The organism is Bacillus sp. FJAT-22090, from assembly GCF_007676755.1.
GTDB lineage: Bacteria > Bacillota > Bacilli > Bacillales_A > Planococcaceae > Psychrobacillus.
Map to the genome: position 1 here is coordinate 57672 of NZ_VEBK01000015.1, position 41833 is coordinate 99504.

The window sequence follows — 41833 nt, forward strand, 5'->3', positions numbered from 1 at the left end:
GTAGTATACGGCCTTTTATTGGTTATGTATATTTCTGCGATTCCATTTTACTTCGCTTTGTATCAATCCTTTAAATTATTAAATTATATTGACAGAAACGAAGCGTTCTCGGAGTTATCTGTAAAGGCGCTAAACAAAATTAAAAAAAGTGCCATCATAATTAGTGGCTTGTATGTGGTGGCCTTGCCATTAGTCTATATTTTAGCGGAGAAAGATGATGCGCCAGGTCTCATACTAATCGGGTTAGTCCTCATTTTTGCTCCGATGGTGATTGCGGTTTTTGCGGCTGTTCTTCAAAAGCTATTAAAGAATGCTATCGATATAAAATCTGAAAATGATTTAACGGTCTGAGGTGAAAACAATGGCGATTATTATTAATATTGATGTGATGTTGGCTAAAAGGAAAATGAGCGTAACAGAACTTTCGGAAAGGGTTGGAATAACGATGGCTAACCTTTCGATATTGAAAAACGGAAAGGCAAAGGCAGTTAGGCTTTCCACGTTAGAAGCAATTTGCAAAGCATTAGAATGTCAGCCGGGAGATCTTTTAGAATATCGAAGCGATGAAGACACCTAAGATTGATGGAGGGAAGGGGATACTTATGAATTTACCAATTCAAAAAAGCAGGAGAGCATTTAAACAGCTTGTTTATTTTGGTTGGGAACAGGCTCTGTCCTGTTTGTTTCCCGTAGTTATTTTTGCCTCCTTAGCTTTGACAAAACTGATCCCACTTCCCCTTCTACCACGTTATGACTGGTTGCTCGTCATCTGTCTTCTAATGCAATGGTGGATGGTGCGTTCCGGGCTAGAAACACGGGATGAACTGAAGGTGATCACATTGTTTCACCTTATTGGGCTTGCTTTAGAACTTTTTAAAGTACATATGGGCTCCTGGGCTTATCCAGGGGAAGGATATTCCAAAGTGTTGGGGGTTCCTTTGTACAGCGGATTCATGTACGCGAGTGTGGCAAGCTATCTTTGCCAGGCATGGCGAAGGTTAAAGGTAGAATTGTATAGGTGGCCACCGTTTTGGGTAGTTGTACCTCTTGCAGCTGCGATTTATATGAATTTCTTCACCCACCATTACTGGATTGATGTTCGCTGGTGGTTATCGGGACTCGTCATCATCGTTTTTTGGAAAGCTTGGGTCATATACGAGGTGAATGGAACCCGTTATCGCATGCCTCTAGCGCTTTCATTTGTGCTCATCGGTTTTTTTATATGGGTAGCCGAAAATATTGCCACGTTTTTTGGTGCTTGGGAATATCCAAACCAAACAGATGCATGGAGTCTCGTTCATCTTGGAAAGGTGAGTTCATGGCTCTTATTAGTAATCGTCAGTTTTCTTATAGTGGCGACATTAAAGCGGGTTAAAGGGGAAAGTCCCACTAGTACAGATGACTGTCAAACTTCATAACTATTAAAAAATTCTAAGAGCTTGGACTATCCAAGCTCTTTTTTGGTTGACGAAATAATTAAAATAGGCTAAAATCTATTTAATTTAATATATTAGCACTCTAGCATGATAAAGTATAAAAGGGTGATAGGATGAATAAAATTCAAATGTTTGAAAAACCTTTAGGCATGAGGGATTCGTTTCCCGAGGTGAATGAACAGAAAGAGCAAATACGATCGACAGCGAGAGATTTTATAAGAAACAAAGGATACGATTTTATAAAAACACCATCCGTCGAGTATTTTGAAACGATCGGAAAAGCTTCCGCGATTGATGAATCTTCTCTTTTCAAGCTAGTCGACAATCAAGGAGAAATGCTCGTATTACGCCCAGACATGACGACTCCTATTGCGAGAATTGCCGCATCAAAGTTGCTAAAAGAAAAAAATCCTTTGCGATTAGCTTATTATGCAAATGTTTTTCGAGCGCAGCAGCGAGAAGGTGGTCGCCCAGCAGAGTTTGAACAATTGGGTCTAGAGTTAATTGGCGATTTTAGTGCGTACGGGGATAGTGAAATAATTCATACAGCAGTTGAGCTTGTGAAAGTATTAGGGGTAGAGAGCTTTCGTATGACCATAGGACATGCGGGAGTGTTAACTGCTTTTCTAACGAATAATACGAATACTGTGGAACAAGTAGATACGTTAAGACAGCTATTAGTAGAAAAAGACTTTGTTGGTTTTGAGCAAAAGCTCGTTGCATTTGGATTGGTAGCAGATCAAAAAGATAATCTACATAAGCTAATCGATTATTCCATGGACTTTAAATCGCTTGAAAACTACCGACAATTTTTAACCGGAGATCAGCAATATTTAATGGACCAAGTAGAACAGTTACAGCATCTTTTGCAATTGCAGCTAAGTGACTATTCTGTTGTTTCGTTTGACCTGTCACTTGCCAGTCATATGAGCTATTACACGGGTATGTTGTTTGAAATTCATGCGGCTGGAAGTGGTTTTCCTATTGGAAACGGAGGCAGATATGATGAATTATTCCAACATTTTGACGAAAAAGTAGGGGCCACTGGGTTTGGAATACGTGTAGACCGTCTGTTGGAAGTGCTTCCGAAAAATAAGAGAGAAGAAAGGCATACGCTTCTTTTATTTGATGAAACTTCTTACTTGAAGGCAATTATGTTAGCGGAAGCAAGAAGAAATAATGGCGAGCGGGTAACACTTCAATTTATAGAAAGCATCAATGATATAGAGGCATATAAGAAAAGCTTTGATGAAGTATTGATTGTATCAGAAGGTGGTTCTTTACGTGAATGAGTTAACGATTGCAATGCCGAAAGGGCGGATTTTCGAAGAAGCATATCAATTATTTGTAGAAGCTGGATTTCGTTTGCCAAGTGAGATAAGCGACTCTCGAAAGCTAATAGTAGAAGCCCCGGATGAGAGGATTCAATTTATTTTAGCAAAGCCGATGGATGTTCCAGTGTATGTAGAGCATGGGGTAGCTGATATTGGGATTGCAGGAAAAGACGTGCTATTAGAACAGCTCCGAGATGTTCACGAATTACTAGATTTGCATATTAGTAATTGCTATATTGCGACTGCTGGATTGCCCCATACAACAATGAATGAAATCGCACCGAGAGTCGCCACTAAGTATCCGATTATCGCAACAAACTTTTATAAAGAAAAAGGAGAACAAGTGGAAATTATTGAGCTCAATGGTTCGATTGAATTAGCACCAATGATTGGTTTAGCCGACCGAATAGTCGATATTGTTTCGACCGGAAGGACACTCAAGGAAAATGGATTAGTCGAATATGAAAGAATCGTTACTATATCTTCTAGGCTAATCGTTAATCCTGTCAGTTACCGAGTAAAAAGTGAACGAATTCGAGAATTTGTCGCAAAACTAAAAAGTGAATTGAACAAAAGGTAGCACACTTATTAATTATCTATATTATTTCATTTCTAAAAAGAATGAAGTTTACTATTTTATGTTTCGATTCGCTTTGTGGGGAGAGTGCGTCTTAACCGGTGTCCGCTTGGATTTCCGTTGCAGCCGGACGCGTTCCGTGGGGTGAGTGAGGAGCCTTCACCGACGCTTACGCGTTCGCCTGTGAAGTCTCCTCTTACTCACTTGATCCCACTGGAGTCGCCGGCTGCAGCTCCAATCCATCAAGATTGCTAACTAAAATAGCAAATTACACAACGTTTATTGTAAAGTAATTCCATTTTGTATATTTGGTTGCTCTCGACGATGAATTGGTTGCTTTCCGGGGTAATCTAGTTGCTCTCGGCGTCGAATTGGTTGCTCTCCATGACGATTCTGTTGCGTTAAGCCATTTTTTGGATACGATTAAGGGAAAAACACTCTATAGCAGTTGAATATAGTGCGGAGACCAAGGAAATTGGATTTTCCCATACGAAAAAACGGGATATTGTTTTAGCAAGTCTATACTGGAAGATAAGCAATTTTCTTTGATTTTTTCTGCTGGCGGCGACTCCTGCCGGATGAGTGGGCAAATGAGACAGCCCAACGACGCCTAAGCGGCGGGGCTGGCTCATCGCTCACCCGGCGGAAAGCGTCCGTAAGCAGAGAAAATCATAGCGGTCACCTGTTAAGTCACAATATCCCTATAATAGGGCGTCGCACATTATTCTAAATATATTGCTTGGTTTGGAAAAACTATAAAGATCAACAAACGTGAAAAGGTAGGGTGCGCTATGAAAATTGAAAAGCTTACAAATACGATTTCATTGCAGCGTTCCGTGGAACAGGCTAACGAGAATCATTTGGCGACTGTACGTGAAGTTATTGAACAAGTGAAAAGCGATGGCGACGAAGCCCTTTTTACATATACGTCAAAATGGGATGGTGCAAAGCTTACTTCCTTTCAAGTAACTGAAGAGGAATTCGAAGAAGCATTTGCTGGTTTTGAGCCACAATTGATTCGTGATTTAGAAGAAGCAGCTGCCAATATACGTGCATTTCACTCACAACAGGCTAGACAAAATATTGACTTTCGGTTAGCAAAAAAATCCTATATTCAATATAAGATTTCCCCATTGGATGCTGTGGGATTATACGTTCCTGGAGGTACCGCTGCTTATCCATCCTCTGTTTTAATGAATGCCATTCCAGCAATTGTAGCCGGTGTGAAGCGAGTTGTCATTGTGTCTCCACCGTCAAAAGAAGGGAAGCTCCCATCCTCTGTGCTAGTCGCAGCACGTATTGCTGGCGTGACAGAAATTTATAAAGTAGGGGGAGCACAGGCTATTGCAGCCCTTGCTTATGGCACCGAAACAATACAAGCAGTTGATAAAATTACAGGTCCAGGGAATAGCTTTGTGGCACTTGCCAAAAAAGAAGTGTTTGGAAAAGTAGCGATAGACATGATTGCAGGACCAAGTGAAATAGCAATTATAGCAGATGAAACTGCTTTTGCAGACGAAGTGGCCTCCGATTTATTGGCCCAGGCGGAGCATGATCGGTTTGCGAGTTCGGTGCTGATCACTACTAGTGAAAAACTTGCTAGAGAGGTTTCTAAAGAAGTGGAAAAGCAATTAAAGCAACTACCTCGGGAAGCTATCGCTAGAGCTTCTATTGAAAGTTTCGGATGTATTTATATTGCGGAATCTCTAGAGCAAGCGATCGAAGCTATTAACAAACTTGCGCCTGAGCATTTGGAAATAATGACAGCGTATCCTGAAAAGATTAGTGAACAAATAAAACATGCGGGTGCTATCTTTATAGGAAGATTTAGCAGTGAGCCTATAGGAGATTATTTTGCTGGTACAAATCATGTATTGCCAACAAATAGCACAGCGAGGTTTTCAAGTGGACTATGTGTGGATGATTTTATAAAGAAAACGAGTGTTGTCTATTATTCGGAAGAAATGTGGCAGGAGCAATATCCGAAAATAGCAAGATTAGCAAGGTTAGAACAGCTAGAAGGGCATGCACGGTCAGTCGAGTCAAGAAGTTGGGAGAAGGGGGAAGTGAATTGAGTAACAAACGGACAGCTAAAATCGAACGAATGACAAATGAAACAAAAGTATCGGTAGAGATAGATTTAGACGGGGAAGGAAATGCAAAAATCGATACCGGTGTACCATTTATGGATCATATGCTCGATTTATTTACGAAGCATGGCTTGTTTGACGCAACTATTTTAGCAAATGGCGACACACATATCGATGATCATCATACGACGGAAGATATTAGCATCGTTCTTGGGCAAGCTGTTAAAAAAGCGCTAGGCGACAAGAAAAGTATTAAACGATATGGGAATGCCTTCGTACCTATGGATGATGCTTTAGCACAGGTAGTCATTGATGTGTCGAATCGACCACATCTAGAATTTCGTGCTCAGTTTCCAACGCAAAAGGTCGGAAATTTTGATACGGAGCTTGTGCATGAGTTCTTATGGAAGTTTGCATTAGAGGCACGAATGAATGTACATGTGATCGTGCATTATGGCAGAAATACGCATCATATGATAGAAGCAATTTTCAAAGCATTAGCTCGTGCAATGGACGATGCGATTACAAAAGACGAGCGAGTGAAAGGTGTTCCCTCCACGAAGGGATTACTTACATAAGGGAGAGAACCACGATGACATCCATTCAAGTATATCCAGCGATTGATATGAAAGGAGGGAAATGTGTCCGTCTATATCAAGGCGATTATGAACAAGAAACGATTTACGGAAATTCCCCGTTTGATATGGCGAAAAAATTTGTAGATGAAGGAGCAACTTGGATTCATCTAGTAGATTTAGATGGGGCAAAGGATGGCGAGAAAATCCATGGGGATGAAGTCATTCGAATTGCAAAGGAGCTCCCGTTAAGTGTACAAATTGGCGGTGGAATCCGTTCAAAAGAAGATGTACGCCACTATTTAACGAATGGTGTGGCTAGAGTCATTATTGGGAGTCTTGCTATATTACAGCCTGAACTAGTAGCAGAACTGATAGAAGAGTTCGGTGGTGACCGGATTGTCATTGGTTTAGATGCAAAAGATGGGATGGTGGCAACACATGGCTGGCTAGAAACTTCTACACAATCGGCAGTAGAAGTCGGCCAATACTTTGCTTCCAAAGGTGCAAAATATATTATTTTTACGGATATTGCTACAGACGGAACGCTTCAAGGTCCAAATCTAGCTGCAAACAAAGAGCTGGCAGAAGCAACCGGGCTTTCGGTGATCGTTTCAGGGGGCATTAGCTCGTTAGGAGATATTGGCGAGGTAGCAAAACTTGCAAAAGGTACGACCGTTCAAGGGGTTATTACAGGAAAGGCATTATACAATCAGCGTTTCACATTAAGCGAAGCGTTACAGGAGGCGACAAAATGGTAAAAAAAATTATTCCATGTCTTGACGTGAAAGATGGACGAGTTGTGAAAGGTATTCAATTTGTCGGTTTAAGAGATGCTGGCGATCCGGCTGAGTTAGCCGCATTTTATGACAAAGAAGGAGCAGACGAACTCGTGTTTTTAGATATTTCTGCTTCTGTTGAAGGTCGTGACACGATGCTAGATGTCGTGAAAAAGACAGTTGCACAAATCTCCATCCCTTTAATAGTTGGCGGTGGAATCCGGACGACTGAAAATATGAAACAATTATTAGATGCAGGAGTAAGCAAAGTATCTATTAATAGTGCGGCAATTAGCAATCCTGCTGTCATCACAGAAGGTGCAAAAGCATTCGGTTCTCCTCAAATTATTGTCGCAATCGATGTGAAATGGTCAGAAGAAGAGCAGGATTGGTTTGTCTATACACATGGTGGGCAAAAGAAAACGGACTGGCGAGCAGTGGACTGGGCGATAGAAGTAGAGAAGCTCGGTGCAGGAGAAATTTTACTGACGAGCATGGATCAAGATGGGGAAAAAGATGGCTATGACCTTGCAATTACGAAACGAGTAAAGGATGCTGTTTCAATTCCTGTTACTGCTAGTGGTGGCGCTGGAAACGTAGAACATATGCTAGCGGCGTTTACGGAAGCAGATGCAGATGCGGCACTTGCAGCCTCTATCTTTCACTTTAAAGAAACAAGTGTGGCAGAAGTGAAAAAATACATACGTGAAAGAGGGATTGAAGTGAGATGACCGAGTTAAACTACGATGACAAGGGACTTATACCCGTCATCATTCAACATGCTCTGACACGAGAAGTTTTAACACTTGCTTATATGAATGAAGAAGCATATAAAAAGACAGTAGAAACAAAGGAAACATGGTTATTCAGTCGAAGTAGACAAGAACTTTGGCATAAAGGGGGCACTTCTGGAAATACACAAAAAGTCGTATCTATTAAAACAGACTGTGACTCAGATGCACTTATTGTAGAAGTTTTGCCAAGTGGTCCAGCATGCCATACAGGGGAAAAAACTTGCTTCCATACTAGCTTAGAGAAATTCGATGAGGCGGTTGGTTATAATGCAGTCACGTCATTAATCAGTATTATAGAAGAAAGACAGCAAACGATGCCTGAAGGTGCATACACAACCTATCTATTTGAACAAGGTGTAGATAAAATTTGTAAAAAGGTTGGGGAGGAGGCGTCGGAAGTCATTATTGCTGCTAAAAATAATGACGCAGAAGAGTTAAAATGGGAAGGGGCAGATCTTCTTTATCATCTTCTTGTTCTTTTGCAAAACCAACAAGTAAGTTTTTATGATTTATTGCAAATCCTCCAAAAAAGACATGAAGCGAAAGCAGATAAAAAATAATACTTTATGATATACTGGAGAGTATACTGGTAAGGGACGTTTATCATTTCATTCGGCATTGAGGCTGGATGTAATACACAGTGGTGTATGTGATGCGTTCCTTATTATTTTTCGGAGGATTATTTTGAATAAAAAAAGTAAAAAGGTTCTAAAGGAAAACATCATTTCGTTTTTGCCTACGGGCGAATACTACTATAAAAAAGCATTAGATGAATTACAAAAGGAACAATATGAAAAAGCACATAAATATTTAAAAAGAGCAGCAGATTTAAGCCCGAATGATCCATTAATACTCATGCAATATGCCATTTTACAAATGGAGTTAGATAAATTTGATATAGCCCATGAGCTGTTAAGAAAGGCCTATGAAATAGATACGAATGAACCTGAAATTGTTTTCTTTTTAGCAGAAGTGAACGCCCATTTAGGGAACTTTGTGGATGCGAATCGCTTTGCTAAAATCTATTTAGAAATGGATATTCATGGAGAGTATACGGAAGATGCGATGGAAATAGTAGATTTTACAGAGCAGGATGATATTGTGTCTCTGCAAGTAGATTCACCCTCAAGTGAGGCACTTTTTTTACAGGAAAAATCGCGTCGTTTAATGGAGCAAGGAAAATTCCAAGAAGCGGTGGAGCTTTTAGAGAACATTATTGTGGAGTACCCTGATTTTTGGGCAGCATTTAATAACTTGGCCCTTGCTTATTTTTATATCGGTGAAGAAGAGCAAGCAAAAGCATTGCTTCATGAAGTGTTAAGAGAAAATAGAGGGAATATCCATGCCCTTTGTAATTTGGCGGTTATTTATTATTACGAGAAGAATACAGAGGAATTAGAAGAGATCACTAACTTTTTGTCTAAAATTAATCCTTATTTCATTGAGCATCGCTATAAATTAGGTGCTACATTTGCACTGATTGGCAAATATGAACAAGCGTTTAAGTGGTTAAGAAGCTTGCAACGTAAAGGATTTGAAGGAGACCCAGGCTTTTATTTTTGGCTGTCCCATTCTGCCTACTTTTCTGGATACGAGGAAATTGCGAGAAATGCTTGGAAGTCGCTGTTAAAATTGGATCCAGAAAAAGCAGGCTTTGAACCTTGGTTGCCTCATATGAGCGAAACAAATGATTCAGCAATGGAGAACCAAAAGGAATTTATATTAGAAAAGCTACATGACAAACATGTGAGCGAGCGTATTTTAGGTTTTTATTTACTAGGAAAGTCTAAGCATCGCCAAGAAATTATTTCGCATCCAAAATGGATAGTCGTTGAGGAATTGACGACGATGGAAAAATTGTTTTTGGCTCATTCTTTAGGGCATTCATTTGAAGAAAAGTCTGTAGCGGAAAAAGCCTTTTTACGGGCGATTGCTGCGACAGATTTACTGTATGAAAAACATAAGCCTTTGGAACAATCAGCTGCGTTTTTATTTCAAATGTGGTTTGTATTAATGGAGCGAGCTTTAGAAAAGGCGTACGGTTTTAAAAATCCTCGCGCGCTTGCAGCTGCTACTGAATATATGTTTGAGTCTTCTAGAAAGAAAAATGTAACGAAAAAACAATATGCCCAAGAGTACGGTATTACCACTTCGACTCTTACGAAGTATGTAAATGAACTGATGCAATTCCTGCCATTATTCGACGCGTAAGCATAAAAGTTGAAGCAGGTATAAAAATCCTATAGATTGAGGATAGAAGCAATGTAGGAGGAGTTTATAATGACTGAAGAGAAAATTTATGACGTAATAATAATAGGAGCAGGTCCTGCGGGGATGACTGCGGCAGTATATACTTCTCGCGCCAATCTTTCTACTTTAATGATTGAACGAGGTATTCCGGGCGGCCAAATGGCAAACACGGAAGAAGTCGAAAACTTTCCAGGTTTCGAAACTATTTTAGGACCGGATTTATCGACAAAAATGTTCGAACATGCGAAAAAGTTCGGAGCGGAGTATGCATATGGAGACGTGTCAGAAATTGTTGATGGCCCACTATATAAAACTGTAAAAGTTAGTGGAAAAGAATATAGAGCACTTGCAGTTATTATTTCATCAGGTGCAGAGTATAAAAAAATGGGCATTCCAGGAGAAACCGAACTTGGTGGACGCGGTGTAAGTTATTGTGCCGTTTGTGATGGAGCATTCTTTAAAGGGAAAAACCTTGTCGTTGTCGGTGGCGGGGATTCTGCTGTTGAAGAAGGCGCATTTTTAACGAAATTTGCAGATAAAGTAACGATTGTTCATCGTCGTGATGAGTTACGTGCGCAAAAGATTTTACAAAACCGTGCATTTGCAAACGAAAAAATCGATTTTATTTGGAATACTACGTTAAAAGAAATTCATGGAAAAGAAGGAAAAGTGGGAAGTGTTACGTTAGTTTCTACAGTAGATGGTTCGGAAAGAGAATTCGATACAGATGGAGTTTTCGTTTACGTTGGTATGCTTCCGTTAACGAAGCCATTTGCTAGCTTAGGAATCTTAAACGATAATGGTTATATCGTAACGAACGAAGACATGGAAACAACTGTACCAGGGATATTTGGAGCTGGTGATGTGCGTGAGAAAATGCTTCGTCAAATCGTTACTGCAACAGGAGACGGAAGTATTGCCGCTCAAGCAGCACAGCATTATATCGAAAATTTAAAAGATAAATCTACAGCAAATGCCTAACATATTATTTCTTCGTAATGTAATTCGGTCTGAATTTAATTATTTCTTAATCGATTTGTAACCTTTTTGAAACATAGAAAGCGTATAGTTAAAAATATAAATTGACCCCCCTTTTTATATAAGAAATAGTTGAACAGGCTGTTTCGCGATTTTAATCGTGAAGCAGCCTCTTTTTGTGAAAATTAATGTATAATATAACTATTAACACATGAAAGATGTGGAGTGACAATTCATGCAAAGAATCGCAAATTTACTTGTCTGCAAAGAGGGGAAAGTTCTTTTATTAAAAAAGCCTAGGAGGAACTGGTATGTTGCTCCAGGAGGCAAGATGGAAGTAGGGGAATCCATTTTGGTATCTGCCGTCCGAGAATTTACCGAGGAAACAAATGCTGTACCTATTGAACCGCATTTAAAGGGCATTTACACGATGGTAATCGAAGAAGATGGAAAACGAATCGATGAATGGATGTTATTCACGTTTATAGCCAATGACTTGGAAGGTACCCCATTTCATGAAACAAAAGAAGGTATTTTGGAATGGCATCCGGTAGAAGCGTTACATAGTCTTCCAATGGCTGAAGGCGATCGTACCAACCTGTTATTTGCTGTTCAAGAAAAAGGAATGCAATATGGAACCTTTGTATATACACCTGAGTTTTCATTGATAAAAGAAACGATACAGCAATCATCGGAGGGAGAAGCAAACAATGGATAGTCAACAAAGTCCTGAAACAGAAGTGGTCATTATTACAGGAATGTCTGGAGCAGGCAAGACAGTAGCCATTCAAAGTTTTGAAGACCTAGGCTATTATTGTATTGATAATTTGCCGCCCGAACTTTTAAGTACATTCTTAAAGCTCATGATTGATTCCAACAAGCAGCCTCGAAATATTGCGGCAGTGATGGATTTACGTGGCGGTGAGATGTTCCATTCTTTAGTTGAGTCCGTTAATCAGCTTCAAGAAACAACATCTGTAACTCCCAAAGTATTATTTTTAGATGCGAATGATGAGGTCTTAGTCAGAAGATATAAAGAAACTAGACGCTCTCACCCCCTGGCTAATTCCGGCTTGCCATTAGATGGTATTAAGAAAGAGAGAGAGATGCTTTCCGACTTAAAGGGTAGAGCACAATTCATTTATAATACATCCAAAATGAAGCCTCGCGAATTGCGGGAAAAAATACAAGAAGAATTTTCGGCAAAAGGTAGTAAAGTATTTACTGTAAACGTCATGTCCTTTGGCTTTAAACATGGGATACCAATTGATGCAGATTTAGTGTTTGATGTACGCTTTCTTCCAAATCCCTACTATATCGAGGAAATGCGATTGAAATCAGGGCTGGATGAAGAGGTATCTAGTTATGTATTAAAATGGGCAGATACGAAAACATTAATCGAAAAGTTAACCGATTTGTTTTTATTCATGATTCCTCAGTATAAGCGCGAGGGCAAAACGCAGCTCGTCATTGCTTTCGGATGTACGGGTGGTCAGCACCGGTCCGTTACTTTAGCAGAATACTTTGGTAAACTATTAAAAACAGAGGATAAAACGGTTATTACACATAGAGATGTAACGATAAGAAAGGAATGAAGGAATGGGTCTTACAGTACACCGCAAAAAAATAGTTATTATTGGTGGTGGAACGGGATTATCTACATTACTTCGTGGTTTGAAGAAATTCCCACTCGACATTACAGCAATTGTTACTGTAGCAGATGATGGTGGAAGTTCTGGTCGATTGCGGGATGATTACGATATTCCACCACCTGGTGATGTTCGAAATGTATTGGCTGCACTTTCGGATGTCGAACCACTAGTGGAAGAAATGTTCCAGTATCGTTTTGCTAAATCGGAGGAGTTAAACGGGCATTCATTGGGAAATTTAATGCTTGCCGCGTTGACTTCCATTACCGGTGATTTTGCCAATGCTATTAGAGAAATGAGCCGTGTATTAAAGGTTCATGGCAAGGTTCTGCCAGCAGCCAATCAGCTAGTTACACTTCATGCGCAGTATGAAGATCAGACGATCATTAGTGGAGAATCCAAGATTCCTACATCTGGAAAGAGAATTGAAAAAGTATATATAACCCCCCCAGATGTGAAACCGTTACCAGAAACGCTTCACACAATTCGGGAAGCTGATATTATCGCAATTGGGCCAGGAAGTCTATATACTAGTATTTTACCTAATTTGTTAGTGAAGGATATAAAAGAGGCAATTATCCGTTCGAAGGCGAAGAAGGTGTACATCTGTAACTTAATGACTCAAGCAGGCGAAACAAGCAATTATACTGCATTTGATCATGTCAAAGCTTTAATCGATCATGTTGGGGAAAACTTCTTGGACACAATATTAATTAGCAAGGAAGAAATTCCTGAAAATGTGCAGTACTTATATAAACAGGAAAAAGCATCTCCTGTTAAAATAGATGTAGATAAATTAGAGACATTAAACTTAGAAGTTATTAAAAAAGATATTTCAGTTGTACATGATGGGGCAGTGCGTCATGATGCAATGGAAGTTGCAAAATGGCTAGTAGAATATGCAAAGTGATTACACGTCAAGTTCTCCTTGGCAAGCCTAGACTTTCATCCAGGTTTTATACATAATAGAGTAATGTAATCGCTCGCAAGAAAGGGGGAAACGGATTATGTCGTTTGCTTCTGAAACAAAAAAAGAAATGACGCAAGAAGAGTCAAAACCATGTTGCGCAAAAGCCGAATTATCAGCGCTTATCCGTATGAATGGATCCTTATCGTTTAGCAATAAAATGCTTAGTTTAGATGTGCAAACTGAAAATGCAGCAATTGCTAGAAGACTGTATACACTTATTAAATCATTATACCCATATCAAGTAGAGTTGCTTGTTCGTAAAAAAATGAGATTGAAAAAAAATAATGTTTATATTTGCCGTATTCGAGATGGGGCGAAGGAGCTATTAGAGGATCTACAAATATTGAAAGATCAGTTTCAATTTGAATATTCGATTTCGAAAGAACTGGTTAAAAAGAATTGCTGTAAACGTGCTTATTTAAGAGGTGCTTTTTTAGCTGGAGGTTCTGTTAATAATCCGGAAACATCTTCTTATCATTTGGAAATTTATTCATTATACAAAACACATAGCGATGCGTTAGTCGATTTGATGAATGGATTTGAGTTAAACGCTAAAACGATTGAACGTAAAAAAGGTTTTGTTGCATACTTGAAGGAAGCAGAAAAAATCTCGGATTTCTTAAGTATTGCAGGAGCTCATAGTGCCTTATTAAAATTTGAGGATGTTCGAATTATTCGGGACATGCGAAACAGCGTAAATCGTTTAGTTAACTGTGAAACCGCTAACTTGAATAAAACAATTAGCGCAGCTATTCGCCAAGTGGAAAATATACGATTTATCGAAAGTTCCATCGGCCTCGATCAATTACCAGATAAATTACGAGAAATAGCACGATTGCGTGTGGAATATCAAGATGTAACATTAAAAGAATTAGGCGAAATGGTTTCTACTGGAAACGTTAGTAAATCAGGTATTAACCATCGTTTACGGAAAATAGATCAAATCGCGGACGCACTTCGTAGAGGCGAAACAATTTAGTGAAATGGAGCGTATACTAATGACAGAACAACAAGTCGAAGTGAAATTACCATCAGGATTACAAGCAAGACAAGCGGCGTTATTTGTACAAGAGGCTAATCGCTATATTGCGGATGTGTATTTAGAGAAAGACGAAAAAAAGGTGAATGCAAAAAGTATTATGGGCATTATGAGTTTGGCTATTAGTAGAGGAGTTACCGTCAACTTAAGTGCTGAAGGATCAGATGAGGAAGAAGCAGTAGAAACGTTAGTTAAATTCATATCCAATGAACAATAAAAAGCGAGGGCTATCCCAATAAGTCGTTTTGACTAGGGGACAGCCCTTTTTATTATATAGTTAGCAGTAGGGATAGTGCGTCTTAAGGAAGTGTCCGCTTGGATTTCCGCTGCAGGACGGACGCTTTCCGTGGGGTGAGTGATGAGCCTTCACCGCCCGCTTTGGCGTTCGTTGTGAAGTCTCATCTTACTCACTTGATCCCACTGGAGTCGCCGTCTGCAGCTCCAATCCTACAAAGGAATAGATTATTTGTATTTAGTAACCATAACAAATTAGAAAATTGCAAAGTGAGATTAATTGGCTCCTAAAAAACAACCAATTGTTAAAAAAGCAAGCATAAAAATCCTGTCGGTTCAAAACGTTGCGAGTCCGTAGGGAAATGTTGCGCATCCGATCGATAATGTTGCGAGTAACGACTGAAATGTTGCGCATTTTTTTTGCACAATCTTCACCGTCATGTTCGCTTCAATCCATCAAAACTGCAGACTAAAAATAGCCGATTATACAACATTTATTGTAAGTTAGTTCCATTTTATGAATTTGGTTGCTCTCGAGGATGAATTGGTTGCTTTCCGGAGTAATCTAGTTGCTTACGGCGTCGAATTGGTTGCTCTCCGTGACGATTCTGTTGCGCTAAGCCATTTTTTGGATATGATTATGGAAAAACTGCTACATAAATAGTCTAATTTAGCACGGCGGCGTGAGACTCCTACGGGAAAAGCATTAGCCGAAGACTCCTGCCGGATGAGTGAGCAAATGAGCCAAGGAAGCTTGTTTAATTTGTCACGTTAAAGTGGAGCTGTGTCTCGTTTAGTTCAATTTTTCTCCATAAAAATACCCAAGGAAAGCAGGACTCTCCTTGGGTAAACTTATATTATGATTTTTTCATTTCGCTGCGTTCGATAATATGATCGATTAAACCATATTCTTTTGCGCGCTCAGCAGTCATGAAGTTATCGCGGTCTGTGTCTCTAGAAACGACTTCAATCGGTTGTCCAGTGCGCTCTGCCATAATATTATTCAGCTTGTCGCGTAAGAATAAAATACGTTTAGCAGCAATTTCGATTTCCGTTGCTTGCCCTTGTGCGCCACCAAGTGGTTGGTGAATCATTACTTCCGCGTTAGGAAGAGCATAACGTTTACCTTTTGTACCTGCTGTAAGAAGGAATGCACCCATAGAAGCAGCCATTCCGATACAAATTGTTTGAACATCTGGTTTGATGAACTGCATTGTGTCGTAGATTGCCATACCAGCTGTAATACTTCCGCCTGGGCTGTTAATATAGATGGAAATATCTTTGTCTGGATCTTCTGCTTCCAAAAATAATAGTTGGGCAACGATAGAGTTAGCTACGTTGTCATCAATGCCACTTCCAAGCATAATAATACGGTCTTTTAATAATCGTGAGTAAATGTCATATGCGCGTTCTCCCCGATTTGTTTGTTCAATTACTGTAGGAATTAAATTCATCCTGTTTGCCTCCTTCAAAGGTGGAATGATTAGTTGTTTACTGAGAAATGCTTCCTCAGCTGTAACTTTATCATACACATTAAGGTCAAGGATGGTCAAATATTAAGCATTGAAATGGTGGGTTGAATTATTTCAAATTCATTTGTATAATAGATAAGTCGCTTGCCTCCGTAGTTTAATGGATATGACGTAAGATTCCGGTTCTTGAGATGGGGGTTCGATTCCCTCCGGGGGCGTTTGAAGTAGGAATGGAATGCTAGAAAAAACACGCTGAAATGGTAGTTTAACGTTTCAGGGTGTTTTTTACTGTTTAATAAAATAGTGGAGAGCTTTTAGCTTGTTATCTATATCATATAAGGTGATAATGAAAAAAAGGCGTCCCAATAGAGTTTTACATAGAAAAAGGAATAAGGAGTTTTGCGGTATATGGAAGTTGTAACAGATTTTTTTCAAAGAAAAGGAGTAAAACGTGTATTAATCTTTGGGTTAATTGTTTTTCTGCTCTTTATGATGAGGAGCATGATAAATTTAATCTTATTTACGTTTATTTTCACGTTTCTGATGGATCGCCTCATCGAATTCGTCGTTAAGTATATACGGATAAACCGGAAAACCCTCGTTGTCATTATGTATGCATTAATAGTTGGTCTATTAACCTTAGGTATTGTGAAATACTTGCCAATCATCACCGTTCAAATCAGTCAGCTCGTCAAGCAAATTCTTGCTTTTTATACACAACCACATGAAAATGTTCTAATTGGCTATGTGGAAATGATTATTTCTAAGAATAAAATTACTGACTATTTGGAGAATGGATTTTCTTTTCTATTAAAATATTTTACTGGCATTAGTAAAACAAGTGTCCAAGTATTAATTGCTTTAATTTTGAGCTTGTTCTTCTTATTGGAAAAACCTCGTTTAAAAGAATTCACTAGCAAGTTTAAGCATAGCAAGATTGCCCCTTTTTACTTTGAAGTTGAATATTTTGCTTCAAAATTTACTCGTACTTTTGGAAAAGTAATTGAAGCCCAGTTCATCATTGCGATTATCAACACTATTTTGACAGTAATTGCATTGTCCATTTTAGGATTTCCACAAATATTTGGATTGGCAATTTTGATCTTCTTTTTAGGGCTTATTCCTGTTGCGGGAGTAATTATATCGCTTATCCCTTTAGCATTAATCGCTTTTACGATTGGAGGATTTTTGAAAGTATTCTACGTCCTACTAGCCGTTATGGTGATCCATGGGATTGAAGCATATATTTTAAACCCGAAACTGATGTCCTCCAAAACCGATTTACCTGTTTTTTATACATTTATCATTCTGATTTTTTCAGAAAGTTTCTTTGGTGTCTGGGGATTGATTGTGGGGATTCCTATTTTCGTTTTCCTGCTCGATGTACTGGAAGTAACGAATACAGAAACAATTAGTCAACCAACTAATACTAAAAATGAATAAGTATAGAACACTTCTCTTAAGCAGTAGCATAAAGGAGGAAGGGTACTGGCATGAAAAACGAACATTTATTTAACAACTTAAAGGAATCGGCTCAATCTATCGTGCGTACGATTAACCAAGACTTAAAGGATCGTAATAGTCCTTTGGTGGTGTCTTTCGATGGAGGAAGTGGTTCTGGAAAATCGACGTTAGCATCTGAAGTGGCATCATCTGTAGATGCAACAATTATTCACTGCGATGATTTCTTCGCAGCAGAAATACCGGATCATGAGTGGGATACTTACTCAGTTGAAAAGAAGTGTCGGCTATGTATTGACTGGGAAAGGGTTCGGGCTGAAGCATTGCTACCTTTACTTGCAGGCGAAAAAGCAGCATATCATCCTTTTTCATTTTCAACTATGAATGGTTTATCAACTGAAGTAGTGGTATTGGAACCTTCAAAGGTAATCATTTTAGATGGAATATACAGCTCTCATTGGTTATCCGATTTGACTAATCTTACTATTTTAGTGGATGTAGCTCCTGATATACGTCGTAATAGGCATAATATTAGGGAGGGAAATGAAGATAGAGAATGGCATTTGCGATGGGACTCAGTAGAGGACTATTATTTCTCTGTTTTACGTTCTCCCGAATTATTTGATTTAGTAATTGTGAATGAATGATATTATTCAATTAAATAGCTATATTTTGCCCTCGTTCTAGAATCAGAACGAGGGTATTCGTGTTGGAAGTTTGTCGTTTACGCTCACTTCACTAGTTGATTATTTATCTTCAGCAGCATTTACTTTCCAGCTGTTTTGCAACTTTCGAATATAAATAATCTGACCAATGTGATACGCGTTATGGGTTGCCACATTTCCGAGAACTTCCCACCATTTGACATGTTCAGGAAAACCATTAACTTTACTTTCCACTTTTTCTTTAGTTAATAACTCTTGCCAATGTAAAAGCACCTCTAGTAATTGTTTAGTTAAGTCGGCAAAAGAGTGATTTTCGGGAATAATAAAGCTGTTATCATTATTTCCTATGGAAGGCACAGCATGAACGTGAGATTTTTGATATCTTGTTTGCCATGTTTGATTCCAATAGAGTAGATGTTGCACAATTTCAGCGATGCTATTACTTTCCTCGTTTGGTTTCCAAAATGCTTGTTCCTCGGACAATCCTTTTATTGAATCTGAAAATGGTATGTACCAACTAGGGTCATTCGCATTTGCCAACAACTGATCCGATAAAAGATTCTTTACATGATCCATAACCAACACTCCTAATATGAATATACTTTTTATATTCTACCTAGAATATTGATTGTCCTGTTTTTATGAAACAAAAAGTAGGACAACGATTCATACCCCTGCTATTCTGTTATTTAACCTGCTCAACTAAACCTGTTTTTGTTTATTCATTTTTAGATCGTCTGCTATAGGAAACGGCATATGCATCATGACGAAAGTGAAGAATAGGGTCATCCGTAAGTTCAATGCCCTTTGTAACGATGGTTGGGTCGAATAGTATGGGCTCGTTCGGAAAAATAGCCTCCTCTAATGTGAGTTGACCGACGACAATTTTTTCTCTATCATCTGGCCAAGCGTCCGTAGGGTCGTCCGTACTATCATTCTCAAGACCTAAGCGAATGATTAAATTAAAAGAAACAGACCCCTTTTTTACTCTATTATTAAGTTCTTCACTAAGATAGTCTGGAGAAGTAATACTTGCTCCTGATTGTTGGGAAGAGGTTTCTTCCATCTCAATGGGCTGCCACTCATATTTAATAGCTTGTCGATTTCCTTCTTTGTTCACAAAATAAAAAGCATGTATAGGATAATAATGGAGCTGCGCATAACTGGTAGGTAGCTGTTTAAATTGTTCTTTGAATGCGTGTGCTATATGTTTTCTGTCCGGATACTTTTTTAGAATAGTAAGGGCTCCTACTCCTAAATCCACTTTTTCTAGGCCAGTTTTTTCAGCAGTTAACGTTTTTAACATGTCTATAAACGTTTCTGGATCTTTTGTTATGAAAATAGGAATCGTGGTGCTAACTAGATGACTCGCAGTTCCATCAGCTAAATGGAATTGTACGGACATTCCTTTAAATGGAGTAAGTAAATCGGCGGATGCCGGGTTTGGCGGACTATTCGAAAAGCGAACCGTTACAGGGACATTTTCATTTTGCAAATGAGCGGCGGTAGTATAGGGTATTGCTTTACCATTAGGTGTAAAGTTTCCCTTATAAAACAACCCTTTTGCATGCGCGCGACGAGCTCCGGGAAATGTTCCTTGGATATTTTCAAGCGTATCAATTGCCTCTATGGGCAGAGAATGATGATGATTAATTGGAATTCCTCCTTTACAATTATAAAACATAAGCTTATCTATCCATCTTTACCCTAAAGATTTTTTATTAATCGATAGGAAAGTAGTGAAACTTATTTTTTTGAAACTGAATGGCTACTTTTTACGTAAATCATAAGAGGTTTCACTTTTTTGTTTTAAAGGTAAATGTATACTATATTTAAATTGAGGTGAATGTGATGAAGAAGTTATTAGGGCCAATTATAATTATCGTAGTAATTCTAGCGATTATTGCCGGTATTTTTTTCTCCAGCTATAATGGCTTTGTAAATGCCGAAGAAGATGTAAATAAATCCTATGCACAAGTGGAAACTCAATTACAGAGACGTTTGGATTTAATACCTAACCTTGTGAACACAGTAAAAGGTTTTGCTTCACATGAAAAAGAAGTGTTGAGTAATATTGCGAATGCTCGTTCCAAATTAGCGGGAGCAAGCACACCAGAGGATCAGGCTGCTGCCAACGATGAGCTATCGGGAGCGTTAAGTCGATTATTGGTAGTAGTAGAAAATTATCCCGAGTTAAAAGCGGATGCAAACTTCCGACAATTAATGGATGAGCTTGCAGGAACAGAAAATCGTTTATCTGTTGCAAGACAAGACTATAATGCAGTCGTATCTGACTACAATAAAAAAGTAAAACGTATGCCGGGAAGTATTGTCGCTTCTATTTTTGGCTTTGATGAAAAAGAATATTTTAAAGCGGACGCAGCTGCACAAGAAGCACCGGTAGTGGATTTTGAAGGAGCTGGAGACTAATGCAACAAGTTGCGCGAATGCTAACAGCTGCGCTACTTGTATTGCTTTTTTCTCCAATCGTAGCTGCAGCAGCATCTGATATTCCTAAACCGATACCAGGAGAATTATATGTGCAAGACTTTGTTGGAGCTCTATCTGACACTGAGGAACAACAATTAGAAGAACTTGGACGTAATTTGGATAATGCTACTGGGGCTCAAGTAGTAGTCATGATAATTGAGACATTAAAAGGACAGGACGTTGCTCAATTTGGTGTTGACGTTATTCGTGAGTACGGTATTGGAGCAAAGGACAAAAATAATGGTGTCTTGTTAATTATTGAAACGGATCCTACAAAACAAGGGAATCGTGATGTGTATATTGCAGTTGGTCAAGGGCTCGAAGGAGCTTTACCGGACGGAAAACTTGGTCGTATTTTAGACGAATATACGTATCCTTTTTTAGAACAAGGTTCCATTAATGATGCAGTGTTTTCTACTTATCAGGTGTTATACAATGAAGTCGCAAAAGAGTACGGTTGGGACGGAGAGTTAGTGGAGCCGAAAAATCCTGCTGAATCAGGTGATGGCTTTTCATTATCCACAATTATCATCATTATCGTTGTTATTTATCTCATATACACGGTAATGTCTGGTGGCGGTGGCGGCGGTGGAACAGGCCGCGGTAGAAGACGAACTAGCACGATGTTCGGGCCAGGAAGTTTTGGTGGCGGATTTGGAGGAGGAAGAAGCTCCGGCGGTGGTTTCGGAGGATTTGGCGGAGGTAGCTCCGGTGGTGGCGGAGCAGGACGCAAATGGTAAATTAATTGAAAAAGGCCCTTTAGAGGGTCTTTTTTTTTGCCAAGTTGTATGAACATTTAGAAACTCCAGATAGAATAATTTAAAGAAATGAATGGGGGAATTGGAAATGAAGCTTGTAGAGATTAACAAGGATAATTGGTTACAAACGGTGCTTTTGACTACTAATGGGGACGGAAAGGCAACCGTGATAGAAAAATTTGTAGCTTCCAATGCGCTATCTATCGTGCAGTCAATTTACGAAACTGGATGGATTATTAGAGGTATTGAGGTTGAGGACAAGATGATTGGCTTCACCATGTACGGATTAGATGAAGATAGTAAGAACTATTGGATATGTCGATTAATGATTGATCACACCTGCCAAGGAAAAGGTTATGGCAGAGAGGCAATTCAGATGATTGTGAACGAAATGAAACAGCTGAATGGCTGTGAAGCAATTTATTTATCAACGGAGCCGGACAATGAAATAGCAATAAAACTTTATGAAAGCTTCGGTTTCCAAAAAACGGGCAAGATTAATGAAGGGGAAGCAGAGTTTCTGTTGAAATTATGAATGAAAGCGGAGCGGAGGTTCTTCTTTTCTAAAGAAAAAAACCAACAATTAGTTGGTTTTTTTGATTATTAATTTTCAGCAAATTCATCAAGCAGCTGTTTGACATGTTCATATTTGAAAACATCAGGTTTTGTGTTCGTATCCCCAAGAATTCCTACATCAAGACCCGGAGCGAACATCAGAACGCCATCCTCGTACAATGTAATCGTATATAAAGTAGTTCCTGTATCTACCGCGTTTGTTAAATAAATCTGATAATTATCCATTTGAGGGAGAGCTTTTGCCCTTTCTCCGCTTTCTTGTTCTGTTGCCTCTTTGATAGGTAGATGATCAAAAACTTGTAAAATAGAATTGATTTGTTTTCTATCGGCTGTACATCCATGGAGGTTTTTCTCCTTACTCCTACTTTCGTAAATTTTACCGTTAAAGCATAGAGTATTGAAGGAAATGGTATTTCTAAAAGCGGGTGTTCGTACTTCATTACCGCCAACATATGCGCTAAAGTTCTCTATTTTCTCCAAAAGTTCTTGGCCACCCTTAGCACTGTTATATCTTCCAATTTTCCCAAGCTCAGATGTAGAAAAGATATATTCTTCTTGCAATGTTTGATAAATTTTCTGTCCTTCACTATTCGTTAAGGAAACCTCTATTGTTGATCGATAGATATTCGGATGATCTTTCTCTTGTTTAATGTCAGCGTTTTCTAAGTGGATTTCTAAATCTGTATCCTCTAGAAAATAGTCATACCCAAACAACATATTGGAATTAATTAAGTTTTGCACAGTCGCTTCAGTAAAGTAAACGCCAAATGTGTTTTGGTATTCCACTAAGTCCATGTATTCCTTCGATTTTAAAAGTTGATCGTACTCCTCTTGGGTTTTCGTTTCCGTTACACTTTGAAGGTCCATCCATTCACGTATTAAGCGTAAAAATTTCCTATCAGGCCCATTATATTTTTTCTCTAGCAATGCCATAATAACTTCTTCATTGGAAAGAGGAGCAGTTGCTTGCTCTATTTCGGAAGGAATGGAATAAGTAAGGAATAGAAAGGAGGCGATCGCTACAATTGCCAATGAAATAAATACGGGGAATAGGCTGCGTTTTCTCTTTGTTTGTATCCTATCCTTTAAGGCGAGCCATGTATTGCGCTTGGTTTCCTCTGATCGCTCCACATCTTTCATTTCTTTCAAAAGATCATCGAATTTTTTTGATGGTTCCATTTGGTTGACCTCCTTCCTTATAAAACTCCTTTTTAAGCGCCTCCAGCGCGCGTGTCATTTTCATCTTCACTTTTGCCTCGGTCCAGCCAAGTATATACGCTGTTTCTTGAATGGAATATTCCTGTATCTTGCGGAGAAGCAGTACTTCCTGGTAGTCTCTTTTTAGTTTATATAGAGCGTCATACATTCTAGCAAGCTGCTCTTTTTGTTCAAATCGATTCTCTGTAGATAGTACGTTTGTTTCCCGATCATGCTCTTTATCAAAGGAGAAAAATTGGAGGACTCTTTTCCTTCGAAAATAGTCATAGGTCACATTGCGTGCAATTTTTATTAGCCAGGTGGCAGGTGAAGCCTGCTTGTTAAAGCTTTCTAGCCCTTTATACGCTTTATAAAATGTTTCTTGTGTAAGATCTTCAGCGCATTCCTTATGACGGACTAATAAATAGATATAGCTGTAAATTCGATCGCTGTGCTCTCTGTATAAGCGTTCCATTTCCATCTTCGGACCTCCCCTAATGCTATAGACGAACAGACAAATAAAAAGTATCGCTTTTATTTTAACCTTTTTAAGGAATAACGGCTTCAAAGAGATTATAATAAACAAATATCAAATGATTTTTGGAGGTTGGATAAAATGATTGTCCATTTCTATACAAGACCAGGCTGTCATTTATGTGATGATGCTAGACTTATGTTGAAGCTAGTGAAAGAAGATGTCGCATTTGAAATCAAAGAAGTGAATATTGAAGAAGATGATGCATTACATGAAAAATATATGCTAATGATTCCCGTCGTTGAATTGGAAGGCGAAGTTATTCAATATGGACAAGTGGATTACGCAACTATTCTGGAAGCATTGCTTAAATGATGCTCCAGATTTTTTTTAGTTTTGCGAATCGCAAGATGGCAGTCAGGAATCGCAAGATCACTAAGCATAATCGCAAGATACAACCCTAAAATCGCAAAACAGGCATTTTCTGCATGATTATTTCTGCTCGAGGACAAAGTTAAGCACTAATATTGCTAATTTGCATATACTATTGTATGATAATTATAGTAATTCACTTTTTTTTTGAGTGGCTGGGACATTTTTAAATACGGTGGGACAAAAACGTCACACGCGCTAAGTGAGGAAGTGAAATATGGAATCTTTGCTCACGGCTCAGCTCAAGATAATTCCTGAAATGAGCGACTTGTTGCAAAAGAGGTATCGAATACTTCAAACGATTCAGCTTTCGAAAGGAATTGGAAGGCGAGTTTTAGGAGAACAATTAGGGTTATCTGAACGAGATACCCGAAAAGAGTTAGATATATTAAGAAGCCAAGGGTTGATAGATATTTCGCGAGACGGGGCAGCTATTACACCAGAGGGAACACAATTATTACTGGATTTAAAAGAAGTAGTGCGAGAGTGGTCGGGAAGATTACAACTGGAACAGCAACTGGCACAGCATTTACACATTAAAGAAGTAATTATTGTTCCGGGAGATGTAGATACGAATACAAATGCAGCCATGCTGTTATCGCAAGAAGCTGCAAAATATTTGGAAAGCATTTTAACGGACGAAAAAATAGTCGCGGTAACTGGCGGTTCTACTATTGCTTCCATATCTAATTTTGTACATGAGACAAGTAGATGGAAACAGTTATTGTTCATCGCTGCTCGAGGCGGAGTTGGAAAAGATGTTTTGTTGCAAGCAAATACGATTGCTTCTCTATTTGCCAACAAAATGAATGGATCATATCGAACATTATATATGCCGGATAGTTTAAGTGAAGAAGCGTACACTACGATGAAGAAAGAGCCTTTCATTCAAGAAATGATGGATCTATACGAGCGCACGAATATTATTATTCACGGCATTGGCGATGCAGAGGAAATGGCTCGTCGAAGAAATACGGACGAGAAAGAAATCGAGCGCCTAAAAGAAGCTGGCTCTGTTAGTGAAGCATTTGGCTATTATTTCAATAATCAAGGCGAAGCGGTACATCGCATTCGCACGATAGGAATTCAGTTAGATCAGTTAAAACATATAGAGCACTTACTGGCGGTTGCCGGAGGTGCAAAAAAAGTAAACGCATTATTATCCTATTTTAAACAAGCACCTGCGCAAACTGTTTTAGTAACAGATGAAGGTGCTGCTAATGAAATGATAAAAATAATCTTACAAACCAACTAGGAGGAATTTAACATGACAGTAAAATTAGCGATTAATGGATTTGGACGTATTGGACGTAAAGTATTTAGAGAAGCATTGGAAGAAAAAGATTTAGAAGTAGTGGCGATCAATGACTTAACGGATGCTGCAATGCTTGCACATCTATTGAAATATGATTCTGTACATGGCATTTTAGATGCAGATGTTTCTTCAGAAGGCGACTATTTAATCGTGAATGGTAAAAATATTCGCGTGTTTGCTGAAAAAGACCCTTCTGCACTTCCATGGAAAGAGCAAGAAATCGATATCGTTATTGAATGTACGGGAATTTTCAGCACTACTGAAAAAGCTAGCAAACATATTGAGGCGGGAGCGAAAAAAGTAATTCTTTCTCAACCTGCTAAAGACGATATGCCTACCTTTGTTATGGGTGTAAATGCGGATAATTATAACCCAGAAACAGATCACGTAATTTCCAATGCATCTTGTACAACGAACTGTTTATCACCACTTGCAAAAGTGTTGCAAGATCAATTTGGTATTAAACGCGGTATGATGACAACAATCCACTCATACACAAACGACCAACGAATTTTAGACTTGCCGCATAGCGATTACCGTCGTGCACGTGCAGCAGGAGAATCTATGATTCCAACTACTACAGGAGCAGCATCAGCAGTTGCAAAAGTACTTCCCGAGCTAAAAGGGAAACTAGACGGTATGGCAATCCGCGTTCCTACACCAAATGTTTCTTTAGTAGACTTTGTAGCGGAGCTTGAAAAAGAAGTAACAGTAGAAGATATAAATAATGCATTAAAACAAGCTTCTGAAAATGAATTAAAAGGTATTCTAGCATTCAATGAGCTTCCATTAGTATCGATTGACTATAATGGAAATACTGCATCTTCTACAATTGACGGACTTTCCACAATGGTACTTGGCGACAATATGGTGAAAGTATTATCTTGGTATGACAACGAATCAGGATATTCTGCACGCTGTATCGACCTAGCACTTCTAATGATGAAAAAAGGACTTTAATCACTACATCGTTTGTAGCGATTATTGCGAATAACCTCTATAATGAAAGAGGGTAAAAGGAGCAAGGGTTACCCCTTTGCTCCTATTTTTTTAGTACATAGGAGGCTTATCTCATGAATGAAAAACAAACAATGAGCGATGTGACTTTACAAGGAAAGCGCGTATTCTGTCGTGTAGACTTTAATGTGCCGATGGAAGATGGAGCAATTACAGACGACACTCGAATTCGTGCAGCACTACCGACGATTAACTATTTAATCGAACAAGGTGCAAAAGTAATTTTAGCTAGTCATATGGGTCGTCCGAAAGGCGAAGTAAAAGAAGAGCTACGTTTGACAAAAGTGGGAGAGCATTTAGCAAAATTATTAAATAAACAAGTAAAAAAATTAGATGAATCAATTGGTACAGAAGTAGAACAAGCAGTTTCTGAGATGCAAGATGGAGAAGTCATTTTACTCGAAAATGTTCGCTTCCATGCAGGAGAAGAAAAAAATGATGCGGAGCTTGCAAAAGCATTTGCTAAACTTGCAGATGTATATGTAAATGATGCATTTGGTGCTGCGCATCGTGCCCACGCAACCACAGAAGGAATTGCGAAGCTTTTACCGGCGGTTTCTGGGTTGCTCATGGAAAAAGAATTGGATGTATTAGGGAAAGCTTTATCGGAGCCGGAACGTCCATTCACAGCTATTATTGGTGGAGCAAAAGTAAAAGATAAAATCGGTGTCATCGATCATTTATTAGACAAAGTAGATAATATTTTAATCGGTGGTGGGCTGTCCTACACATTCTCTAAAGCGCAAGGACATGATATTGGGAAGTCTCTTTTAGAAGAGGATAAAATCGAGCTAGCAAAAGGTTTTATTGAAAAAGCAAAAGAAAAAGGTGTTGCTTTTTACTTGCCAGTAGATGTTGTCATTGCGGATGAGTTTTCGAAGGATGCAACTACAAAAGTGGTAGATATCGATCAAATTCCATCTGATTGGATGGGGCTGGATATTGGACCAAAAACGGCGGCATTATATGCGGACGTTATTAAAAACAGTAAACTGATCATTTGGAATGGACCGATGGGTGTATTTGAAATGGATGCTTTTGCAAGCGGCACAAAAGGTGTTGCGGACGCAATGGCAGAAACGGCTGGTTACACAATTATCGGTGGTGGAGATTCAGCAGCAGCGGTAGAAAAGTTCGAAGTTGCCGAGAAAATGGACCATATTTCAACTGGTGGAGGAGCTTCACTTGAATTTATGGAAGGGAAAGACCTACCAGGTGTATCTGCTTTAAACGATAAGTAATGGAGGAGAATTCATATGCGTAAACCTATACTAGCAGGAAATTGGAAAATGTATAAAACACTTTCAGAAGCGAAGGATTTCATCGAGCAGTTAAAAAAAGCGCAAGTTGACAGCAGCAAAGTGGATGCAGTTATTTGTGCACCAGCGCTATTTCTAGATCAGCTTGTCCAAGCGACAAAGGATTCTTTTATCTCTATTGGGGCACAAACGATGCATGAGGAAAAAGAAGGCGCATTCACAGGGGAAGTCAGCGGGCATCAGTTGCAGGATCTAGGTGTTAGCTATGTAGTGATCGGACATTCCGAAAGACGCCAATATTTCAATGAAACAGATGAATCAGTTCATAAAAAAGTAAGTGCAGCATTTGAAAATAATCTAACTCCAATTGTTTGTGTAGGCGAAACATTAGAGCAACGCGAGCAAAATGAAACGGAAACAATTGTTTCTTCCCAAGTGATGGCTGCTTTAGAAGGGCTATCGGAAGAGCAAGTAGAAAATACCGTTATCGCGTATGAGCCAATTTGGGCGATCGGAACTGGTAAAACTGCGTCAGCTGACGATGCAAATGATGTATGCCAAGCAATTCGTGAAACGATCCTTGACGGATTTGGAGAAGAAGTAGCGAGCAAAGTACGCATACAATATGGTGGAAGTGTGAAACCAGAAAATATTGAAGAACTTCTTTCGAAAGAGCATATTGACGGAGCTTTAGTAGGAGGAGCAAGTTTACAAGCAGATTCTTTCTTGAAGCTATTGGAGGCTGGTATGCATGCCTAAAAGCCCTGTAGCACTAATCATTTTAGACGGATTCGGGTTGCGCCATGAGACATTTGGAAATGCAGTGGCACAGGCGAACAAGCCGAATTATGACCGGTATTGGAAAGACTATTCAAATGCTACATTGATCGCCTCTGGAGAAGCAGTAGGACTGCCAGATGGTCAAATGGGTAACTCAGAAGTGGGTCATTTGAATATTGGAGCGGGGAGAATTGTCTATCAAAACTTGACGCGTATTCATAAGTCTATTCGTGAAGGTGAATTCTTTTTAGAACCGAAGCTTTTAGCGGCAATCGACCATGTGAAACAAACAAGCGGGAAATTGCATTTGATGGGGCTGCTTTCGGATGGCGGTGTTCATAGTCATTACAGCCATTTATTTGCTTTATTGAAACTAGCGAAAGAGCATGGTCTGGAAGACGTTTTTGTTCATGGCTTTTTAGATGGACGTGACGTTGGTCCTCAAACGGCTGTTGGGTTTGTCGAGGAAACAGAAAAGCAAATGAAAGAAATCGGCGTTGGGAAGTTCGCTTCTATTAGTGGACGTTATTATGCAATGGATCGCGATCGACGCTGGGAGCGCGTTGGATTAGCTTACCAGGCACTTGTAGATGGAGTAGGAAGAACTGCTGAATCCGCTACAGCTGGAATCTTAAAATCCTATGAAGAAGATGTTATGGATGAATTTGTTGTACCTTTTGTTATTGAAGAGAATGCAAAGCCGGCAGTAACGATCGATTCGGGGGATGCGGTCATTTTCTTTAATTTCCGTCCAGACCGTGCGATTCAACTATCTATGGCTTTGAATACACCGACGTTCGACAGTTTTGTGTTAAGCAAAAAGCATCCGACCAATCTAAAATTTGTAACGTTCACTCACTATAGTGATGACGTTGTTTCTGATGTGGTTTTTGAAAAAAACGATTTGTACAACACGATTGGAGAAGTACTCTCTAAAAACGGCAAAACGCAACTTCGCATCGCGGAAACAGAAAAATATCCACATGTGACGTTTTTCATGAGCGGCGGTCGAGAAGAGACATTCCCGGGGGAAGAACGCATTCTGATCAGTTCTCCAAAGGTTGCAACATATGATTTGCAGCCAGAAATGAGCGCATATGAGGTCACAGATGCGTTACTTTCTGAAATTGCACAGGATAAATTCGATGCGATCATTCTAAACTTCGCGAATCCAGATATGGTCGGTCATAGCGGAATGCTAGAGCCGACTATAAAAGCGATCGAAGCGGTAGATGAATGTTTAGGTAAAGTGGTAGATGCTATTTTAACAAAAGGTGGTAAAGCAATCATTACAGCCGACCACGGAAACTCAGATGAAGTAACGACCCTCGAAGGCCAGCCAATGACAGCACATACGACGAATCCTGTGCCAGTAATTGTTACGCAAAAAGATTTTTCTTTGCGCTCTAACGGAATTTTAGCCGATTTGGCGCCAACCATGTTACACTTATTAGGGATAGAAACACCACCTGAAATGACAGGTAAAACACTAATCGAAACGGAGAGTTAAAGATGCCAATTATTACACATTTACAAGCTCGTGAAGTATTGGATTCACGCGGGAACCCAACAGTAGAAGTAGAAGTATTTACAGAAAGTGGTGCGTTTGGTCGTGCAATCGTTCCATCTGGTGCCTCTACTGGTGAATATGAAGCAGTAGAACTTCGTGATGGTGACAAAGAAAGATACCTAGGGAAAGGTGTTTTAAAAGCAGTAGATAACGTAAACAATATCATCGCAGCAGAATTGGAAGAGAATTTTTCCGTTCTTGACCAAGTATCTATTGACAAAGCGATGATTGAATTAGATGGTACGGAAAACAAAGGAAATCTTGGTGCAAATGCAATTTTAGGTGTATCTATCGCAGTGGCACATGCAGCAGCAAACTATTTAGACATCCCATTGTATCAATATTTAGGTGGATTCAATGCGAAGCAGCTGCCAGTACCAATGATGAATATCGTCAATGGTGGAGAGCATGCGGATAATAACGTAGATATCCAAGAATTCATGGTAATGCCAGTTGGCGCAGAATCATTCCGCCATGCGTTACGTATGGGCGCTGAGATTTTCCATAGCTTAAAAGCAGTATTAAAAGAAGCAGGATTAAACACAGCTGTTGGAGACGAGGGTGGATTTGCTCCAAACTTAAAATCCAACGAAGAAGCACTTTCCACAATTATGACTGCTATCGAAAAAGCAGGATATAAACCAGGAGAAGAAGTACTTCTTGCAATGGATGTTGCCGCTTCTGAGCTTTTCAATAAAGAAGACGGAAAATATCATTTAGCTGGTGAAGGTGTAGTAAAAACTTCGGAAGAAATGGTTGCTTGGTATGAAGAGCTTTGCGAAAAATATCCAATCATCTCAATTGAAGACGGCTTAGATGAAAACGACTGGGCTGGACATAAATTACTTACAGAGAAATTAGGAAGTAAAGTTCAACTAGTTGGAGACGATCTATTCGTTACGAATACGAAAAAATTAGCTCAAGGAATCGAGCAAGGCGTTGGAAACTCTATTCTTGTGAAAGTAAACCAAATTGGTACACTTACAGAAACGTTTGACGCAATCGAAATGGCGAAACGAGCAGGATATACAGCAGTAATATCTCACCGTTCTGGTGAATCAGAAGACGTAACAATCGCTGATATCGCCGTTGCAACAAACGCTGGACAAATTAAAACAGGCGCGCCATCTCGTTCGGACCGCGTTGCAAAATACAACCAATTACTACGCATTGAGGACCAACTCTATGAAACTGCGGAGTATTTAGGTAAAAAAACATTTTATAACTTAAAATAAGGTTAGTGGAAGAGAGTCGGCAGCTGTTGCCGGCTTTTTTTTTGTGAGCGATAGTTTAGTTGTAAAATTTCTATGTTTAGTTGTAATTTTAGAGTAGTTAGTTGTAAATTTAGTGGTCTTAGTTGTAAAAGGGTATTTTTGGTCATTTTTCGTAAGGCTGAAGGGCTGAATCTAAGTTCAGTAGGGATAAAGATGCTTATAGGGTGCTTGCGCTTTTCTTAAAAATGTGAAGGTATATAATCCGGTTGATTTCCGTTTCAAGCGGTCGCTTTCCACGGGGTGAGCGATGAACCATCACCGCCCCTGCGGGTACGTTGTGATGGTTCATCTGTCTTACTCATCCCGCTGGAGTCACCGCTTTTCACTACAATCAATGAAGTGAGTAATACTTGGGAAGAAAGATTTGGCGTAGCTTGTTTAGTTGTAAAAACTTTAGGTTTAGTTGTAATTTTGGAGTAGTTAGTTGTAATTTTGAGTGATTTAGTTGTAAAAGGGTATTTTTGTTAATTTCCAATGAATTTGGAAAGACATTTCTGGAGTTGCAGAAAAGGTGACGGATGACCAATATCTTTTTAGCTTTAATCGGTTTTATCTTTTGGAGGAGTTAGTTGTAAAAATGTTTTTTTTCTGTCATTTTATTTTTCTTAAAGAGTTGTAACCTTGTGTACTTTTTGGTAAAATTATTTATGTTGTGAACGTTCTTATCAGGAGGTGGAACAAATGCATGTGTTGTTAGTGACTTTACTTGTCATCGTATCGCTTGCATTAATCGTTGTTGTATTGTTACAGTCAGGGAAAAGTGCTGGTCTTTCAGGAGCCATCTCTGGTGGGGCTGAACAACTTTTTGGAAAACAAAAAGCTCGAGGCATGGACCTTGTGTTACATAGGATAACGGTTGTACTTGCAGTATTATTTTTTATCTTAACTATTGCTGTAACAAAATTTTTATAACAAATTCGAATCGAACCGCCTGACCGACTTCTGATTGGTTAGGCGTTTTCTTTTAAACTTTTTTATTTTTAAGTGGAGGTATGTTTTACATGCGAATTACAACACCAAAGCCATTTTTCTTTGAGGCAGGCAAACGTGCGGTTCTCCTTCTCCATGGTTTCACTGGAAACTCATCGGATGTTCGAATGCTCGGCCGCTTTTTAGAGAAAAATGGATATACATCACTTGCACCTCACTACAAAGGGCATGGAGTACCGCCGGAAGAATTGCTAGAAACGGGTCCTAAGGATTGGTGGAAGGACGTAATGCGCGGCTATGACCGTTTGAAAGCTGAAGGCTATGAAGAAATTGCCGTTGCTGGACTTTCTCTTGGAGGCGTATTTTCATTGAAATTAGGGTATACAGTTCCTGTTAAGGGAATTGTGACGATGTGTTCTCCGATGACGATGAAAACGACGGATGTCATGTTTGAAGGTGTAATAAAATATGCGAAAGAATATAAGAAATATGAAGGAAAATCAGACGCCCAAATAGAAGAAGAGATAGAAGCAATTCGCCAAACACCGATGGAGACGCTAGCTGAGCTAAGAGAGTTTGTCTATAACGTCCGTGATCATGTCGATCATATTTATGCGCCGCTTCTTGTGACGCAAGGAGAAAAAGATACGGTCATCGATACGAACTCTGCCAATACTATTTTTGAGCAAGCGGAATCATTGCAGAAAAAAATCAATTGGTATGAAAACTCTGGTCATGTTATTACGTTAGGTCCTGAAAAAGAACAATTACACGAAGATATATTAAACTTTTTAGAGTCGCTTGATTGGAATGTGTAAAACAGTCCAAATGTGCACACGCTGAAAAAGGAGGGATGTTACATGGAGAATTTGAAAGAATCACTATTAGAACTAATGCAAGCAGAAGAATATAAACCATTAACAACAAAAGAATTAGAGGACCATTTTGGACTTAGTGATGCAGATGATTTTAAAGAATTTGTCAAAACGCTCGTTCAAATGGAAGAAGCAGGACTAGTTGTCCGCTCTCGATCTAATCGTTATGGTATCCCATCTCGAATGAATTTAGTCGTTGGGAAATTTATAGGCCACGCAAAAGGATTCGGCTTTGTTGCACCAGAAGAAGATGGGATGGACGATATATTTATCCCACCAACGGAGGTAAATGGAGCAGTAAATGGAGACAAGGTGCTTGTCCGTGTGTCACGTGAATCACATGGCGACCGTCGTGAAGGCTCCATTATTAAAATAACGCAAAGAGGCATTACCCAAGTTGTAGGGACATTCCAGGACAACAGAGGATTTGGCTTCGTCATTCCAGATGACAAGAAAGTACCGATGGACGTATTTATTGCAAAAGGAGATACGCTCGGTGCGATTGAAGGGCATAAAGTAGTTGTAGAAATTACAGAATGGCCAAACGAACGAAAGTCCGCAACTGGTATGGTAACGAAAATTCTAGGACATAGAAATGATCCTGGTGTTGATATTCTATCTATTATTTATAAGCACGGAATCACAATTGATTTCCCAGAAGAAGTGATTAACCAAGCAGAAGCGGTTCCAGATGAAATCGATGAAAAGGATCTGGAGGATCGTCGTGATTTACGCAATGAAGTCATCGTAACGATTGATGGAGCAGACGCGAAAGATTTAGATGATGCGGTTACTGTAACGAAATTGCCAGATGGTTCATATAAACTTGGTGTTCATATAGCGGACGTAAGTCATTATGTTACAGAAGGTTCGCCGCTTGATCGAGAAGCATATGATCGTGGAACGAGTGTGTATTTGGCAGACAGAGTTATCCCAATGATTCCGCACCGTCTATCTAACGGTATTTGTTCATTGAATCCACAAGTCGATCGTTTAACGCTATCTTGCGAAATGATAATCAATGGCTCTGGTACGGTCACATCACATGAAATTTTCCAAAGTGTTATTCGAACAACGGAACGTATGACGTACTCAGACGTATATAAAATTTTAGAAGAAAAAGATGCCGCGCTGATTGAACGATATGAACCATTAGTGCCGATGTTCGAACTAATGGGCGAACTAGCAGAAATCTTAAGAAATAAACGCCAAGATCGTGGTGCGATTGACTTTGACTTCCCAGAGGCTAAAATTATCGTAAACGAAGAAGGATGGCCAGTAGACGTGGCGACTCGTGAACGTACAGTTGCTGAACGTCTAATCGAAGAATTTATGCTAGTTGCAAATGAAACAGTGGCGGAGCATTTCAAATGGATGGATGTACCGTTTATTTACCGTATTCACGAAGATCCAAAACCAGAAAAACTACAACGCTTTTTTGACTTTTTAACGAACTTTGGACTTGTCGTAAAAGGAACAGGAAATGAAATTCATCCAAAGGCATTACAAGAAATCATTGAAAATATAGAAGGCATGCCAGAAGAGCCTGTTATATCTACAATGCTATTACGCTCGCTTCAACAAGCAAAATATTATGTGGAATGCTTAGGACATTTTGGTTTATCAACCGAGTTCTATACCCATTTCACATCACCGATCAGACGCTATCCTGACTTAATCGTTCACCGATTGATCCGTACGTATTTAGTAAATGGCGATGTGACGCAGCCTACTATCAACCATTGGGGTGCGATTATGGACGATATCGCAGAGCATACGTCTAAACGTGAACGTCGTGCGGTAGATGCTGAACGCGATACAGATGCATTGAAAAAAGCCCAATATATGTCGGACAAAATTGGCGAGGAATTCGAAGGTATTATTAGCTCTGTTACAAACTTTGGTATGTTCGTCGAGCTTCCGAATACAATAGAGGGACTTGTCCATGTAACGAATATGACCGATGATTACTACCGATTTGATGATCGTCAAATGATGATGATTGGAGAACGTGCTGGCAAGCAATTCCGAATTGGGGATGAAGTAACTGTCCGCGTGGCGGATGTGAAACCAGAGGAATCTGCTGTAGACTTCGAAATTGTTGGCATGAAAAAAGCGTTCCATCGTACGAGAAAAGAAACGCCAAAAGTCATTCATGCGAAGAAAAAAGAAGGATCTAACAACAGAAGAGATAAATCATCTCCTGGCCCTAAAAAAGAAGTTAAACAGAAAAAGAAATTTTACGAATCCGTTGCGAAAAAATCTCAACGTCGTAAACGACCAAAGAAGAAAAAATAAAGGAGCGATCTAATCGCTCCTCGTAAGTTTTAAAGAGGTGAATGAGATGGCAAAAAAGCATGACGATAAGGTCCTTGCACAAAACAAAAAAGCAGGACATGATTATTTTATCGAAGAAACAATCGAAGCCGGTATCGTGCTACAAGGAACTGAAATAAAATCCATCCGTAACGGCAAAGTGCAATTGAAAGATGCTTTCGTACGCATTCGCAACAACGAAGCATGGATCTCCAATATGCATATTAGTCCATACGAGCAAGGAAATCGTTTCAACCACGACCCTTTACGATCCAGAAAACTACTGTTACATAAAAAACAGATTAGTACATTGATTGGCGAAACGAAAAGAGAAGGCTACACAATCGTCCCTCTAAAAATGTACGTAAAAAATGGCTATGCTAAAGTATTGATCGGCGTCGGAAAAGGGAAGAAAGACTACGACAAACGCGATGTGTTGAAGAAAAAAGAAGCAAAACGTGATATCGAAAGAGCGTTTAAAGAACGCAACCAATAACGTATCACTTGAAAATTGACCAATTTTGATGTATAGTTAGCTATGTAACAAAGCTTACATTATTCCATAAACGGGGACGTTATGGATTCGACAGGGATAGTCTGAGCTTGAGTTGCGCGTCGGAGGCTCGGCTCCGCAAAAACGGACTTTATAATAACAGGCAAAACAAACAACAACTTAGCATTCGCAGCGTAAGCTCGGATCTGCTTTATCTATCCATCGCCCATGTGGCTAGGTAGAGCTCAACTTTAGTGGGATACGGTTGGCAGTGCCACTTGAGCTGTCAGCAAGAGATTTCCAAGTTAGCGTACATGACGCCCGCTTGTCGGCATAGTGCTACGCGAAACCTAAATAGGCAAGATACACGCGTAGAAGCTTAAGTGTTAGAGTTTCTGGACGCGGGTTCAAATCCCGCCGTCTCCATACTACGAAATCATATGATTTCAAACAGTGTCAAAACCCTTGGTATTCAAGGGTTTTTTCTTTTTGTCTATATCATCTAGTTTCAATGAGTATCAATTGAACGTAGTCAAAAACGTAGTCAAAACTACTACAAGTTTATATAGCTGGCGAACTTTAAAATTGCTTCGTCTTTTGCTTTCTGTGTAACGTGTGTGTAAATATCCATTGTTGTTTTTACATCAGTGTGTCCTAAACGAACTTGAACTTCTTTTAAACTAGCGCCCGCTTCAAAAAGTAGGGAACAATGCGTATGGCGTAAACCATGCGTTGTAATTGTGGCTAGCTTATACTTTGATTGAACCTGTATGATCCATTTACGAAGCTTTGTAGGCTGTAAGAATTCATTTTTTTCATTGCTAAATACAAGTTGTTTAGGTTTCATTGTATTGAGGCCTAACTGCAGATAATCTTGCTTTTGTTTTTTCTTCCACTCTTTTAAAACAGCCATTGTCTTATCATCCATTTTAATTGTTCGAGCAACACCTGTTTTCGTAGATTTAACATATAGTCGGTTATCTTTACCAAGTGAAAGGGCCTTGGTGATACGTAGTTCATTTGTTGTGAAGTTTAGATCATTCCATGTAAGAGCTAAAGCTTCGCCTCTACGCATTCCACTGAAAGCAAGTAAGCGAAATAGGACATAAGCTTTGTGGTTACTTTCACGCTCTAGGCATGATAGGAACTCTTTAAGCTGCTCACGTGTGTAGAAGTTCTCCGCTTCATCTTCATCTGCTTCTATAGCCTTGCTAGAAACTTTAGTTGGCAAATCTACATATGCAAATGGATTTGTTTCTATATAGCCACGCTTAATTGCAAAGTTTAACACCTTAGACGCATAAGCTTTTACCATGCGGTACTTCTTTAACTTCGATGCCCATTCATCCACGTGCTCCTGGCATACATCGACATGAATCTTTTCAATTTTATAAGCACCCATTGCAGGTAATATATGATTCTTGAAGATACCTATAGTTTTAACGAAAGTACTTTCCTCAACTGTCTTTTCATATTGTTTTACCCATAGGTCATATATTTCCTGGTATGTTTCAGCACGTTTTTGATGATAAGTGCCATTAGCTACATCTAGCTTAATACGAGCTAATGCTAATTCAGCTTCTTTAATTGTTTTAAAACCCCTTCTCGTTGTGCGCTTCTGTTTACCAGTTAGCTGATCAATCCCTAAATACACTGGGACTCTGTATAGTTTCTCACCATTTCTCCCTGTATAGCTTTTAATAGGTGATACCTTTTTCTTTGCCATGATTATTCCTCCTGAATCAGTTGCGGGGGCAAGTGATAAAAGAGAGGATTTACCTCTAGTGATATTATAATCGAAACTAAAGATAAATCCTCTATATGAGTATGATTAGAAGCTGTGATTCTCTAAAAATTTATCTATCTCCTTGCGAGAAACTCTTTTTACACCATCTACCTCTGATACTTTTAATCCCTTTAAACGGAATTTCATAAATGTGTTATACGAGACATCAGCATATTTTGCACCCTCTTTTAATGACATCCATTCATGTTGTATAAAACCCTGTGATGAAGATAAGGCTTTATTTAGCGTTTTAACAATCAATTCTTCTATATTAGTTTCTGGAGAATTAAAAGTATTAGTCATAGTAATCCCTCCTTTGTTATTACTGAATTATTATTTGTTGACTCCTCCTGTACACCTAATTCTTGTAAAAGAGAAATAAGAGTCGATGAGTAATCATAAATACTATCCCGATAGTTTAAAGAATAATTGATTGAGTCACTATCATTAAAATAGCGTTGTTTAAAGTTTTCTAATTATATTTGCAATTTAACTTGAAATATATTCGCGTATGTCTGGATGCCTAAGAACATCCCAATTCTCTATTGCTACCTGAGCAAGTACCCATTCCTCCAAAGTGACTAGTGATTCGAACCAATAAACAATATATCGATTTTCACAGTTCCATTCTATTTCTAAGAGATTAATATAGATTGGATTAGAAATAATACTTGTTATAAAACTTTTCGAATAAGGAAGTCCATTTGGTGTTCTTATGTCTCCCTCATTTAGATTATTCGCTAATTCATCAAGACATTGAAATTTACTTGCTGCTATGAAAAAATTAACTAGTAAAGTATACGTATTTTCATCTGGGATATACAAGAATCTTTTCTCATCCTCGACATACCCAAACTTATACCCAAACGGTGCTTTTTGCATTAATTGTCACCTCACTTAATATTTAATGGTAATTCTAGTATTTCTATAGAATCATCCATATTATTAACCATTGTCAAATTCTATTGCTATTATTGACAATATCCTTCGCCTCCTTTAATGGTGATCTCTTCAAAGCTTCCTCGAATTCCTTAATTGATAAATTCTTAGGGTCAAGTTCGATATCTTGAATTAAATTACTAATCATCCTAATAATATCGAGCTCCTCCCGGTACATTTTTTTTACCTCATAGAGATTAATTGGTTGATTTACTTCGGTTTCATCAGTTACTCTAATAACAATTTTTCTCTCATCAGGTTCAACTATATTCCAAAAGTCTGTTAAATCATCGTCTTCTACGTTTAAGTCATCAATCTCGTCAAAGTCAAGACCTGTTTCCACTGCTTCACGCTTATTCCCTAGTATTAATAGTTTTTCTTCACCTTCGTAAAAATCATCAGTAAAGACTTCCATTGGGAGTTTAAATTCTTTTGCAAGAGCATGAATTACTCCAAAGGATGGTTTTTTAGATTCTCCTCTTTCTATAGTAGTAATCGTTTGAGCTGCAATCCCAGTCCTTTCGGAGATGGCTGAGGTAGTGAAATTTCCTGGGTTAATGTTATCCATTAACTTATGACGGATAAATCTGATTCTCTCCCCAATGGTACTGTTTTTTAATAAATTGAATTCACTTGAGGTTATCTGGTAATAATCGTTTAGATACATTTTCTAATCTCCCTAAATTTATTTTGTTTTATCTCTTTACACAATAATAACAGTTTGGTAAATTTAACGCAACACTATTATTGTATGAGGAGGGAAAACATGAAAAACAGTATTCGTCATCTTAATCTATCTAAACATACATTTTTGGTTGAACGTACTATTTTTTCAAATACCTTTCCTGAGCTGAAGGAGAATAGACTAAGAATCTATTTACTTTTGTGTAGGGTTGTAGGAGTAAATAATAAAGGTTTGTGTTTTATGAGTATCAAAACTATTTGTAATGAAGTTAATTTATCTGAGCATTATGTAAAAATATGCATAGATTGGCTTGCTCGAAATTATTTTATTGAGAAAGTAAAATCACCAAATCGTTCAAATGCATACAGAGTACTAATTTCTCCTGACTATCACAAAGCAACTAAACAATACTTCTCTAATGGTCATATGCTGAGAAATAGATACGATATGAAAAACGACTTGAACGGTTACTGTGAAATACCAGTGGATGTGATGAAGGGGAGTATACTAAGGAATCAAACGGATTGGACTGATAGAAAAATAAAAGCGTTGGGACAACTATATTTATTTCACTGGATTGCTGAGTATGGTGGTGTAGATCCAAAAGTTGTGGAATATAGAAATACTCGGCCTGTAATTAACGAGTTAATGTACCACACTATTGGTTGCAGTAAGCATGAGCTAAGTAAGTGTTTTATATGGCTTTTAAGAAAAGGACTACTCATTAAAGTAAAAACTGTATATAGAAAAAATAAATTCTCATGTATGAATGAATTGCAGTATATTGGAGATCTTTCAGTTAGCAATGCATTACCCACGGACGAAATTATAGAGGTACTAAGGCTTACAATTATTCCAGATATGAAACTTAATGACGCATTAGTTAAAACAGGGGGGAAAATTCAATCGTGAATATACACTATAATAATGCTAAACAAGCAGTATCTATAAAGTATAGGAAGGCTAATTGTATAATTAAAATTAATAGTCCACAAAATGTTATGACACGTCCTATGACTCAATGTAAAGAGATACAGGATATAAGAATGATGTTTTTTCAACAGTTAGTAATGAAGCAAGCTAGAGCGGCTTTAAGATCAAAATCATTTCAAGTATTTAGTCAACAAATGTCTATAGAGGTAGAATTGTCTTCCATGATCCCTCCATCTAGTATAAAACTTGAAATGTTATTAAAAGTAATATTAGACGGCTTGAATGGAAATGTAATAAAAGATGACTCTTTAGTTATGAATGCTAATATAAGTCATATAAAAAGTTTAATCAGGTATCCTAAGCCAATCATAAAGGTTGAGGTAATTAATCTTGTGACGAAGGATGCGTTGAATTTTACTTTAGAATTACCTACAGTAGAAAAAGCAGTTGCGCTACCTTTTGATATTGATGGCGTAATGACATATGATACTTCTTACAAAGCAACTATAGCTAGTATTGAGGCCCAGTTATCATCATTGTTATCTTCAAGTACTAATAGATTTAACGAGTGTCATATTGTTATTAAAACTAGTAATTCGTCTACTGATGTTGATAATCTTGCACTGTTATATCTTGAGACACTACGAAAGCATAATGTACTTGACTCTAACCGTATTGGAGTAGTGGGTATGTATAAGAGATTAACAACGCTAGAAGAAGAGGGTGTAGTAATAAACCTATTCCACGAAGTATAACGATGCACGTCTTCTTCTTAGAGACACAAGGTATAGACACCCCCTTAAGTATTACATTTTCTTTACTAATGACAGAGTGTTAATTTAGAGGTGAAGTATTCTTGGTCGAACAGCATTACCGTTAGTTATAACACATTATTAAAAGTGTAGAATTTATACAGTGAAGTTGGTAGAAAAAGAGGATTACGACGTGAAAGTTATATACACATAACCGGAGGGTGGACATACACTGAAAAATATTTTTGCAATTCAATGTAACAAATAGGGTATATCGCCGGTATATATAGAGTAAAGTGTAAAATTGTATATCTGCAAATTCTCATCCATCTGAAGAAAATTAGAGAATTGGCGTCATAACAGCATCCGCATCCCATCTACATGTAGTGATGAGTAAGAAAACACCGATTTCTATTCAACTACGCCCATTAAGAGAAAATGAGACAGTAGAATCACTGTCTCATGCTTAGGTTGTATTAGAGATAACCCTTTTCTTTCAATGATATAAAGGATTCCGCTCCAACTATAATATGGTCTAGTAATTCAATACCAACGATGTTTCCAACTTCAGTAAGTCTTTTTGTAACATCGATGTCTTCAGGACTAGGAGCAGGATTGTAGGGTAGGAATCATGCGCCTTATTATGTTTCCATAATAGGTTTCACAATTCCCCCCTCC

General features: G+C 38.6%; 44 protein-coding genes, 1 tRNA gene, 1 other RNA gene and 1 pseudogene (1 of these 47 running past the window's edge). 37 read left to right on the forward strand and 10 right to left on the reverse strand.

What is annotated here, in order from left to right; genetic code table 11:
- From FS486_RS16580 to FS486_RS16660, 17 genes are all read left to right on the forward strand, one after another.
- A protein-coding gene (locus FS486_RS16580; RefSeq protein ID WP_144512990.1) for a DUF2975 domain-containing protein crosses the window boundary here: on the forward strand, positions 1 to 351 show its 3' portion. The gene continues 141 nt to the left of window position 1, outside the view; only the last 351 of its 492 coding nucleotides appear in the window; the start codon falls outside the window, past its left edge; the stop codon is at positions 349 to 351.
- A 10-nt stretch (positions 352 to 361) separates the two neighbouring features.
- On the forward strand, positions 362 to 577 hold the full coding sequence (locus FS486_RS16585) for a helix-turn-helix domain-containing protein (RefSeq protein WP_144512992.1): 216 nt from the start codon (positions 362 to 364) through the stop codon (positions 575 to 577).
- Positions 578 to 602: 25 nt separating this feature from the next.
- Positions 603 to 1418, forward strand: a complete 816-nt coding sequence (locus FS486_RS16590) for a DUF817 domain-containing protein (protein WP_144512994.1) — start codon at positions 603 to 605, stop codon at positions 1416 to 1418.
- Between the two features lie 131 nt (positions 1419 to 1549).
- The gene (locus FS486_RS16595) at positions 1550 to 2728 is read left to right on the forward strand and encodes an ATP phosphoribosyltransferase regulatory subunit (protein WP_144512996.1); all 1179 of its coding nucleotides are present in this window, start codon (positions 1550 to 1552) and stop codon (positions 2726 to 2728) included.
- Positions 2721 to 3350: an ATP phosphoribosyltransferase gene (gene hisG, locus FS486_RS16600; protein ID WP_144512998.1), complete on the forward strand. Its 630-nt coding sequence runs from the start codon at positions 2721 to 2723 to the stop codon at positions 3348 to 3350. Before FS486_RS16595 ends, hisG begins: the two co-directional genes overlap by 8 nt.
- A gap of 788 nt (positions 3351 to 4138) precedes the next feature.
- Positions 4139 to 5422 carry a histidinol dehydrogenase gene (hisD, locus tag FS486_RS16605; RefSeq protein ID WP_144513000.1) on the forward strand — a complete coding sequence of 428 codons (1284 nt, stop codon included), beginning with the start codon at positions 4139 to 4141 and terminating at the stop codon, positions 5420 to 5422.
- A complete protein-coding gene (hisB, locus tag FS486_RS16610; RefSeq protein WP_260858138.1) occupies positions 5419 to 6015 on the forward strand; it encodes an imidazoleglycerol-phosphate dehydratase HisB in 597 nt (198 codons plus the stop codon). Before hisD ends, hisB begins: the two co-directional genes overlap by 4 nt.
- A 14-nt stretch (positions 6016 to 6029) precedes the next feature.
- On the forward strand, positions 6030 to 6773 hold the full coding sequence (gene hisA / locus FS486_RS16615) for a 1-(5-phosphoribosyl)-5-[(5-phosphoribosylamino)methylideneamino]imidazole-4-carboxamide isomerase (protein ID WP_144513002.1): 744 nt from the start codon (positions 6030 to 6032) through the stop codon (positions 6771 to 6773).
- Positions 6767 to 7522, forward strand: a complete 756-nt coding sequence (hisF, locus tag FS486_RS16620) for an imidazole glycerol phosphate synthase subunit HisF (RefSeq protein WP_144513004.1) — start codon at positions 6767 to 6769, stop codon at positions 7520 to 7522. The genes hisA and hisF overlap by 7 nt, the downstream gene beginning before the upstream one ends.
- Positions 7519 to 8145: a bifunctional phosphoribosyl-AMP cyclohydrolase/phosphoribosyl-ATP diphosphatase HisIE gene (gene hisIE / locus FS486_RS16625; protein ID WP_144513006.1), complete on the forward strand. Its 627-nt coding sequence runs from the start codon at positions 7519 to 7521 to the stop codon at positions 8143 to 8145. The genes hisF and hisIE overlap by 4 nt, the downstream gene beginning before the upstream one ends.
- A 124-nt stretch (positions 8146 to 8269) precedes the next feature.
- The gene (locus FS486_RS16630) at positions 8270 to 9796 is read left to right on the forward strand and encodes a tetratricopeptide repeat protein (protein ID WP_144513008.1); all 1527 of its coding nucleotides are present in this window, start codon (positions 8270 to 8272) and stop codon (positions 9794 to 9796) included.
- Between the two features lie 69 nt (positions 9797 to 9865).
- Positions 9866 to 10816: a thioredoxin-disulfide reductase gene (gene trxB, locus FS486_RS16635; protein WP_144513010.1), complete on the forward strand. Its 951-nt coding sequence runs from the start codon at positions 9866 to 9868 to the stop codon at positions 10814 to 10816.
- Positions 10817 to 11048: 232 nt separating this feature from the next.
- Positions 11049 to 11531, forward strand: coding sequence for an NUDIX domain-containing protein (locus FS486_RS16640; RefSeq protein ID WP_144513012.1), 483 nt, complete (start codon positions 11049 to 11051; stop codon positions 11529 to 11531).
- A complete protein-coding gene (gene rapZ / locus FS486_RS16645) occupies positions 11524 to 12408 on the forward strand; it encodes an RNase adapter RapZ (protein WP_144513014.1) in 885 nt (294 codons plus the stop codon). Before FS486_RS16640 ends, rapZ begins: the two co-directional genes overlap by 8 nt.
- Before the next feature lie 4 nt (positions 12409 to 12412).
- Positions 12413 to 13372 (forward strand): gluconeogenesis factor YvcK family protein, encoded by a 960-nt coding sequence (locus FS486_RS16650; RefSeq protein ID WP_144513016.1) that lies wholly within the window; start codon positions 12413 to 12415, stop codon positions 13370 to 13372.
- Between the two features lie 97 nt (positions 13373 to 13469).
- On the forward strand, positions 13470 to 14411 hold the full coding sequence (gene whiA, locus FS486_RS16655; RefSeq protein WP_144513018.1) for a DNA-binding protein WhiA: 942 nt from the start codon (positions 13470 to 13472) through the stop codon (positions 14409 to 14411).
- A gap of 19 nt (positions 14412 to 14430) precedes the next feature.
- Positions 14431 to 14688 (forward strand): HPr family phosphocarrier protein, encoded by a 258-nt coding sequence (locus FS486_RS16660; RefSeq protein ID WP_144513019.1) that lies wholly within the window; start codon positions 14431 to 14433, stop codon positions 14686 to 14688.
- Positions 14689 to 15562: 874 nt separating this feature from the next.
- Here FS486_RS16660 and clpP read toward each other — a convergent pair.
- Positions 15563 to 16159, reverse strand: a complete 597-nt coding sequence (clpP, locus tag FS486_RS16665) for an ATP-dependent Clp endopeptidase proteolytic subunit ClpP (RefSeq protein ID WP_144513021.1) — start codon at positions 16157 to 16159, stop codon at positions 15563 to 15565.
- Positions 16160 to 16323: 164 nt separating this feature from the next.
- Between clpP and FS486_RS16670 the strand changes: the two genes are divergently transcribed.
- The 3 genes from FS486_RS16670 (at position 16324) to FS486_RS16680 (ending at position 18285) form a co-directional block, all read left to right on the forward strand.
- A tRNA-Arg gene (locus tag FS486_RS16670) sits at positions 16324 to 16395 on the forward strand.
- Positions 16396 to 16585: 190 nt separating this feature from the next.
- Complete coding sequence (locus tag FS486_RS16675; protein ID WP_144513023.1) at positions 16586 to 17620, forward strand: AI-2E family transporter; 1035 nt, start codon at positions 16586 to 16588, stop codon at positions 17618 to 17620.
- Between the two features lie 50 nt (positions 17621 to 17670).
- Complete coding sequence (locus FS486_RS16680) at positions 17671 to 18285, forward strand: uridine kinase family protein (RefSeq protein WP_144513025.1); 615 nt, start codon at positions 17671 to 17673, stop codon at positions 18283 to 18285.
- Between the two features lie 99 nt (positions 18286 to 18384).
- Here the strand turns inward: FS486_RS16680 and FS486_RS16685 are convergent, their stop codons facing one another.
- A complete protein-coding gene (locus FS486_RS16685; protein WP_144513027.1) occupies positions 18385 to 18879 on the reverse strand; it encodes a DinB family protein in 495 nt (164 codons plus the stop codon).
- Between the two features lie 142 nt (positions 18880 to 19021).
- Positions 19022 to 19987, reverse strand: coding sequence for a catalase family peroxidase (locus tag FS486_RS16690; RefSeq protein WP_144513029.1), 966 nt, complete (start codon positions 19985 to 19987; stop codon positions 19022 to 19024).
- Positions 19988 to 20154: 167 nt separating this feature from the next.
- Between FS486_RS16690 and FS486_RS16695 the strand changes: the two genes are divergently transcribed.
- The 3 genes from FS486_RS16695 (at position 20155) to FS486_RS16705 (ending at position 22086) form a co-directional block, all read left to right on the forward strand.
- Positions 20155 to 20733, forward strand: coding sequence for a LemA family protein (locus FS486_RS16695; RefSeq protein ID WP_144513030.1), 579 nt, complete (start codon positions 20155 to 20157; stop codon positions 20731 to 20733).
- The gene (locus tag FS486_RS20605; RefSeq protein WP_144513031.1) at positions 20733 to 21533 is read left to right on the forward strand and encodes a TPM domain-containing protein; all 801 of its coding nucleotides are present in this window, start codon (positions 20733 to 20735) and stop codon (positions 21531 to 21533) included. The genes FS486_RS16695 and FS486_RS20605 overlap by 1 nt, the downstream gene beginning before the upstream one ends.
- Positions 21534 to 21639: 106 nt before the next feature.
- Positions 21640 to 22086, forward strand: coding sequence for a GNAT family N-acetyltransferase (locus FS486_RS16705; RefSeq protein WP_222122602.1), 447 nt, complete (start codon positions 21640 to 21642; stop codon positions 22084 to 22086).
- Between the two features lie 68 nt (positions 22087 to 22154).
- On the opposite strand, the gene FS486_RS16710 is transcribed toward FS486_RS16705, so the two are convergent.
- Both FS486_RS16710 and FS486_RS16715 read right to left on the reverse strand, forming a co-directional pair.
- On the reverse strand, positions 22155 to 23306 hold the full coding sequence (locus FS486_RS16710; protein ID WP_144513035.1) for a hypothetical protein: 1152 nt from the start codon (positions 23304 to 23306) through the stop codon (positions 22155 to 22157).
- A complete protein-coding gene (locus FS486_RS16715; protein ID WP_144513037.1) occupies positions 23281 to 23805 on the reverse strand; it encodes an RNA polymerase sigma factor in 525 nt (174 codons plus the stop codon). Before FS486_RS16715 ends, FS486_RS16710 begins: the two co-directional genes overlap by 26 nt.
- A gap of 135 nt (positions 23806 to 23940) precedes the next feature.
- Here FS486_RS16715 and FS486_RS16720 point away from each other — a divergent pair, with 135 nt between their 5' ends.
- The 12 genes from FS486_RS16720 (at position 23941) to ssrA (ending at position 36489) form a co-directional block, all read left to right on the forward strand.
- Positions 23941 to 24174: a glutaredoxin family protein gene (locus FS486_RS16720; RefSeq protein WP_144513039.1), complete on the forward strand. Its 234-nt coding sequence runs from the start codon at positions 23941 to 23943 to the stop codon at positions 24172 to 24174.
- Positions 24175 to 24448: 274 nt separating this feature from the next.
- Entirely contained in the window at positions 24449 to 25486 is a 1038-nt protein-coding gene (locus FS486_RS16725) for a sugar-binding transcriptional regulator (protein ID WP_144513041.1), read from the forward strand.
- Between the two features lie 12 nt (positions 25487 to 25498).
- Entirely contained in the window at positions 25499 to 26506 is a 1008-nt protein-coding gene (gene gap / locus FS486_RS16730) for a type I glyceraldehyde-3-phosphate dehydrogenase (RefSeq protein ID WP_144513043.1), read from the forward strand.
- Positions 26507 to 26619: 113 nt separating this feature from the next.
- The gene (locus FS486_RS16735; RefSeq protein ID WP_144513045.1) at positions 26620 to 27804 is read left to right on the forward strand and encodes a phosphoglycerate kinase; all 1185 of its coding nucleotides are present in this window, start codon (positions 26620 to 26622) and stop codon (positions 27802 to 27804) included.
- A gap of 15 nt (positions 27805 to 27819) precedes the next feature.
- Entirely contained in the window at positions 27820 to 28581 is a 762-nt protein-coding gene (gene tpiA / locus FS486_RS16740; RefSeq protein ID WP_144513047.1) for a triose-phosphate isomerase, read from the forward strand.
- Positions 28574 to 30112, forward strand: coding sequence for a 2,3-bisphosphoglycerate-independent phosphoglycerate mutase (gene gpmI, locus FS486_RS16745; RefSeq protein ID WP_144513049.1), 1539 nt, complete (start codon positions 28574 to 28576; stop codon positions 30110 to 30112). The genes tpiA and gpmI overlap by 8 nt, the downstream gene beginning before the upstream one ends.
- A gap of 2 nt (positions 30113 to 30114) precedes the next feature.
- A complete protein-coding gene (eno, locus tag FS486_RS16750) occupies positions 30115 to 31407 on the forward strand; it encodes a phosphopyruvate hydratase (RefSeq protein ID WP_144513051.1) in 1293 nt (430 codons plus the stop codon).
- A gap of 720 nt (positions 31408 to 32127) precedes the next feature.
- Entirely contained in the window at positions 32128 to 32358 is a 231-nt protein-coding gene (gene secG, locus FS486_RS16755) for a preprotein translocase subunit SecG (protein WP_144513053.1), read from the forward strand.
- Positions 32359 to 32447: 89 nt separating this feature from the next.
- Positions 32448 to 33194 (forward strand): alpha/beta hydrolase, encoded by a 747-nt coding sequence (locus FS486_RS16760; protein WP_144513055.1) that lies wholly within the window; start codon positions 32448 to 32450, stop codon positions 33192 to 33194.
- Between the two features lie 42 nt (positions 33195 to 33236).
- On the forward strand, positions 33237 to 35549 hold the full coding sequence (rnr, locus tag FS486_RS16765; protein ID WP_144513057.1) for a ribonuclease R: 2313 nt from the start codon (positions 33237 to 33239) through the stop codon (positions 35547 to 35549).
- Between the two features lie 46 nt (positions 35550 to 35595).
- Positions 35596 to 36063, forward strand: coding sequence for an SsrA-binding protein SmpB (gene smpB / locus FS486_RS16770; RefSeq protein ID WP_144513059.1), 468 nt, complete (start codon positions 35596 to 35598; stop codon positions 36061 to 36063).
- Between the two features lie 72 nt (positions 36064 to 36135).
- Positions 36136 to 36489, forward strand: a transfer-messenger RNA (tmRNA) gene (ssrA, locus tag FS486_RS16775).
- A 124-nt stretch (positions 36490 to 36613) separates the two neighbouring features.
- Here ssrA and FS486_RS16780 read toward each other — a convergent pair.
- The 4 genes from FS486_RS16780 to FS486_RS16795 form a co-directional block, all read right to left on the reverse strand.
- Positions 36614 to 37786, reverse strand: a complete 1173-nt coding sequence (locus FS486_RS16780; RefSeq protein WP_144513061.1) for a site-specific integrase — start codon at positions 37784 to 37786, stop codon at positions 36614 to 36616.
- A 105-nt stretch (positions 37787 to 37891) separates the two neighbouring features.
- The gene (locus tag FS486_RS16785; RefSeq protein WP_144513063.1) at positions 37892 to 38149 is read right to left on the reverse strand and encodes a helix-turn-helix domain-containing protein; all 258 of its coding nucleotides are present in this window, start codon (positions 38147 to 38149) and stop codon (positions 37892 to 37894) included.
- A 186-nt stretch (positions 38150 to 38335) separates the two neighbouring features.
- Positions 38336 to 38728, reverse strand: coding sequence for a recombinase family protein (locus tag FS486_RS16790; RefSeq protein WP_144513065.1), 393 nt, complete (start codon positions 38726 to 38728; stop codon positions 38336 to 38338).
- Positions 38729 to 38801: 73 nt separating this feature from the next.
- Entirely contained in the window at positions 38802 to 39452 is a 651-nt protein-coding gene (locus FS486_RS16795) for a helix-turn-helix domain-containing protein (protein ID WP_144513067.1), read from the reverse strand.
- 99 nt (positions 39453 to 39551) lie between these two features.
- Here FS486_RS16795 and FS486_RS16800 point away from each other — a divergent pair, with 99 nt between their 5' ends.
- Both FS486_RS16800 and FS486_RS16805 read left to right on the forward strand, forming a co-directional pair.
- Entirely contained in the window at positions 39552 to 40382 is an 831-nt protein-coding gene (locus FS486_RS16800; protein ID WP_144513069.1) for a hypothetical protein, read from the forward strand.
- Positions 40379 to 41158, forward strand: coding sequence for a RusA family crossover junction endodeoxyribonuclease (locus tag FS486_RS16805; protein ID WP_144513071.1), 780 nt, complete (start codon positions 40379 to 40381; stop codon positions 41156 to 41158). Before FS486_RS16800 ends, FS486_RS16805 begins: the two co-directional genes overlap by 4 nt.
- 473 nt (positions 41159 to 41631) lie before the next feature.
- Here the strand turns inward: FS486_RS16805 and FS486_RS16810 are convergent.
- Positions 41632 to 41772 (reverse strand): annotated as a pseudogene (locus tag FS486_RS16810) (JAB domain-containing protein); the annotation flags it as partial.
- Positions 41773 to 41833 lie beyond the last annotated feature (61 nt).

Bases quoted from the DNA above. Each gene is read 5' to 3' on its own strand.
- FS486_RS16690 (WP_144513029.1), bottom strand. From the start codon at position 19,987: ATGTTTTATAATTGTAAAGGAGGAATTCCAATTAATCATCATCATTCT.
- FS486_RS16710 (WP_144513035.1), bottom strand. From the start codon at position 23,306: ATGGAACCATCAAAAAAATTCGATGATCTTTTGAAAGAAATGAAAGAT.
- FS486_RS16785 (WP_144513063.1), bottom strand. From the start codon at position 38,149: ATGACTAATACTTTTAATTCTCCAGAAACTAATATAGAAGAATTGATT.
- FS486_RS16640 (WP_144513012.1), top strand. From the start codon at position 11,049: ATGCAAAGAATCGCAAATTTACTTGTCTGCAAAGAGGGGAAAGTTCTT.
- FS486_RS16705 (WP_222122602.1), top strand. From the start codon at position 21,640: ATGAAGCTTGTAGAGATTAACAAGGATAATTGGTTACAAACGGTGCTT.
- hisF (WP_144513004.1), top strand. From the start codon at position 6,767: ATGGTAAAAAAAATTATTCCATGTCTTGACGTGAAAGATGGACGAGTT.
- FS486_RS16590 (WP_144512994.1), top strand. From the start codon at position 603: ATGAATTTACCAATTCAAAAAAGCAGGAGAGCATTTAAACAGCTTGTT.
- FS486_RS16715 (WP_144513037.1), bottom strand. From the start codon at position 23,805: ATGGAAATGGAACGCTTATACAGAGAGCACAGCGATCGAATTTACAGC.
- whiA (WP_144513018.1), top strand. From the start codon at position 13,470: ATGTCGTTTGCTTCTGAAACAAAAAAAGAAATGACGCAAGAAGAGTCA.
- FS486_RS16585 (WP_144512992.1), top strand. From the start codon at position 362: ATGGCGATTATTATTAATATTGATGTGATGTTGGCTAAAAGGAAAATG.
- FS486_RS20605 (WP_144513031.1), top strand. From the start codon at position 20,733: ATGCAACAAGTTGCGCGAATGCTAACAGCTGCGCTACTTGTATTGCTT.
- FS486_RS16675 (WP_144513023.1), top strand. From the start codon at position 16,586: ATGGAAGTTGTAACAGATTTTTTTCAAAGAAAAGGAGTAAAACGTGTA.
- FS486_RS16795 (WP_144513067.1), bottom strand. From the start codon at position 39,452: ATGTATCTAAACGATTATTACCAGATAACCTCAAGTGAATTCAATTTA.
- eno (WP_144513051.1), top strand. From the start codon at position 30,115: ATGCCAATTATTACACATTTACAAGCTCGTGAAGTATTGGATTCACGC.
- FS486_RS16685 (WP_144513027.1), bottom strand. From the start codon at position 18,879: ATGGATCATGTAAAGAATCTTTTATCGGATCAGTTGTTGGCAAATGCG.
- FS486_RS16760 (WP_144513055.1), top strand. From the start codon at position 32,448: ATGCGAATTACAACACCAAAGCCATTTTTCTTTGAGGCAGGCAAACGT.
- FS486_RS16800 (WP_144513069.1), top strand. From the start codon at position 39,552: ATGAAAAACAGTATTCGTCATCTTAATCTATCTAAACATACATTTTTG.
- FS486_RS16660 (WP_144513019.1), top strand. From the start codon at position 14,431: ATGACAGAACAACAAGTCGAAGTGAAATTACCATCAGGATTACAAGCA.
- secG (WP_144513053.1), top strand. From the start codon at position 32,128: ATGCATGTGTTGTTAGTGACTTTACTTGTCATCGTATCGCTTGCATTA.
- trxB (WP_144513010.1), top strand. From the start codon at position 9,866: ATGACTGAAGAGAAAATTTATGACGTAATAATAATAGGAGCAGGTCCT.
- smpB (WP_144513059.1), top strand. From the start codon at position 35,596: ATGGCAAAAAAGCATGACGATAAGGTCCTTGCACAAAACAAAAAAGCA.
- FS486_RS16735 (WP_144513045.1), top strand. From the start codon at position 26,620: ATGAATGAAAAACAAACAATGAGCGATGTGACTTTACAAGGAAAGCGC.
- clpP (WP_144513021.1), bottom strand. From the start codon at position 16,159: ATGAATTTAATTCCTACAGTAATTGAACAAACAAATCGGGGAGAACGC.
- FS486_RS16595 (WP_144512996.1), top strand. From the start codon at position 1,550: ATGAATAAAATTCAAATGTTTGAAAAACCTTTAGGCATGAGGGATTCG.
- gap (WP_144513043.1), top strand. From the start codon at position 25,499: ATGACAGTAAAATTAGCGATTAATGGATTTGGACGTATTGGACGTAAA.
- tpiA (WP_144513047.1), top strand. From the start codon at position 27,820: ATGCGTAAACCTATACTAGCAGGAAATTGGAAAATGTATAAAACACTT.
- rnr (WP_144513057.1), top strand. From the start codon at position 33,237: ATGGAGAATTTGAAAGAATCACTATTAGAACTAATGCAAGCAGAAGAA.
- FS486_RS16680 (WP_144513025.1), top strand. From the start codon at position 17,671: ATGAAAAACGAACATTTATTTAACAACTTAAAGGAATCGGCTCAATCT.
- hisA (WP_144513002.1), top strand. From the start codon at position 6,030: ATGACATCCATTCAAGTATATCCAGCGATTGATATGAAAGGAGGGAAA.
- FS486_RS16790 (WP_144513065.1), bottom strand. From the start codon at position 38,728: ATGCAAAAAGCACCGTTTGGGTATAAGTTTGGGTATGTCGAGGATGAG.
- FS486_RS16720 (WP_144513039.1), top strand. From the start codon at position 23,941: ATGATTGTCCATTTCTATACAAGACCAGGCTGTCATTTATGTGATGAT.
- FS486_RS16695 (WP_144513030.1), top strand. From the start codon at position 20,155: ATGAAGAAGTTATTAGGGCCAATTATAATTATCGTAGTAATTCTAGCG.
- FS486_RS16650 (WP_144513016.1), top strand. From the start codon at position 12,413: ATGGGTCTTACAGTACACCGCAAAAAAATAGTTATTATTGGTGGTGGA.
- gpmI (WP_144513049.1), top strand. From the start codon at position 28,574: ATGCCTAAAAGCCCTGTAGCACTAATCATTTTAGACGGATTCGGGTTG.
- rapZ (WP_144513014.1), top strand. From the start codon at position 11,524: ATGGATAGTCAACAAAGTCCTGAAACAGAAGTGGTCATTATTACAGGA.
- hisD (WP_144513000.1), top strand. From the start codon at position 4,139: ATGAAAATTGAAAAGCTTACAAATACGATTTCATTGCAGCGTTCCGTG.
- FS486_RS16780 (WP_144513061.1), bottom strand. From the start codon at position 37,786: ATGGCAAAGAAAAAGGTATCACCTATTAAAAGCTATACAGGGAGAAAT.
- hisIE (WP_144513006.1), top strand. From the start codon at position 7,519: ATGACCGAGTTAAACTACGATGACAAGGGACTTATACCCGTCATCATT.
- FS486_RS16725 (WP_144513041.1), top strand. From the start codon at position 24,449: ATGGAATCTTTGCTCACGGCTCAGCTCAAGATAATTCCTGAAATGAGC.